General features: G+C 71.6%; 40 protein-coding genes, 1 tRNA gene, 1 pseudogene and 1 riboswitch. Of the genes and pseudogenes, 20 read left to right on the top strand and 22 right to left on the bottom strand.

Annotated features, from left to right (window positions below; genetic code table 11):
* From QL985_RS05285 to QL985_RS05270, 4 genes and pseudogenes are all read left to right on the top strand, one after another.
* Nucleotides 1-577, top strand: a pseudogene (locus tag QL985_RS05285) (multidrug transporter); the annotation flags it as partial.
* Nucleotides 578-769: 192 nt separating this feature from the next.
* Nucleotides 770-2,236: an alanine/glycine:cation symporter family protein gene (locus QL985_RS05280; RefSeq protein ID WP_059281721.1), complete on the top strand. Its 1,467-nt coding sequence runs from the start codon at nucleotides 770-772 to the stop codon at nucleotides 2,234-2,236.
* Nucleotides 2,237-2,454: 218 nt separating this feature from the next.
* A complete protein-coding gene (locus tag QL985_RS05275; RefSeq protein ID WP_059281722.1) occupies nucleotides 2,455-3,915 on the top strand; it encodes an amino acid permease in 1,461 nt (486 codons plus the stop codon).
* Between the two features lie 62 nt (nucleotides 3,916-3,977).
* Complete coding sequence (locus tag QL985_RS05270; RefSeq protein ID WP_059281723.1) at nucleotides 3,978-4,835, top strand: D-hexose-6-phosphate mutarotase; 858 nt, start codon at nucleotides 3,978-3,980, stop codon at nucleotides 4,833-4,835.
* A 13-nt stretch (nucleotides 4,836-4,848) separates the two neighbouring features.
* Here the strand turns inward: QL985_RS05270 and QL985_RS05265 are convergent, their stop codons facing one another.
* The gene (locus QL985_RS05265; RefSeq protein ID WP_059281724.1) at nucleotides 4,849-6,357 is read right to left on the bottom strand and encodes a sodium:alanine symporter family protein; all 1,509 of its coding nucleotides are present in this window, start codon (nucleotides 6,355-6,357) and stop codon (nucleotides 4,849-4,851) included.
* Nucleotides 6,358-6,524: 167 nt separating this feature from the next.
* On the bottom strand, nucleotides 6,525-6,923 hold the full coding sequence (locus QL985_RS05260) for a DoxX family membrane protein (RefSeq protein ID WP_019310009.1): 399 nt from the start codon (nucleotides 6,921-6,923) through the stop codon (nucleotides 6,525-6,527).
* Between the two features lie 205 nt (nucleotides 6,924-7,128).
* On the opposite strand from QL985_RS05260, the gene QL985_RS05255 reads away from it, so the two are divergent.
* From QL985_RS05255 to QL985_RS05245, 3 genes are all read left to right on the top strand, one after another.
* A complete protein-coding gene (locus QL985_RS05255; RefSeq protein ID WP_082698393.1) occupies nucleotides 7,129-7,902 on the top strand; it encodes a type 1 glutamine amidotransferase domain-containing protein in 774 nt (257 codons plus the stop codon).
* 148 nt (nucleotides 7,903-8,050) lie between these two features.
* Nucleotides 8,051-8,803 (top strand): SDR family oxidoreductase, encoded by a 753-nt coding sequence (locus QL985_RS05250; protein WP_059281725.1) that lies wholly within the window; start codon nucleotides 8,051-8,053, stop codon nucleotides 8,801-8,803.
* 186 nt (nucleotides 8,804-8,989) lie between these two features.
* Nucleotides 8,990-10,609, top strand: coding sequence for a DEAD/DEAH box helicase (locus tag QL985_RS05245; protein ID WP_059281726.1), 1,620 nt, complete (start codon nucleotides 8,990-8,992; stop codon nucleotides 10,607-10,609).
* Between the two features lie 208 nt (nucleotides 10,610-10,817).
* On the opposite strand, the gene QL985_RS05240 is transcribed toward QL985_RS05245, so the two are convergent.
* Complete coding sequence (locus QL985_RS05240) at nucleotides 10,818-11,468, bottom strand: HAD family phosphatase (RefSeq protein ID WP_059281727.1); 651 nt, start codon at nucleotides 11,466-11,468, stop codon at nucleotides 10,818-10,820.
* A gap of 226 nt (nucleotides 11,469-11,694) precedes the next feature.
* Nucleotides 11,695-12,369 (bottom strand): HAD family phosphatase, encoded by a 675-nt coding sequence (locus tag QL985_RS05235; RefSeq protein WP_135010753.1) that lies wholly within the window; start codon nucleotides 12,367-12,369, stop codon nucleotides 11,695-11,697.
* 53 nt (nucleotides 12,370-12,422) lie between these two features.
* On the opposite strand from QL985_RS05235, the gene QL985_RS05230 reads away from it, so the two are divergent.
* The 5 genes from QL985_RS05230 (at nucleotide 12,423) to QL985_RS05210 (ending at nucleotide 17,761) form a co-directional block, all read left to right on the top strand.
* Nucleotides 12,423-13,115 (top strand): hypothetical protein, encoded by a 693-nt coding sequence (locus QL985_RS05230; protein WP_039102005.1) that lies wholly within the window; start codon nucleotides 12,423-12,425, stop codon nucleotides 13,113-13,115.
* Nucleotides 13,112-13,822 carry a GNAT family N-acetyltransferase gene (locus tag QL985_RS05225; protein WP_052239357.1) on the top strand — a complete coding sequence of 237 codons (711 nt, stop codon included), beginning with the start codon at nucleotides 13,112-13,114 and terminating at the stop codon, nucleotides 13,820-13,822. Before QL985_RS05230 ends, QL985_RS05225 begins: the two co-directional genes overlap by 4 nt.
* Entirely contained in the window at nucleotides 13,819-14,421 is a 603-nt protein-coding gene (locus QL985_RS05220) for a DNA-3-methyladenine glycosylase I (protein ID WP_257744867.1), read from the top strand. The genes QL985_RS05225 and QL985_RS05220 overlap by 4 nt, the downstream gene beginning before the upstream one ends.
* 99 nt (nucleotides 14,422-14,520) lie before the next feature.
* Nucleotides 14,521-17,184, top strand: a complete 2,664-nt coding sequence (gene clpB / locus QL985_RS05215) for an ATP-dependent chaperone ClpB (RefSeq protein ID WP_257744868.1) — start codon at nucleotides 14,521-14,523, stop codon at nucleotides 17,182-17,184.
* Nucleotides 17,185-17,560: 376 nt separating this feature from the next.
* A complete protein-coding gene (locus QL985_RS05210; RefSeq protein WP_019310020.1) occupies nucleotides 17,561-17,761 on the top strand; it encodes a DUF3073 domain-containing protein in 201 nt (66 codons plus the stop codon).
* Between the two features lie 93 nt (nucleotides 17,762-17,854).
* Here QL985_RS05210 and purM read toward each other — a convergent pair whose 3' ends face one another.
* From purM to QL985_RS05185, 5 genes are all read right to left on the bottom strand, one after another.
* Nucleotides 17,855-19,012, bottom strand: coding sequence for a phosphoribosylformylglycinamidine cyclo-ligase (gene purM, locus QL985_RS05205; RefSeq protein ID WP_124109135.1), 1,158 nt, complete (start codon nucleotides 19,010-19,012; stop codon nucleotides 17,855-17,857).
* Nucleotides 19,009-20,556 carry an amidophosphoribosyltransferase gene (gene purF / locus QL985_RS05200; protein WP_135010756.1) on the bottom strand — a complete coding sequence of 516 codons (1,548 nt, stop codon included), beginning with the start codon at nucleotides 20,554-20,556 and terminating at the stop codon, nucleotides 19,009-19,011. The genes purM and purF overlap by 4 nt, the downstream gene beginning before the upstream one ends.
* A gap of 13 nt (nucleotides 20,557-20,569) precedes the next feature.
* Nucleotides 20,570-20,911, bottom strand: coding sequence for a DUF2273 domain-containing protein (locus QL985_RS05195; RefSeq protein ID WP_019310023.1), 342 nt, complete (start codon nucleotides 20,909-20,911; stop codon nucleotides 20,570-20,572).
* Nucleotides 20,912-20,991: 80 nt separating this feature from the next.
* Nucleotides 20,992-21,351, bottom strand: a complete 360-nt coding sequence (locus QL985_RS05190) for a sterol carrier family protein (RefSeq protein WP_039102010.1) — start codon at nucleotides 21,349-21,351, stop codon at nucleotides 20,992-20,994.
* Between the two features lie 13 nt (nucleotides 21,352-21,364).
* A complete protein-coding gene (locus tag QL985_RS05185) occupies nucleotides 21,365-22,366 on the bottom strand; it encodes an asparaginase (RefSeq protein WP_039102012.1) in 1,002 nt (333 codons plus the stop codon).
* Between the two features lie 70 nt (nucleotides 22,367-22,436).
* On the opposite strand from QL985_RS05185, the gene purD reads away from it, so the two are divergent.
* Both purD and QL985_RS05175 read left to right on the top strand, forming a co-directional pair.
* A complete protein-coding gene (purD, locus tag QL985_RS05180; protein WP_208546988.1) occupies nucleotides 22,437-23,798 on the top strand; it encodes a phosphoribosylamine--glycine ligase in 1,362 nt (453 codons plus the stop codon).
* Nucleotides 23,795-24,766: a phosphoribosylaminoimidazolesuccinocarboxamide synthase gene (locus tag QL985_RS05175; RefSeq protein ID WP_039102014.1), complete on the top strand. Its 972-nt coding sequence runs from the start codon at nucleotides 23,795-23,797 to the stop codon at nucleotides 24,764-24,766. The genes purD and QL985_RS05175 overlap by 4 nt, the downstream gene beginning before the upstream one ends.
* Nucleotides 24,767-24,815: 49 nt before the next feature.
* On the opposite strand, the gene QL985_RS05170 is transcribed toward QL985_RS05175, so the two are convergent.
* From QL985_RS05170 to QL985_RS05160, 3 genes are read right to left on the bottom strand one after another with little or no spacing between them, the layout of a single operon-like run.
* Nucleotides 24,816-25,154, bottom strand: a complete 339-nt coding sequence (locus tag QL985_RS05170) for an MGMT family protein (RefSeq protein WP_135010758.1) — start codon at nucleotides 25,152-25,154, stop codon at nucleotides 24,816-24,818.
* Nucleotides 25,151-26,350: a histidine kinase gene (locus QL985_RS05165; RefSeq protein WP_235005127.1), complete on the bottom strand. Its 1,200-nt coding sequence runs from the start codon at nucleotides 26,348-26,350 to the stop codon at nucleotides 25,151-25,153. Before QL985_RS05165 ends, QL985_RS05170 begins: the two co-directional genes overlap by 4 nt.
* Entirely contained in the window at nucleotides 26,347-26,553 is a 207-nt protein-coding gene (locus QL985_RS05160) for a hypothetical protein (RefSeq protein WP_039102017.1), read from the bottom strand. Before QL985_RS05160 ends, QL985_RS05165 begins: the two co-directional genes overlap by 4 nt.
* 23 nt (nucleotides 26,554-26,576) lie before the next feature.
* On the opposite strand from QL985_RS05160, the gene QL985_RS05155 reads away from it, so the two are divergent.
* A complete protein-coding gene (locus tag QL985_RS05155; protein WP_039102018.1) occupies nucleotides 26,577-27,323 on the top strand; it encodes a response regulator transcription factor in 747 nt (248 codons plus the stop codon).
* 348 nt (nucleotides 27,324-27,671) lie between these two features.
* Here QL985_RS05155 and QL985_RS05150 read toward each other — a convergent pair whose 3' ends face one another.
* Together QL985_RS05150 and QL985_RS05145 are read right to left on the bottom strand one after the other, a co-directional pair.
* A complete protein-coding gene (locus QL985_RS05150) occupies nucleotides 27,672-28,415 on the bottom strand; it encodes an FCD domain-containing protein (protein WP_039102019.1) in 744 nt (247 codons plus the stop codon).
* Between the two features lie 85 nt (nucleotides 28,416-28,500).
* Nucleotides 28,501-30,171: an L-lactate permease gene (locus QL985_RS05145; RefSeq protein WP_039102020.1), complete on the bottom strand. Its 1,671-nt coding sequence runs from the start codon at nucleotides 30,169-30,171 to the stop codon at nucleotides 28,501-28,503.
* Between the two features lie 326 nt (nucleotides 30,172-30,497).
* Here QL985_RS05145 and QL985_RS05140 point away from each other — a divergent pair, with 326 nt between their 5' ends.
* Genes QL985_RS05140 through QL985_RS05130 form a run of 3 tightly spaced genes read left to right on the top strand, consistent with a single transcriptional unit; the run spans nucleotide 30,498 to nucleotide 33,963 of the window.
* Nucleotides 30,498-31,340 carry a (Fe-S)-binding protein gene (locus tag QL985_RS05140; RefSeq protein WP_039102030.1) on the top strand — a complete coding sequence of 281 codons (843 nt, stop codon included), beginning with the start codon at nucleotides 30,498-30,500 and terminating at the stop codon, nucleotides 31,338-31,340.
* Complete coding sequence (locus QL985_RS05135) at nucleotides 31,337-33,322, top strand: LutB/LldF family L-lactate oxidation iron-sulfur protein (protein ID WP_039102021.1); 1,986 nt, start codon at nucleotides 31,337-31,339, stop codon at nucleotides 33,320-33,322. Before QL985_RS05140 ends, QL985_RS05135 begins: the two co-directional genes overlap by 4 nt.
* A complete protein-coding gene (locus QL985_RS05130) occupies nucleotides 33,319-33,963 on the top strand; it encodes an LUD domain-containing protein (protein ID WP_039102022.1) in 645 nt (214 codons plus the stop codon). The genes QL985_RS05135 and QL985_RS05130 overlap by 4 nt, the downstream gene beginning before the upstream one ends.
* A 245-nt stretch (nucleotides 33,964-34,208) precedes the next feature.
* Here the strand turns inward: QL985_RS05130 and moeB are convergent, their stop codons facing one another.
* The 4 genes from moeB to thiO all read right to left on the bottom strand — a co-directional run bounded on the left by moeB (nucleotide 34,209) and on the right by thiO (nucleotide 38,066).
* Nucleotides 34,209-35,468: a molybdopterin-synthase adenylyltransferase MoeB gene (gene moeB / locus QL985_RS05125; protein ID WP_039100570.1), complete on the bottom strand. Its 1,260-nt coding sequence runs from the start codon at nucleotides 35,466-35,468 to the stop codon at nucleotides 34,209-34,211.
* The gene (locus QL985_RS05120; RefSeq protein WP_039100571.1) at nucleotides 35,465-36,442 is read right to left on the bottom strand and encodes a thiazole synthase; all 978 of its coding nucleotides are present in this window, start codon (nucleotides 36,440-36,442) and stop codon (nucleotides 35,465-35,467) included. The genes moeB and QL985_RS05120 overlap by 4 nt, the downstream gene beginning before the upstream one ends.
* Nucleotides 36,443-36,444: 2 nt before the next feature.
* The gene (thiS, locus tag QL985_RS05115) at nucleotides 36,445-36,729 is read right to left on the bottom strand and encodes a sulfur carrier protein ThiS (RefSeq protein ID WP_259906002.1); all 285 of its coding nucleotides are present in this window, start codon (nucleotides 36,727-36,729) and stop codon (nucleotides 36,445-36,447) included.
* A 65-nt stretch (nucleotides 36,730-36,794) separates the two neighbouring features.
* Nucleotides 36,795-38,066, bottom strand: coding sequence for a glycine oxidase ThiO (gene thiO / locus QL985_RS05110; protein WP_121566343.1), 1,272 nt, complete (start codon nucleotides 38,064-38,066; stop codon nucleotides 36,795-36,797).
* Nucleotides 38,057-38,180: riboswitch (TPP riboswitch) on the bottom strand. It overlaps the preceding gene by 10 nt.
* A 131-nt stretch (nucleotides 38,181-38,311) precedes the next feature.
* Here thiO and thiE point away from each other — a divergent pair.
* On the top strand, nucleotides 38,312-38,974 hold the full coding sequence (gene thiE, locus QL985_RS05105; protein ID WP_121566344.1) for a thiamine phosphate synthase: 663 nt from the start codon (nucleotides 38,312-38,314) through the stop codon (nucleotides 38,972-38,974).
* A 15-nt stretch (nucleotides 38,975-38,989) separates the two neighbouring features.
* Here the strand turns inward: thiE and QL985_RS05100 are convergent, their stop codons facing one another.
* The 3 genes from QL985_RS05100 to QL985_RS05090 all read right to left on the bottom strand — a co-directional run bounded on the left by QL985_RS05100 (nucleotide 38,990) and on the right by QL985_RS05090 (nucleotide 40,425).
* Complete coding sequence (locus tag QL985_RS05100) at nucleotides 38,990-39,409, bottom strand: DUF393 domain-containing protein (protein ID WP_245190519.1); 420 nt, start codon at nucleotides 39,407-39,409, stop codon at nucleotides 38,990-38,992.
* Nucleotides 39,406-40,260 (bottom strand): PhzF family phenazine biosynthesis protein, encoded by an 855-nt coding sequence (locus QL985_RS05095; RefSeq protein ID WP_121566345.1) that lies wholly within the window; start codon nucleotides 40,258-40,260, stop codon nucleotides 39,406-39,408. The genes QL985_RS05100 and QL985_RS05095 overlap by 4 nt, the downstream gene beginning before the upstream one ends.
* A gap of 91 nt (nucleotides 40,261-40,351) precedes the next feature.
* Nucleotides 40,352-40,425, bottom strand: a tRNA-Pro gene (locus tag QL985_RS05090).
* A gap of 98 nt (nucleotides 40,426-40,523) precedes the next feature.
* On the opposite strand from QL985_RS05090, the gene QL985_RS05085 reads away from it, so the two are divergent.
* Nucleotides 40,524-41,771: an MFS transporter gene (locus QL985_RS05085; RefSeq protein ID WP_039100575.1), complete on the top strand. Its 1,248-nt coding sequence runs from the start codon at nucleotides 40,524-40,526 to the stop codon at nucleotides 41,769-41,771.
* A gap of 16 nt (nucleotides 41,772-41,787) precedes the next feature.
* On the opposite strand, the gene QL985_RS05080 is transcribed toward QL985_RS05085, so the two are convergent.
* Complete coding sequence (locus QL985_RS05080) at nucleotides 41,788-44,721, bottom strand: FAD-binding and (Fe-S)-binding domain-containing protein (RefSeq protein WP_249494075.1); 2,934 nt, start codon at nucleotides 44,719-44,721, stop codon at nucleotides 41,788-41,790.
* Between the last annotated feature and the right edge of the window lie 2 nt (nucleotides 44,722-44,723).

The raw sequence follows: 44,723 nt of genomic DNA, 5'->3' as shown, positions 1-44,723 counted from the left end.
GCGCAACGCCGTGCGGGTGGTGGGGGACCGGCGGTTCACCCTCCACGCCCTGGGGTTCGCCTTCGCGTTCGGAGCGCTGTTCTCCTACATTTCCGCGTCCTCGTTCGTGGTTCAGAACGTGCTGGGGTTCAGTGCGCTGGGCTACTCCGTGATCTTCGCGGTGAACGCGTGCGGGTCGATCGCCACGGGAATCCTCAACACACGGCTCGTGGGGTCCCGCGCGCCGCAGCCCCTGCTGCTCGCGGGAGTCTGCGGGCTCGCGGTGTTCTCCACGCTCAACCTCGTGCTCGCACTGCTGGGCGTGGTGGGCACTGCGACCCTCGTGCTGATCTTCCTCGCGCAGTCCTGCATGGGCTTTGTGCTGGGCAACTCCGTGGCCCTGGCGCAGCGCCGGGCGCAGTCCCGGGGGCTCTCCGGCACGGGTGCCGCCGTGGTGGGCACGGCACAGTTTGCGATGGCGGGAGCGGTCACGCCGCTCACGGGGCTCGGGGGAGAGTTCACCGCTGTCCCCATGCTCGTGTGCATGGCGGTGTGCGCCGTGGTCTCGTTGGGGCTGGTGCTCGCGGCCCGGCGGTAGCTGCTGCGTGGCCGGGGGCCGGCCGCGCGGCGTCTTCGTGCCCGTTCCGTGACACCCGTGGCCCAACACCGTCGCAACGAAGCCGAATGGGCGGTGGGACAGGCGTGCGATGTGGTTCACTGTGCCCAGCAGTGACCTGCTTCACAGTTGATCCGTGGCTCCGCGCCTCCCGCTCGAACGAGGGACACCTCCATGCTCGATTCGCTCCAGACCATCCTCGACACGATCGACGGCGTCGTGTGGGGGCCGTTCGTCCTGATGCCGCTGCTGCTCGGGACGGGCATCCTGCTGACCGCCCGGCTGGCGGGGCTGCAGGTCACCAAGCTGATTCCTGCCCTGCGGCTCGCCCTGTTCGAGCGCAAGGACAAGGACGCCCCCGGCGGTGACGTCTCCCAGTTCCAGGCCCTGACCACCGCGCTCGCGGCCACCGTGGGCACCGGCAACATCGTGGGTGTGGCCACGGCCATCTCGATCGGCGGCCCCGGCGCCCTGTTCTGGATGTGGGTCACCGGTGTGCTGGGCATGGCGTCCAAGTACTCGGAGGCGTTCCTGGGCGTGCGCTTCCGCGCCCGGGACGCCAAGGGGGAGATCTCCGGCGGCCCGCAGTACTACCTGTTCCGCGGCATTCCCAATGGCTTCGGGAAGTTCCTCTCCCTGTTCTTCGCGATCGCCGCGGTGCTCGCGTCCTTCGGGATCGGCAACATGACCCAGGGCAACTCGATCTCCGCGAACGTGGAGTCGTCCTTCGGCGTGCCCGTGTGGATCACGGGTCTCGTGCTCGCGGTCATGACCCTGCTGGTGCTCGTGGGCGGCATCAAGTCCATCGGCAAGGTGACCTCCGCGCTGGTGCCCGTGATGATCCTGTTCTACGTGCTGGGCGCCCTGTTCATCCTGGTGGTCAACATCGAGGCCGTGCCCGCCGCGTTCGCCACCATCTTCACCTCCGCCTTCACCGGCCACGCGGCCGTGGGCGGGTTCACCGGCTCGGCCATCATGGTGGTGGTGCAGATGGGCGTGGCACGCGGCATCTTCTCCAACGAGTCCGGCATGGGCTCCGCGGCCATTGCGGCCGCAGCGGCGCAGACCACCCACCCGGTGCGCCAGGGCCTGGTCTCCATGACCCAGACCTTCATCGACACCATCGTGGTGGTGACCTGCACGGGCCTCGTGATCGTGACCACCGGGGTGTGGGAGCAGGGCGAGGATTTCGCGGCCACCATGACCGGCGACGCCTTCAGCCACGGCCTCCCCGGGGCGTGGGGGCACCTGATCGTGACCCTCGGGCTCGTCCTGTTCGCGTACTCCACCATCCTGGGCTGGGCCTACTACGGCGAGCGGTGCATGGAGCGGCTCTTCGGGCGCGGCTCGGTAATGCCCTACCGCGTGTTCTTCTCGGCCGTGGTGTTCGTGGGCTGCAGCGTGCCCCTGGCGATCGTGTGGTCCTTCGCGGACCTGATGAACGGTCTCATGGCCATCCCCAACCTGATCGGTCTGGTGATCCTCTCCGGTCTGGTGGCCCGCGAGACCAAGCACTACCTGCGCAACGACCCGCAGCTGCGCGCCTCCAAGCTGCAGATCGACGGCTTCATGGACGGCCACCCGGGCGCGATCGACAGCTACGTGCTGCCGGGGACCGCGAGCTCGGCCCGCGTGCGCTGACGGCAGCACCTCGGCGTGGCGCCGCCGGAAGCCTCCCCGGAACGGGGTGCTCCGCACGGTGACCCCGCCCGGCACCAGGGCCCCGTGCCCCCGGAGTCTCCGGGTGGCACGGGGCCCTTGGCGTTCCCACGGCGCGCGTCCACACCCGGTGGCAGGCACCGCGGCGCGGTGTGCCCCAGGCCACGACGTCCAGGAATGCCCGTGTACCCTCGTGAGCCATGACCAACAGCTCCACCGCGGTGTCGCCGCCCCACTCCCACTCCGGACCCGCCCGAGGTCTGAGCAACCGCCACATCCAGCTGATCGCGATCGGCGGTGCCATCGGCACCGGGCTGTTCATGGGCTCGGGCCGCACGATCTCCCTGGCGGGCCCCGCCGTGGTGTTCGTCTACATGGCCATCGGCTTCTTCCTCTTCTTCGTGATGCGGGCCATGGGTGAGCTGCTGCTGTCCAACCTGCACTACAAGACGTTCGCGGACTTCGCGGCGGACCTGATCGGCCCCTGGGCAGGGTTCTTCGTGGGCTGGTCCTACTGGTTCTGCTGGATCGTCACCGCGATCGCGGAGCTCGTGGCCATCACCGGGTACGTGCAGTTCTGGTGGCCCACCGTGCCGCTGTGGCTGCCCACGGTGGCGGTGCTGGTCATCGTGTTCCTGCTCAACGCCATGAGCGTGAAGAGCTTCGGGGAGATGGAGTTCTGGTTCGCGCTCATCAAGATCGTGGCCATCCTCGCGCTGATCGTGGTGGGGGCCGTCATGGCCCTCACGCACTTCACGTCCCCGGACGGGCACGTGGCGCAGGTGTCCAACCTGTGGAACGACGGCGGCTGGTTCCCGAACGGGGCCATGGGCGTGGTCGCGGGCTTCCAGATCGCGGTGTTCGCCTTCGTGGGCGTGGAGCTCGTGGGCACCACCGCGGCCGAGGCGCGCGATCCCCGTACCACGCTGCCCCGGGCCATCAACTCCGTGCCCCTGCGCATCCTGATCTTCTACGTGGGCTCCCTGCTGGCCATCCTGGTGGTCACCCCGTGGCGTTCGATCGACCCGGAGCAGTCGCCCTTCGTGGCCATGTTCTCCCTGGCCGGGCTCGGAGCGGCGGCCTCCGTGGTGAACTTCGTGGTGCTGACCTCCGCGATGTCCTCCTCCAACTCGGGGGTGTTCTCCACGTCCCGCATGCTGTTCGGGCTCTCCGCCGAGGGCAGTGCGCCGCGGTTCTTCCGGGGGCTGAACAAGGTGGGTGTCCCCGTGCGCGCCCTGTTCCTCACGGCCCTGGTGCTGCTGCTGACCATCCCGGTGCTCTACGCCGGGGACTCGATCATCGAGGCGTTCACGCTGATCACGTCCGTGGCCTCCACCTTGTTCATTTTCGTGTGGACCATGATCCTGATCTCCTACATCAGCTTCCGCCGGAAGTTCCCGCAGCGCCACGCCGCCTCCGAGTACAAGATGCCGGGCGGTGTGCCCATGTGCTTCGTGGTGATGGCGTTCTTCGCCTTCGTGGTGTGGGCGCTGAGCACGGACAGCGAGACGGCCGCCGGTCTCGTCGCGGTGCCCGTGTGGCTCGCGGTGCTGGGGGTCTCCTGGTTCTTCGTGCGCCGCACGGAGTCCCACCAGCAGGCCTTCGAGTGGTTCAAGCAGGAGGTGTCGGAGCCGGAGACGGCGGCGCCCAGCGATTCGTAACCCGGCGGTAACCTGCCGTGGTGCTCCTCGGCAACGACCGGGGAGCGTGCTTAGGTGGAGGCATGACACGACTGCCCGAACCCCTGACCCTGTCCGGCCCCAACGGCCACGGAGCGGTGCTGAGCTACGGAGCCCACGCACTGTCCTGGGCCCCGGAGGGGCACGAGCCCGTGCTGTGGGTGTCCTCCCGCGCGTACAACGAGACGGGCCGCGCCATCCGGGGCGGCGTGCCCCTGTGCTTCCCGTGGTTCGGCCCCGGCCGCACCGGGGACATGGAGCCCGCCCACGGCTTCGCGCGCATCACGGAGTGGACGCTCGCCGAGCAGGGCGAGGACGAGCAGGGCGACCCGTTCGCCGAGTTCGCCCTCACCTCCGAGGACGTCGCACCGGAGCTGCGCGAGGTGTTCCCCCACGACTTCTCCGCGCGCTTCCGGATGACCGCCGGGCACACGCTCCGCCTGGAGCTCACCGTGACCAACACCGGCTCGGAGACCTTCGAGGTCGAGGAGGCCCTGCACACCTACCTGCACGTGGGGGACTCCGAGCGGGTCACGGTGTCCGGGCTGGAGGGCGCCTCCTACTACGACAAGGTGGCCAAGGAGCAGCGCGTCCAGCAGGGCGAGCTGCGTCTCACGGGGGAGACCGACGCCGTGTTCGCCCACCGCGGCGAGGTGCGCGTGGCGGATCCCGCGCTCGGCCGTGAGCTCGTGATCGGCAAGGAGGGCTCGGACAGCACCGTGGTGTGGAACCCGTGGGCGGACAAGGCCGTGGGCATGAGCGACTTCGCGGACGACGAGTGGAAGACCATGCTGTGTGTCGAGGCCGGCAACGTCATGGGTTCCCCGGTGCGCCTGGCGGCGGGGGAGACCCACACCATCGCCCAGGTGGTCGAGGTGCGGGAGCTCCCCGCCGAGCAGTAGGCGACGCCGCGGCTCAGCGGCCCGTGGTGGCCGCGGGGCCCGGCGCGGAACCGGTCTCGGACAGCGCCGGGTTCGGGGAGCTGAGGTCCACCGTGTGGTGCAGCTGCGCGTCCAGCGCCCCGGGGTGGGTGCCCATGAACTCGTTGATCTGCTCCGTGGTGGCGTTGAACGTCGGGTCGTGGTCCAGGTACAGCTTGGTCTCCCGCACCACCAGCCCGGACAGCAGCACCAGTCCGATCAGGTTGGGGATGGCCATGAGCCCGTTCATGATGTCCGAGAACGTCCACACGAGCGCCAGGGGTGCCAGGGCACCCAGGCCGGCCGCGACCGAGAAGATCACCCGGTACACGATGGCCGCGCGGGCGCCCGCGAGCCGCTCCACGTTGCGCTCTCCGTAGTAGGCCCAGCCGAGCACCGTGGAGTAGCCGAGCAGCACCAGGCAGATCGTCACGATCGTGCCGCCCCACTCGCCGGGCAGCCCGGTGGCGAACGCGCGGGAGGTCATGGTCGCGGGATCCCCCTCGGTCCACATCCCGGTGGTCAGGATCACGAAGCCCGTGATGGAGATGACCACCAGAGTGTCCACGAACGTCTGCGTCATGGACACCAGGCCCTGGCGCACGGGGTGGCTGGTCTGCGCGATGGACGCAGCGATCGAGGCCGTGCCCATCCCGGACTCGTTGGAGAACAGGGACCGGGCCGCACCCATCTGGATGGCCACGAGCACCGTGGACCCCACGAAGCCCCCGGCCGCCCCCATGGGGGTGAACGCACCGGAGAGGATCAGCCCCACGGCCTCGGGGATGCCCTGGTAGTTCACGCCGATGATGTAGAGCCCGAAGCCGATGTACAGCACGATCATGAGCGGCACCATGAACGTGGTGACCTTGGCGATCGACTTGATGCCGCCCACCAGTGCCAGGCCGGTGCCCACGCCCAGGACGACCGCGGTGGCCACGGGCGGGACGCTGAACGAGTGCTCCAGGTTGGAGGCGATCGCGTTGCCCTGGGTCATGTTGCCGATCCCGAACGTGGCCACCACGCAGCACACCGCGAACATCACGGACAGGAACCGGCCGAACTTGTTGGGGATGCCGCGCGCCAGGTAGACCTGCGGGCCGCCCGTGAGCTGGCCCGCGGTGTCACGGGTGCGGAAGCGCACGCCCAGGAAGCACTCCGCGTACTTGGAGGCCATGCCGAACAGCGCGGTGATCCACATCCAGAAGAGCGCGCCGGGCCCGCCGATCGAGATGGCGGCGGCCACACCCACGATGTTGCCGGTGCCCACGGTCGCGGCCAGCGCGGTGGACATGGCCGCGAACGAGGAGATGTCCCCCTTCTCGCCGCTCGCGCGGGAGCGGCGCCCGAACCCCAGGCTCATGGCCTTGGTGAACAGGCGGAGCTGGATGCCGCGCAGGCGGATGGTCATGAAGACGCCCGTGCCGAAGAGCAGGGGCAGGAGCAGCCACGGCCCCCAGATCAGGTCGCGAACGGTGTCCAAGCTGCTTTGCAGGGATTCCATGGGGGTACGGAACTTTCCGTGAGAGGCACGTCGAATTGGTGACCAACCTAGCAGTCGCCTTCCGTTCCGCGGCGTACAGGCCGCGTGGCCCACGGGAAACGACGACGCCGCCCGGTGACCTTCTGTGCGAAGGCCCTCGGGCGGCGTCGTGGTGGAACGGGGTGGGACTACTTCTTCTGCATCATCAGCGCGGCGCCGATGGCGGAGAGGAAGACGTCCTTGGAGAGGGAGATGCCGGCCTCGGAGGGGCGGATGCCGTCCTCCTGGGTCATCTGCGGGTTGCGGAAGTACATGGACAGCAGCCCGGCGCTGAACGCGAGCAGCCCCGCGCCGGCCAGGCGCTTGGACACGAACGGGGTGAGCAGCGCACCGCCGATGGCGAGCTCCGAGCCCGCGACGAACGTGGCGAAGGTCTTGGGGTCCCACTCCGCGAACTGCGGCACGCCCGTGGCGGCGAACTGCTGGAGGCCCTCGGCGGACTGGGCGTCCATGCTGAGCTTGCCGTAGCCGGACTGGAGCAGGTAGGCGCCGGGGACACCGCGCAGGATGGCGTTGGAGATGCGCATGATCGAGCCTTTCGTCGTGGAGCGGCGGGGGTCTCGCGGGGGCGTGAGCACCTCCACCGGGGATCGCTGAACATGCTAACAGCGGGGACTTTCCGGGGGTCGGGGCAGGCGCCATGCCCACAGCGAACGACCGGCGCGGGTCCGCGCGGCGCTGTCTAGGGTGGTGCCACGCTGCGCGCACCGCGCGCTCACGAAAGGAGAACCCGTGGACATCACCACCATGAAGAAGATCCTCCTGGTCCTGACCAGCCAGGACACCCTGGGCGAGACGGGCGAGGCCACCGGCTACAACGTGGCGGAGGCGGCCCACCCGTGGAAGGTGTTCCGGGACGCCGGCTATTTCGTGGACTTCGCCTCCATCGCGGGCGGTCAGCCACCGCGGGACGCCGTGCAGGAGGACGATCCCGTCCAGGTGGAGTTCACGCAGGACGAGACCGCCAAGGCCTCCCTCTACAACACCCCCAAGGTCTCCGTGGTGGATCCCTCCCAGTACGACGCCGTGTACCTGGTGGGCGGGCACGGCACCATGTGGGACTTCACCGGCCACGAGGGGCTGCAGAAGCTCGTGGCCGCCGTCTACGACTCCGGCGGAGTGGTGGGCGCCGTGTGCCACGGCCCGTCCGGGCTGGTGGACGTGGAGCTCTCCAACGGCGTGAACCTGCTCTCCGGGCGGAAGGTGGCCGCGTTCACCACCGCCGAGGAGGAGGAAGTGGGCAAGAAGGACACGGTGCCCTACCTGCTGCAGGACAAGCTCGAGGAGCAGGGCGCCACGGTCAAGGTGGCGGATAACTGGGAGGAGAACGTCCAGGTGGACGAGCGCCTCGTCACCGGGCAGAACCCGCAGTCCGCGGCCGGTGTGGCCAAGGAGATGACCAAGCTGCTCACCGAGGTGGTGCGCGAGCAGAAGGCCGAGGAGGAGCAGGCCGCACAGGACCTGCGCGCCGAGCACGACGCCGAGAAGGCCGACGACGAGGACTGAGCGTCCCGGGCACGGTCCGCAGCGGGGCCGGGGGCGACGCCGCGGCGTCGCCCCCGGCCCTGACTCATTCGTGAACCCCCTGGCCGGGGGTGCCCGCCCCGGGTGAGACTGGGGGCGTCCGCACGGAGATCGACGCCCAGGAGTCCCCATGTCAGAGTTCACCTCACGAACAGCGCTGGTCACCGGAGCGGCCTCCGGGATCGGGGCGGCAATCGCCATGCACCTTGCCCGGCAGGGCGCCAAGGTGGTGGTCACGGACGTGGACTCCACGGGGATCGACGACGTGGTGCAGGCCATCATGGCTGCGGGCGGGGACGCCGCCGGGATCCGGCAGGACGTCTCCAGCAGGGACGACGCCGCCGCGGCCGTGGACTTCGCGGTGCAGACCTACGGCGGGCTGCACTACGCCGTGAACAACGCCGGTGTGGGCGGGCAGACCGAGGCGCTCGGGGAGACCGACCTCGAGGCGTGGGAGCGCACGGTGGCGATCGACCTGCACGGTGTGGCCTACGGGATGCACGCCCAGCTGCCGGTGATCGAGCAGCACGGGGGCGGGGCGATCGTGAACGTGGGCTCCATCCACTCCACGGTGGCCACCTCCGTGGGCAACAGCGCCTACACCACCGCCAAGCACGGGTTGGTGGGGCTCACCAGGCAGACCGGTGTGGACTACGCGGAGCGGGGGATCCGCGTGAACGCGGTGGGGCCGGCGTACATCGACACCCCGCTGCTGAAGAACCTCCCGCCGCAGGTGCTCGCGGAGCTGATCGCCAAGCACCCCATGGGCCGGCTGGGCACGCCCGAGGAGGTGGCGCAGCTGACGGTGTTCCTGCTCTCGGACGCGGCCTCCTTCATCACCGGCTCCTACTACCTGGTGGACGGCGGGTACACCGCGGTGTGAGCCGTGCTGTCGTGGCGGGTGTGAGGCGGCTCGCACGTGCGGGCACTGCGTGGGGTGTAGACTCGAGCAGTTCCCCCGTGCACAGCGCGGGGTAGAAGGCGCGCCGGTCCTAGGCGCGCAGACCGCGCCCCGTGTGGCGCGTGCGCGTGAAATCGTTTTGCGCGGACCAACCCTGAAAGACGTTCCTTGTCTCATTCTTTCGAAGACCTCGGTGTGCCCGAGGCGCTTTCCTCTGATCTCGCCCGCGTGGGCATCACGGAAGCTTTCCCCATCCAAGAGAAGACCCTCCCCGATTCCCTGGCCGGGCGGGACGTGCTCGGCCGCGGCCGCACGGGCTCCGGCAAGACGGTGGCGTTCGCGCTGCCGCTGGTCTCCCGCCTCGCGGGTCTCGCCCCCGGCTCCAGCCGGGTGTCCCGCCGTGCGAACCGCCCCACCGGTCTGGTGCTGGCCCCCACGCGGGAGCTCGCCACCCAGATCGACCGCACCGTGGCTCCGCTGGCCAAGGCCGCGGGCCTGAACACCACCGTGATCTTCGGCGGCGTCTCCCAGAAGCACCAGGAGAAGGCGCTCGCCAACGGTGTGGACATCGTGGTGGCCTGCCCCGGGCGTCTCGAGGACCTCATCAAGCAGGGCCTGCTCACGCTCGACGACGTCCGCGTCACCGTGCTGGACGAGGCCGACCACATGGCCGACATGGGCTTCCTGCCCGTGGTCACCCGCATTCTCTCCAAGACCCCGCAGGGCTCGCAGCGGCTGCTGTTCTCCGCCACGCTGGACAACGGCGTGGACGTGCTGGTCAAGAAGTTCCTCAAGGACCCGGTGCTGCACTCGGCGGACAATGCCCAGGCCGCGGTGACCACCATGGACCACCAGGTGCTGGTGACCCATGCGGACGACAAGCAGGCCCTCATCGAGGCGCTCGCCTCCGGCACGGGCCGGCGCATGATGTTCACGCGCACCAAGTACCGCGCCAAGAAGATGGCCAAGAAGCTCAGCCAGGCCGGCATCCCCGCCGTGGACCTGCAGGGCAACCTGTCCCAGGGTGCCCGCGACCGCAACCTCGGGGCGTTCTCCGACGGTGACGTGCGCGTGCTCGTGGCCACGGACGTCGCCGCCCGCGGCGTGCACGTGGACGACGTCGAGCTCGTGGTCCACATCGACCCGCCCGCCGAGCACAAGTCCTACCTCCACCGCTCCGGGCGCACCGCGCGCGCAGGTGCCTCCGGTGCCGTGATCACGATCGCCACCACCGAGGAGCGCTCGGACGTCAACAAGCTCATGAAGAAGGCCGGCGTCACGCCTCGCGTGGACGAGGTGGCACCGGACTCCGAGATCGTCAGGGAGCTCGTGGGCGAGCGGGCCGAGCTCGTGGCCTACGCACCGGCTCCCACCCAGCAGAACGGTGGCGGCAACCGCTCGGGCGGCCGCTCCGGCGGGTCCCGTCAGGGCGGTGGCCGCTCCGGTGGTGGACGCGGCAGTGCCCAGCGTTCCGGCCAGGGCTCCGCCCAGCGCTCCGAGCAGGGCGCGGGTCAGGGTTCCGGCCGCAGCGGTGGCCGCTCGGGCGGCGGTCGCACCGACTCCGCCCGCGGCGGGGCTCCCGCGCGCAACGGCGGCGGCCGGACCTCGTCCCCGCGTCGCGGTTCCGGCGACGCCGCCGGGTCCGGTTCCGGGCGCACGGCATCCTCCCGTTCCTCCCGCGGTGGCTCCGCCCAGCGTGGCCAGTCGGCGGGTCAGGTGCCGGACCGTGCGATGGCCGCGGCGCAGCGGCGTCGTGCGAACAACCGTTCGGGGCAGTCGGCGCGCTGACACCCCGGTGCACCACAGCAGAACCCCCGGCTCGACGTCATCGAGCCGGGGGTTCTCTGCTGCCGGGGTCCGTGCTTCCGGGGCGGAACGCACGGTTGTCTCCCTGACGTGACGGGGGGCGTGCGTGGCGTCCCGCGCCGTCGTCGCCCTGGCGGCGCATGGCGCGCGTGCGCCCGGTGAGCTCTGGCGCCGGTCGGGCGCGTGCGGGTCAGGCCGGCGGCGTGAGCGAGCGAAGGAACTCGAGCGTGACGTCCTCGTGGGAGTCCACGAACACGCGGTGCGGGCCGTCCGGGACGGGCTTGTCGCCCGGGACCACCACCACGGTCATGCCCGCGGCCACCGCGGCGCGGACGCCCGGTTCCGAGTCCTCCACGGCCACGCAGTTGCGCGGCTCCACCCCGAGCAGCTCCGCGCCGCGCAGGTACGGCTCGGGGTCCGGCTTCGCGTGGGTGACGTCGTCGTGGGAGACGATCCGCGTGAGCACCTCCGGGGCACCCTCGGCGGTGTGACGGGCGATCACGGTGAGCGCATTGGTGACGATCGCGGCGGGGATCCCCGCGTCCCGCAGCTCGACCAGCAGGGCGCGGACGCCGGGCAGGAAGGGGATCTCGTCGCCCATGCTCTCGAGCACGTGCTGGGCGAGCCGCTCGGTGATCTCCTCCACGGAGTCGGGGGCGCCCCGGTCCACGAACGTGCGCGCGGCGTCCTGCACGGTGCCGCCGAGTGTGGCGTGGTCGTCCGTCACGCTCCAGCTCTGGCCGTAGTGCTCGGCCACGGCCCGCTTGGCCTGGGCCCACTGGGGCTCGGTGTCCACCAGGGTGCCGTCGTGGTCGAAGAGAACGGCCTGGGGGTACGTCATGGCTGCCTTTCGGTGCGGTGCTGCGGGAATGGCGTTCTGCGGCGGAGCAGCGGGTGCGGCTCGCGGGTCGTGCGGTGCCCGCGGGGGCTCAGCTCGGCCGGGCGGAGCCGCACTGTGCCGGTGCGGTCCGGCGTGCTGGAACGCGGCCAGTCTAGTGGCGGCGGGGCGCGGGTACCCAGGCCACCAGAGGCGGGGCCCCGGGCCATGGTGCGCGGGGCCCGGGGCGTCAGGGGCGAGGGCGCAGAGAGCGCAGGAACTCAAAGGTCACGTCTGCGTGCTCGCGGACGTGCACCACGCCCGGCCCCTCCGGAACCTGCTGCACACCGGGCACCACCACCGTGGTGATGCCGGCGGCCACTCCCGCGGCGGCTCCCGAGGGGGAGTCCTCGAGCACCACGCAGTCCTCGGGGTTCACGCCGAGACGCCGGGCGGCCTCGAGATAGGCATCCGGATCCGGCTTGGCCTTCACGCCCTGCGCCACCTCCTCGTCCCCGATGATCACCCGGAACAGGTTGTCCGGCGCGAGTCCCGCGGTGTAGCGCGCTACCTCGGACGTGGCGTTGGTGACGATCGCGGCGGGGATGCCCGCGCAGTCCAGCTCGTCCAGCAGCGGCCGGATGCCGGGGATGAACGTGGGCGGGTTCTGCTCCAAGACCTCCGCCAGGACACCGAAGAGATCCCGGAAGACCTGCTCCGGGGTGCCGGGCACCCCGAGCTCGGCGAGGCGCTGCACCGTGGCGGCCAGCGGTCGGCCCAGGGTGTCCTGCGTGTCCTGCTCCGTCCACTGCCCGCCGTGGGCGGCCACCAGGCGCTGCTTGCCCAGCTCCCACAGGGGCTCGGTGTCCACCAGGGTTCCGTCGTGGTCGAAGAGCACTGCGCGGGGGAAGTCTGTGGTGGTCATGCTCTCCACGCTACGCGCCGGTGCCGACATCCCCACCGTCCTACGATGGGTCCATGAGCTCCCCGGATCGCCCGTCCGCCGTCCCGTCCAGGCCGGGGTCCGCGTTCTCGCGCGGCTTCCCCGTGGTCATGGTGGTCATGGCCGTGCTGCTGGCACTCTGGGTGGGCTTCGGCCGGGGGATCGTGGGGCTGCTGGGCGCCCTCACCCCCGTGTACGCGGTCGCGCTCGCCCTTCCCATCCTGGTGCTGCACGTGGTTGCGGCCGCCCTGTTCCGCCGGGACAGCCTGAACTACCCCTCGCACGCGGTCACCGGGCGGACGATCGCCACGGCCGTGGCCTCCTGGGTCATCACGTGGGGCCTCGGCTTCTTCCTCCCGGACTCCACGCCGGAGGGCATGCGCTCCGTGTTCACCCACGTGACGGGGGACGAGTACCTCGAACTGGGATACGGGTTCGTGAACATCCTCGGGGTGCTCTCGGTGGCCACGGCGGTGGCCCTGGTGCTGCTGGCGGTCACGGAGCTGCGGGTCACGGCGCGCAGACTGCGGGGCGAGCCGCTCACGGAGGACGAGCGCCTGGACCGGCTCGAGCGCGACCAGGAGCAGGACGCCCCAGGCCCTGCCACGACACATGATTCCGGGGCCGTTGCCGCTTCCCGTGCGTGCACCACGCCGCGGGGCCCCGCGAGCGGGACCGGGGACGAGGCGCGGGCGGACCGGGCGGCGTCGTCGGGGGAGCAGCGGTGACCGTCGCCCTGCGCACCGAGCGGCTGACCCTGCGGGGCTACGACGCCGCGGACGCCCCCTTCGTCCTGGACCTCTACTCCCGGGCGGAGGTGCAGCGGTGGCTCGGAGACGGCACCCAGCGGGTGCGGACCCTGGCCGCGGCGGGGGAGAAGATCGAGCGCTGGAACGAGCTGCACGGCAGCCACCCCGTGCACGGCGTGTGGCTCGTGAGCACCCACGAGGGTGGGCCCCTGGGGACCCTGCTGCTCAAGCCCATTCCGGATTCGGGCGCGGACACCGCCCACGACATCGAGATCGGGTGGCACCTCCACCCCCGGGCGTGGGGCCACGGCTACGCCACCGAGGCCGCCCGGGGCGTGCTGGAGCACGCCTTCTCCGCGGGAGTCACACGCGTGGTCGCCGTGACCTACCCCGGCAACCAGGCTTCACAGGCGGTCTGTCGGCGGCTGGGCATGCGGTCGCTCGGACTCAGCCGCGCCTACTACGACGCCGAGTGCGCGCTCTTCGAGATCACTGCCCCGGCCGACGCCAGCGCCCCTGCAACGGGCCGCACGTCGTCGGGCCCCGGGGCTCCCGGAGACCACGGGCCCGCGGAGCGCACGGCTGCAGACGCAGAACCCCCGGGCCGGGACGTGGGACGTCGGTGCGGGAGCGACGGGCCGGGCGGCGTCGTCGACGGGTCGCGGGACAACCGGGGCAGGTCGTGACCGGGAACCCGGACCTGGTGACCGGCGAGGACGGCCTCGCCCGGCCGGTGTGGGCCGCGACCGACCCGCTGCTGCGCGAGTACTACGACACCGAGTGGGGCATGCCGGTGCGGGACGAGGCCGGGCTGTACGAGCGGATCGTGCTGGAGGGGTTCCAGGCCGGGCTCTCGTGGCGCACGGTGCTCGCCAAGCGGCCCGCGTTCCGCGAGGTGTTCCACGGCTTCGACCCGGATGCCGTGGCCGCGATGACCGAGGCGGACGTGGCACGGCTCATGGGGGACGCCCGGATCATCCGCAACGAGCGCAAGATCCGCGCGGCCGTGACCAACGCCCGGGCGACCGTGGCGCTGCGGGAGCACGAGGGCCTCGTGGCACTGGTGTGGTCGTACCAGCCAGGGCGCACGCCCGAACCGGCGCGCTTCGCGGAGGTGCCCACCACCTCGGAGGAGAGCACCGCGCTGTCCAAGGAGCTGAAGCGGCGGGGGTTCGCGTTCGTGGGGCCCACCACCGTGTGCGCACTCATGGAGGCGATCGGCATGGTGGACACGCACCTGCTGGGCAGCCACCGCAGGGGGTCGTCCGGGGTCTGGGCGGGATAGCCGACCGCGGAACAACCTGTGGAAAACTCTTCCCTTCTGAGGTTGAGCGGGGTAGACTCAAGGCAAGTGACAAACCTTTAGTCAAGCAAAGGAGATGCCGTGGACACCAAGTTCACCACCAAGTCTCAAGAGGCCCTGAACGCCGCGGCCACGAACGCCGCCACGGCGGGCAACCCCACCATCGAACCCGCCCACCTGCTCAAGGCCCTGATGGACCAGCGTGACGGTGTGGCCGTCGCCGTCCTGCAGGCCACGGGAGCGAACGCCGACTCCGTGTCCCTCAAGGCCAGCTCGCTCATCAAGGCGTTGCCGAGTGCCTCCGGGGCTTCCACCGCCCAGCCGCAGCTGGGCCGCGGTGCCCTGCAGGCGCTGCAGGCCGCGGAGAACTACGCGCGCGAGCTGCAGGACGAGTACGTCTCCACGGAGCACATCCTCTACGGACTCGCGGCCGGCCACGACAAGACCGCGGAGGCCCTCTCGAGCGCCGGGGTCACGGCCGAGGCGCTCGCGGAGGCCATTCCTCAGGTGCGCGGAGACCGCCGGGTCACCAGCCCGGATCCCGAGGGCACCTTCCAGTCGCTCGAGAAGTACGGCACGGACCTCACCGCGATCGCCCGGGACGGCAAGCTGGACCCCGTGATTGGCCGTGACTCGGAGATCCGCCGCGTGGTGCAGGTGCTCTCACGCCGCACCAAGAACAACCCCGTGCTGATCGGTGAGCCCGGCGTGGGCAAGACCGCCGTGGTCGAGGGTCTCGCGCAGCGCATGGTGGCCGGGGACGTCCCCGAGTCCCTGCGCGGAAAGACCCTGATCTCTCTGGACCTCGGGTCCATGGTGGCGGGTGCCAAGTACCGCGGTGAGTTCGAGGAGCGGCTCAAGGCCGTCCTGGACGAGATCAAGAAGTCCGAGGGCCAGATCGTCACGTTCATCGACGAGATCCACACAGTGGTCGGTGCGGGCGCGTCCGAGGGCTCCATGGACGCCGGCAACATGCTCAAGCCCATGCTGGCCCGCGGTGAGCTGCGCCTGATCGGTGCCACCACGCTGGACGAGTACCGCGAGAACATCGAGAAGGACGCCGCCCTGGAACGCCGCTTCCAGCAGGTCTACGTGGGGGAGCCCTCGGTGGAGGACACCGTGGCCATCCTGCGCGGGCTCAAGGAGCGTTACGAGGCGCACCACAAGGTGCAGATCGCGGACTCCGCGCTGGTCGCCGCCGCGCAGCTGTCCACCCGGTACATCCCCAGCCGCCAGCTGCCGGACAAGGCCATCGACCTGATCGACGAGGCCGCGTCCCGGCTGCGCATGGAGATCGACTCCGCCCCGGAGGAGATCGACGAGCTGCGCCGCGCCGTGGACCGCCTCACCATGGAGGAGCTCGCGCTGGACGGCGAGAGCGACCCCGCCTCCGTGGAGCGCCTGGCCGCCCTGCGCCAGGACAAGGCGGACAAGCAGGCCGAGCTGGACGCGCTGAACGCCCGGTGGGAGTCGGAGAAGGCCGGTCTGAACCAGGTGGGCGAACTCAAGGCCCGGATCGACGACCTGCGCTCGCAGGCCGAGCGCGCCCAGCGCAACGGCGACCTCGGCGAGGCCTCCCGCCTGCTCTACGGCGAGATCCCCGCCGCTCAGAAGGAGCTCGACGCCGCCCAGGCCCAGGAGGACGCGAGCGGACTGAGCGAGGACACCATGGTGTCCGAGGAGGTCACCGCGGACGACATCGCCGAGGTCATCTCGGCGTGGACGGGCATCCCTGCAGGCAAGATGCTGCAGGGCGAGTCCGAGAAGCTGCTGCACATGGAGGACGTCCTGGGCAAGCGGCTGATCGGGCAGCGCAAGGCCGTGACCGCCGTCGCGGACGCGGTGCGCCGCTCCCGGGCAGGCATTTCCGACCCGGACCGGCCCATCGGCTCGTTCATGTTCCTGGGTCCCACGGGCGTGGGCAAGACCGAGCTGGCCAAGTCCCTGGCGGAGTTCCAGTTCGACGACGAGCGTGCGCTGATCCGCATCGACATGTCCGAGTACTCGGAGAAGCATTCCGTCTCCCGGCTGGTCGGTGCTCCTCCCGGGTACGTGGGCTACGACGAGGGTGGTCAGCTCACCGAGGCCGTGCGGCGCCGCCCGTACTCCGTGGTGCTGCTGGACGAGGTGGAGAAGGCCCACCCCGAGGTCTTCGACATCCTGCTGCAGGTGCTGGACGACGGCCGCCTGACCGACGGCCAGGGCCGCACCGTGGACTTCCGCAACGTGATCCTGATCCTCACCTCCAACATGGGCAGCCAGTTCCTGGTGGACCCCACCCTGGAGGACAAGGCCAAGAACGACGCCGTGATGGGCGTGGTGAACGCGTCCTTCAAGCCGGAATTCCTCAACCGGCTGGACGACATCATCATGTTCGAGCCGCTGAGCACCGAGGACCTCGCGAAGATCGTGGATATCCAGGTGGCCCAGCTGGCCACGCGTCTCGCGCAGCGCCGCCTGGCACTGGTGGTCACGCCCGCGGCGAGCGAGTGGCTGGGCATGACCGGCTACGACCCCGCCTACGGCGCCCGCCCGCTGCGCCGGCTCGTGCAGCGCGAGATCGGCGACCGCCTGGCCAAGGGCCTGCTGTCCGGGGCCATCCTGGACGGGGACACCGTGGTGGTGGACGTGGACCCGGACGTCGCCGAGGACGGCCTCACGGTCACAACCGAACGGGGCGGCTCCGCAGCATCCCGGGCCATGGGCGACGACGACATCGTGCACGCGGAGATCGTGGACGAGTGACCGTTGCGCCCACCCGGTGACCGGTTGCCGGGCACGGGGCGCCGGTGAGGAATCCCTCCGCGCCGGCGCCCTCGTCCCGGCCCACCCAGGGCCGCCGTGCGACGCAGCGGGGAACCGCCCGGCGCCCGTTCTCCGGCCCCCTGTGGCAGCCCGGGGACGGGCCGAAGCGGGGTCGAATCCGGGCCCGTCCACGGCGGCGGCACGCCCCTGCGCCGCCCCGGATCGGCCGGGGGTGAACGCACAGGTGGCCGGTACGCGAGAAGCGTTCAAAACATGTACCCTGGACTCACGAAAAACTGACAAGACACTCCGGGGCCGTTCTGTGTGCTCAACACGGCACCGCCCACCGGACACGAGACGCAGAGGGGGTCACGCCATGGGGCGCGGCCGTCAAAAGGCGAAGGCGACACGACAGGCGCGGGAGATCAAGTACTTCAGCCCGCAGACCGACTACTCGGCCCTGCAGCGCGAGCTGCGAGGCACGACACCGTCCTCCCGAGCCGTGGACCACGAGGAACGACCCGAGGACGAGGACGACTACTCGACCTACGTGGAGAAGTACTCCGACTACGACTGACCCGGCGTCCGGCGCGGTGAGCGCGCCGCTCGACTTCAGCACAGCAACGAACCGCCCACACCGCCGTGTGGGCGGTTCGTTGCGTACCGTCGGTCAGTCGGCGTAGTCGCCGGTCATCAGCACGCCGCCACCGGCCACGCCCTTGGCGCCCTGCACCCAGTCGGTGCCGTGCCGGGCGGCGTCCGGGTCCACGGGGCCCACGCGGCCCATGACCCACGAGGGGAGACCGCGCTCGTTGAGGTGGGCCACGGCGGCGTCGGCCACTGCCGGGTCCACGATCGCGACCATGCCCACCCCGAGGTTCAGTGTGCGCTCCAGGTCCGGCTGTGGCACGTTGCCCAGCTCCGCCACCAGGCGGAAGACCGGCGGCAGGGACCATGTGGAACGGTCCACGGTGGCCTGCAGGTCCGCGGGGAGCACGCGGGCGAGGTTGGCCGCCAGGCCTCCGCCGGTCACGTGGGAGAAGCCGCGCACGCCGTGGCCCGTGGCGCCGTCCTCCCCGTTGACGGGGAAGGTTCGGGCGAGGTCCAGGACGTCGGCGGCGTAGACGCGGGTGGGCTCCAGCAGCTCCTCGCCCAGGGTGCGGCCCAGCTCGCTGACCTGCCGGTCCAGCTGCCAGCCGGCCACGTTGATGACCCGGCGCACCAGGGAGTAGCCGTTGGAGTGCAGGCCGGAGGAGGCCATGCCGATGATGACGTCCCCGTCCTGCACGCGCTGCGGGCCGAGCAGCTCGTCGGCCTCGACCACGCCGGTGGCGGCGCCGGCGACGTCGTACTCGTCCACTCCGAGAAGGCCGGGGTGCTCCGCGGTCTCCCCGCCCACCAGTGCGGTGCCGGCGGCCTCGCAGGCGGCGGCGATGCCCCGCACGATGCCGGCGATGCGCTCGGGGACCACCTTGCCGGTGGCGATGTAGTCGGTCATGAACAGGGGCTTGGCGCCCACCACCACGATGTCGTCCACGACCATGCCCACGAGGTCCCACCCGATGGTGTCGTGGATGTCCAGGGACTGGGCGATGGCCACCTTGGTGCCCACTCCGTCCGTGGACGTGGCCAGGTACGGCTTGCGGTAGGCGGTGAGCTCCGAGACGTCGAAGAGACCTGCGAACCCGCCCACGCCGCCCACCACGCCGGGCGTGTGGGTGGCCTTCACGGCGGCCTTCATGAGCTCGACGGCGCGGTCCCCGGCGTCCACGTCCACGCCGGCACTCGCGTACGTGACGGACTGGGGCTCGTGGGGCTGCTGGCTCATGCGCGGGTCTCCTGGGTGGCGGCGTCGTCGGATCGGTCGGTGAGGGGCTCCACGAGGTCCGCGGAGGTCTCCGCGTGGGCACCGGGAGCCTCGAGGACGGCCTTGCCCAGGCGGTCCGCCTTGGGCAGCGCCGTGGGGTACTCGCCGGAGAAGCACGCCGTGCACAGGTTGCCGCGGGACTGCGCGGTGGCCTCGATCATGGCGTCCTCGGAGATGTAGCCCAGGGAGTCCGCTCCCAGGGAGGCGCGGACGTCCTCCACGGTGAGGCCGTTGGCGATCAGCTCGGCCGGGGAGGCGAAGTCGATGCCGTAGAAGCACGGCCACTTGATGGGCGGAGAGGAGATCCGCACGTGGATCTCCGCGGCTCCGGCCTCCCGCAGCATCCGCACCAGGGCGCGCTGGGTGTTGCCGCGCACGATCGAGTCGTCCACGACCACCAGGCGCTTGCCCGCCACGATCGAGCGCAGGGGGTTGAGCTTGAGCCGGATGCCGAGCTGGCGGATGGTGTCCGAGGGCTCGATGAACGTGCGCCCCACGTAGGAGTTTTTCACTAGGCCGTGGCCGAAGGGGATCCCGGCGGCCTCCGCGTAGCCGATCGCGGCCGGGGTGCCGGACTCCGGGGTGGGCATCACGAGGTCAGCGTCCACCGCGTGCTCCTGCGCGAGCCGGCGCCCCATCTCCACGCGGGACTCGTACACCGAGCGGCCGTTGATGGTGGTGTCCGGGCGCGCGAGGTACACGTACTCGAAGACGCACCCGGCGGGCGTGGGCTCCGCGAAACGGCTCGAGCGCAGCCCGTTCTCGTCGATCGCGATGAACTCGCCGGGCTCGACCTCGCGCACCAGGGAGGCGCCCACGATGTCCAGCGCGGCGGTCTCGGAGGCCACCACCCAGCCGCGTTCGAGGCGGCCCAGCACGAGCGGACGCACGCCCAGCGGATCGCGGGCGGCGTAGAGGGTGGTCTCGTCCATGAACGTGAGGCAGAACGAGCCCACGAGCTGGGGGAGCAGCTTCATGGCTGCTTCCTCGAGCGAGTTGAGGGGGTGCTCGGCCAGCAGGGCTGTGATCAGGGCGGTGTCCGTGGTGTTGCCGCGCGCCATCTCACCCCGGGAGGGGAACCCGGACTTGTCCAGCAGCAGGTCGTAGAGCTCCGCGGAGTTCGTCAGGTTGCCGTTGTGCGCGAGCGCCAGGGTGCCGTGCGGCGTGGCCCCCAGGGTGGGCTGCGCATTGGCCCAGTGGGAGGCGCCCGTGGTGGAGTACCGGGCGTGGCCCACGGCCAGGTGCCCCTTGAGGGTGTTGAGGGTGGTCTCGTCGAAGACCTGGGACACGAGCCCCATGTCCTTGTAGACCGAGATCCGCTCGCCGTCCGAGGTGGCGATGCCCGCGGACTCCTGCCCGCGGTGCTGCAGGGCGTAGAGACCGTAGTAGGTCAGCTTGGCGACGTCCTCGCCGGGAGCCCACACGCCGAACACGCCGCACGCGTCCTGGGGGCCTTTCTCACCGGGAAGAAGGTCATGGGAGAGTTTTCCGTCAGCTCGAACCACGAGAGACAGTGTCTCACGAGTGCGTGCGGTGCCCGCCTTCGTGAACGTCCTCGACCTCGGCGGACGCGTTCCGTGAGCGCTTCAACGAGACCCGGTCCAGCAGCAGGCCCACCACGGCACCCAGGGTGGCACCCAGGATCAGGAACATCATGAGGAAAAAGCCGATGATTGCCGCGCGGGTATAGGCGATCGAGCCGGGGCCGAGCGCCCCCACGAGGAGCCCCACGAGGGCGCCGACCGCGGCGCCGGTGGCCACGAACGCCAGGAGGTTGGGGGCGCGGCGCACCGTCACTTCCTGCGTCCGGGACACGGACTGCGGCTGTCGGTCGGGGGTTTCGGGGCTCGCGGAACTCATGGTCTCCAGGCTATCGCGCGTTCCGGGGACCGCGCGCCGAGCCCGCTGAGGGCGGGCTGGCGATCCGCTGGGAGTTGGTGTCACCCGAACAGCGGCAGCCACGCACTGAGGTCCGTGCGGGTTCCCGACGCCGCCACGGTCCCCTCCGCGACCGCGTGCGCCCAGGTCTCGGCGCCCGTGGCGAGGGCCAGCCAGGTGGCCGCGTCCGTCTCCACCACGTTGGGAGGGGTGCCGCGGGTGTGCCGTGGCCCGGGGACGCACTGGGTCACGCCGAAGGGCGGCACACGCACCTCCACGGAGTTGCCCTCGGCCCGGGAGCCGAGCTCCTCGAGGCAGTAGCGCACCGCGGTGGCGGTGGTGCGCCGGTTCGCGTTCTCGGGGTCCCGGCGCCAGCGCGCGAGCGCGAGGGAGCCGTCCGCGGGGTCGATCCTGCGTCGCATGCCAGGGCTGTCCTCAGGCCATGAGGTCGAGCAGCGGCTGGGCGAGCTCGATGGCGCCCACCGGCTGCCCGGCCGCGGTGACGGGGTGCGTGACGCGCGCGAGGACGCGGTCGGCGTCGGCCCGGGAGATGGCGCCCGCGTGGACGAGCAGGTTGAGGCCCACCAGGGAGTTGGCGCGGGAGGAGCCGTCGAGCATCTTGATGGCCACGGACCACCCGGAGCGGGTGCCGAGGCCCAGCACGCCCTCGGCGCCCAGCTTGGTGATCACGTCCAGCTCCTCCATGACCACGGTGTTGGAGCGGCCCGGGCCCTGGACGTACTCGGGGTAGTCGAGCATGGAGGTGGCCACGGTGGCGGCGCGGGCGTCCGCCTGGATGTTGCGCGCGGCGCGGCCCAGCGTGGAGTACATGCGCGCCAGACCGGTCAGGGAGATGGCCGTGAGCGGCGCTCCGCAGCCGTCCGCCCCCAGGTGCGCCACCGTCTCGCCGGAGAACTCCTCGATGGTCTCCACCACGAGCTGCTGCAGCGGGTGGGCCGGGTCCAGGTAGGAGTCCGTGGGCCAGCCGTTGGTCACGCACGCGAGCAGGAAGGCCGCGTGCTTTCCGGAGCAGTTCATGCACATCCGGTTCTTGCCGCGCTCGGTGCGGATCAGCCACGCGCGGGTGTCCTCGTCCTCGGGCCAGTCCGGCGGGCACTGCAGGGCCTCGGGGCCCAGGTCCGCGGCCTTCAGGATCGAGCTCACGGCATCCAGGTGGTCGAACGTGCCGGTGTGCGACGCCGCCGCGATCGCCACCTGCTCGCCCCGCAGCGCCGCCCCGGCCTTCATGGAGGCGATGGCCTGGAACGGCTTGAGCGTGGAGCGGGGGAAGATCGTCTCCTCCGGGGCGCCCACGGAGAACGCCACGGACCCGTCCGGGGCGAGCACCACGGCGGAACCGCTGTGGCGGGACTCCACGTATCCGCTGCGCTGCACCACCGCGAGTTCGACGGCCTGGTCCGAGCTGAAAGTCTGCATGGCCCCAGTATGACAGCGGGGCGCGCACCCCCGTTGCCCTCGTCAGGGCCCCTGCCGATACGCTGAGCGCGTGAAGGTTTTGGTGGTGGGCCCAGGCGGCCGCGAGCACGCGATGATCATGTCCCTGCTGCGGGACCCGCACGTCAGCGAGGTCCACGCTGCCCCCGGCAACGCCGGGATCGCCCAGGACGTCCCCGTGCACCCCCTCAACGCCCAGGACCCTGAGGCCGTGGTGGCGCTCGCGCGGGACCTGGCCGCGGACCTCGTGGTGGTCGGTCCGGAAGCGCCGCTCGTGGCCGGTGCCGCGGACGCCCTCACCGAGGCGGGGATCCCGGTCTTCGGCCCGTCCCGCGAGGCCGCCCGCATCGAGGGCTCCAAGGCGTTCGCCAAGGAGGTCATGGCCGCCGCCGGTGTCCCGACCGCGCGCGCCGTCGCCACCTCGGACCTCGCCCGGGTGCGCGAGGCGTTCGAGGAGTTCGGCGCGCCCTACGTGGTCAAGGACGACGGGCTGGCCGCGGGCAAGGGCGTGGTGGTCACGGAGGACCGGGACCGCGCCGAGGCGCACGCCCGGGAGTGCCTGGACGCCGGCGGATCGGTGCTCGTGGAGGAGTTCCTGGACGGCCCCGAGGTCTCGCTCTTCGTGCTCAGCGACGGCACCCACGTGGTGCCCCTGCAGCCCGCGCAGGACTTCAAGCGCGTGCGGGACGGGGACCAGGGCCCCAACACCGGCGGCATGGGCGCCTACACGCCGCTGGACTGGCTGCCCGAGGGGTTCACCCAGGAGGTCGTGGACCGCGTGGCCCGCCCCGTGGTGGACGAGCTGCGACGCCGCGGCACCCCGTTCACGGGCGTGCTCTACTGCGGTCTGGCCGTGACCTCCCGGGGCACACGGGTCATCGAGTTCAACGCGCGCTTCGGGGACCCCGAGACCCAGTCCGTCCTGGCCGTGCTGCAGACGCCGCTGGGTCAGCTGCTGCTCGACGCCGCCCGGGGACGCCTCGACGAGGACCGGGCCCTCGAGTGGGCGCCCGGGGCGTCCGTGACGATCGTGCTCGCCGCGCACAACTACCCCGGTGCCCCGCGCAAGGGGGACGTGATCACCGGACTGGAGGACGCCGCCCATGAAGCGGACACCTGGGTGGTCCACGCCGGCACGGATCGCAACGAGGCCGGTGAGCTGGTCTCCGCCGGTGGCCGGGTGCTCGCCGTGGTGTCCCGCGGTGCGGACCTGCGGCAGGCGCGGGAGCGCGGTTATCGTGGGATGGAGCACATCACCCTGGACGGATCGCACTACCGCACGGACATCGCGCTCGCGGCGTCCGAGGGGCGGATCGAGACCCCGGTGACCCCGGCGGCGTCGTCCCCCGGGGCGGAGCACGCACCAGCGGTGGACGGACGGCCCGCGGCGGACGCGGCAGAGGAGCAGGCATGAGCGAGCACGGCACACCCCGCGAGATCCCCGGCTGGAAGCACGTCTACTCGGGCAAGGTCCGGGAGCTGTACGTCCCGGACGAGTCCCGCCTGGCGGCCACGGGGGCAGCCATCCACGACGACGCCGAGTACCGCGCGGGCGCCGTGCTGGTGGTCGCGAGCGACCGGATCTCCGCGTTCGACCAGGTGTTGCCCACCGAGATCCCCGACAAGGGCACGATCCTCACGCAGCTGTCCCTGTGGTGGTTCCAGCAGCTGGACGGGATCCCCAACCACATCCTCTCCACGGACGTCCACGAGTCCGTGCGCGGGCGCGCCGTGGTGTGCAAGAACCTCTCGATGTTCCCCGTGGAGAACATCGTGCGCGGCTACCTCACCGGCTCCGGGCTCAAGGACTACCGGGCCACGGGCGCGGTGTGCGGGATCGAGCTGCCGGAGGGGCTGCAGGACGGCGACCGCCTGGAGCAGCCCATTTTCACGCCCACGGGCAAGGCCGAGCTGGGTGAGCACGACGAGCCCATCACCTACCGGGAGATGGCCAACGTGGTGGGCAACTCCGTGGCGGACCGGCTGAGGGAGCTCTCCCTGAAGATCTACACGCGTGCCGAGCGGATCGCCCGTGAACGGGGAATCATCGTGGCGGACACCAAGGTGGAGTTCGGCCTGGACTCCTACCGCGGGGCCATCACCCTGGGGGACGAGGTGCTGACCCCGGACTCCTCGCGGTTCTGGGACATGGAGACCTACAAGCCGGGCCGCTCCCAGCCGTCCTTCGACAAGCAGTACATGCGTGACTGGCTGCGTTCGGACGCCTCCGGCTGGGACGGCCACGGGCCGGTCCCCGCGCTGCCCGAGGACGTGGTGGCCAAGACGCGCGAACGCTACGTGGAGGCCTACGAACGGCTCACGGGTCGGGCGTTCGACCCCCGCGGCGGCTTCTTCGAGGTGACGGGCCCCGCCGACGCCTGAGCCCCGCGCGCAGGCAGGGAGAGCGGCGTCGGTCTCTCGGGCCTCGGCGTCAGCCGTTCCAGCGGCCGCGGGCCATGTCCACCTGCACCCAGTGCGCGCAGGTGGTTCTGAGGGCCGTTCCCTCGCTCTCGTAGTGCTCCCGCGCGGCGATCTGCAGCCGGTCCGGCAGAGTGCCGTCGGCCCGCACCACGCGCCACCACGGCACGTCCTCGCCGGCCTGGCCCAGGCTCATGATGCGCGCCGCCAGCCGGGGGCTTCCGAGCTGCGCCAGCTCGGCCACGTCCCCGTAGCTGAGCACGGTCCCGGACGGGATGCCCAGCACGACGCTGCGCACCGCCTCGACCGCAGCCTCACCGCGGCGGGTCTGCTCCGCGCCTGGTCCGCTCACGCGGCGGGGATCCGCACGTCCAGGTGCCACACGTGGTTCTGCGGGCCGTAGTCCACCTGGCCGTTCAGCAGGGCCACGCGTTCCCGGATGCCCCGCAGACCGAAGCCGGAGGCCAGTTCGTGGCGCTGCGGGTCCACGGCACCCTGGGACACCCGGTTCTCGGTGTGGATGCACACGGCAGAGTCCTGCACGCCCAGCCGCACCAGGCAGGGTGACCCCGCGGGCGCGTACTTGATCATGTTGGTGGATGCCTCCTGCAGCACCCGGGCCGCGGTGCCGCGGATGGATGTGGGGATATCGTCCACGCCCTCTCCCACCTCGAACTCCGGCACCAGTCCCGCCTGGTTCAGGCTCGACTCGAGGGTCCGGACCACGCCGTGCAGGGAACCGGTGGTCAGGCCCGAGGCGCTGCCCCGCTCCTCGGTGGCCTCCCCGGCGTCATCCGCGCCGGGGGAGTCCCGCAGGATGTGCAGCAGCGTCCGCAGCTCGGTCAGCCCGGAGCGGGCCGCGGCGTCCATGGTGTCGATGGTGCGGTGCAGCTCGGCGGGGTCCGTCTGCCGCTGGGAGCCTGCCGCCTGCATGGTCACCAGGGTGAGCTCGTGGGCCACCACGTCGTGCAGGTCGCGCGCCAGGGCCAGCCGCTCCTGCTCGCGCAGGCGCTGGTGCGTGGCCTCCATGACGGCGAGCCGGCGGGCGTTGAGCCGGTACTGCCCCAGGAAGAAGCGCACGGCCACGCCGATCAGCGCGGCGATGCCCAGGGGGATGCCCAGCGCCCAGAAGAAGTCCGTGCTCTCCAGCACCCAGGCCGTGACCGCCACCCAGGCAGCGTTCACGACAAGGTGGGCGACCAGCGCTGCGCGGCCGAGCATGGCCACGGCGCCGACCATCACCACGCAGCCGCACAGCAGGGCCACGGAGTACTCGTCCAGCACCAGGCACAGGGCGTAGGAGGGGACGATGGCCAGGGCGCTCGCCGCGGCGGACCACGCGAGCAGCGCAACCGCGCCGTAGCTCAGGACGATCCACGCCGAGATCAGGGCGGCCGTCGTGGGAGGCAACGCCGACCACTCCAGGAGGTGGAGGTCGTCGAAGGCCGCCACGGCGGCGAACAGCACCAGGGCGATGCGCAGCCAGCTGGGCAGCCCCCCGGTCCGTACGGTGTGAACCCCGTCCGTCACGGCGGGGGCGGAACTCACCGGGGGTTGCAGTAAATGGGGAAGAAGCGGCAGAGCGCGTGGCCCGGTCCGCGCACCGAGTCACCGGAGGAGACCGCCAGGGCGGGGCCGGCGGAGGCGAAGAGCATGGAGAACACGAGGGCGGCGGCAGCGGCCGCGCGGAGAGGAGAGGTGCGGCGGGCAGGTGAGGCCGCGGCGTCGAGATCCTGCGAATGCTGAGTCATGTGCGCAAGTTTATGATCGTTTCATGGATTTGTGCAGGCTTCTTCTGGTGGACGACCATCCGCTCATGCGGGACGCCCTCGCGAACCTCTTCCGCGCCGAGCCGGGGTTCGAGGTCGTGGGGGAAGCCTCCGAGGGCGCCGAGGCGGTCGCGGAGAGTCTGCGGCTGTCCCCCGACGTGGTGCTCATGGACATCCGCATGCCCGGGATGGACGGGATCGAGGCCACACGCCAGATCGTGGCGCAGTGCCCGGACACCCGGGTGCTGGCACTGACCACGTTCTCCACCCTCGAGTACGTGGTTCCGGCGCTGCGCGCGGGCGCTTCCGGCTACCTGGTCAAGGACGCCCGGCACGACGACATCGTCTCGGCCGTGACCCTCATCCGCGACGACGAGCTGGCCCTGTCCCCGTCCGTGGCGAACTCCCTGGCCAACAACGTGCTGGGCGACGTCCCCGTGCCCTCCGTGCGGCGGGGACGCGGCCGTGGGGCCCTGACCCAGGCGGCCATGTCCCCGCCGCCGGGCCCGCACCCCGGGGCGCCCAAGCTCACCCCGCGCGAGCAGGAGACGCTGGAGTGGATCGCCAAGGGTCTCAACAACGCGGAGATCGCGGAGCGGATGACCGTGTCCCACGGCAGCGTGAAGTCCTACGTGTCCCACCTGTGCGAGAAGCTCGCCGTGCGGGACCGGGTGCAGGTGCTGATCTCCGGCATCCAGTGGGGTCTCGTGCACCCCGAGCTGGACGCGGACTCCACCCCGGGGCCGCGCTGACTCACAGTCCCTGCCCAGTTTCGGTTCACAAGTCTGGCCGAATGGCCATGGTGGTTCGGGGTCCTCGTACGGCAGAGTGGTTCGTGGACATCGGATGAGATGTCCACGCGCTCCGGAGGGGCGGACGGTTGTACGGCGTTCGCATCCCCGACGGAGCGGGCCGCTGGGTTCGCAGCGGGGGTCCCCGTGTCCCCTGTGTGACCGAACGAGTTCCGTGAGGCCTGGATCACCTCACGTGCAGCTCCGAGGATCCCCGCTGCGTCAGCGGTCCAGGGCAGACACGAGCCTGGCCCCGGCGTCCTCCGACCAGGGGGCGTCGGGGTTCTTCTGTGCCCTGCTCCCTCCGGTTCAGCGACCGTGGCCCGCTGGCTGCTCCGTGGCTCGGCCCGCATCCGGCGCGTGGCCGTAGAACCACATGATGTGCTCGCGCAGCAGCCGTGCAGCACGCTCCCCGTCCCGGGCTCGCGTGGCCCGGTGGATCTCCCGGTGCTGCTCCTGCAAACGCGCTCGAATGCTCGGCCAGTCGGAGGTGGCCGCCACGGTCTCCTGGACGTAGCCGATCGTGGCCTCCCGCAGTGACGCCATGATCGTCTCGAGCACCACGTTGCCGCCCAGCGAGGCGAGTTGCAGGTGGAACTGGGCGTCCAGGGCATGGAACTCCTCGTCCCCCACCTCCGGGTCCTCCATGCGGTCCAGCATCTGCTCGGCCTCCGCAAGCACGCGGTCCCGTTCCCCGGTCTCCGACGACGCCGCGTCCAGGCTCGACTGCGTCTCCAGCAGGATGCGGGTGCTCACCACGTCTGCCACCGGCAGGGAGCGGGTGGCGATGTGCATCCGCAGCGCCCAGCCCAGGGCCGCCGAGGGATCCGAGATGACAGTGGCGCCGGACTGCGGACCCGATCCGGTGGCGGTGCGCACCAGCCCCATGGCCGCGAGGATTCGCACGGCCTCCCGCACCGACGCCCGCGAGATGCCGAAGTCCTCGGCCAGGGCGCGCTCGGCGGGCAGCTTGTCGCCCACGCGCAGACCTCCCGAGCGCAGCTGCTGCTCGAGCCAGTCCAGCACCACCGTGTAGGCGGGTGCAGTGCTCATGGTTCCTCCCCGGATCCTGACGTGCGATGGCCCGCCACCGCGAGCTGCGGTGGCGGGCCGAGGCTGTTCACTGTACCCGGCCGTCTCAGGCCGCCGGCAGCATCCACGCGAGCACGTTGGACTGCAGGAACACCAGGCAGCACAGCGCCAGCAGCATGCCCAGGGACCACGGGAGCACGGAGCGGAAGATCTGCGACTCCTTGCCCTGCATCCCCACGGCCGAGGACGCGATGGCCAGGGACTGGGGGGAGATCATCTTGCCCACCACACCGCCGGACGTGTTCGCCGCGGTCATCAGGTACGGGTCCAGCCCGGAGCCCAGGGCCGCGGTCTTCTGCAGGTTGGCGAACAGGGCGTTGGCGGAGGTGTCCGATCCGGTCACGGCCGTGCCCACCCAGCCGAGCACGGGGGAGAAGAAGGCGAACGCCCCGCCGAGTCCCGCGACGAACGTGCCGATCGCCAGGGTCTGGCCGGAGAAGTTCATGACGTAGGCCAGGGCCAGGACCGACATGATGGTCAGGGCGGAGAAGCGCATCTTCCAGAAGCAGCGGCCAATCTCCGCCAGGGCGTCGCCGATGTTCAGGCGGAACGTGCCGTGGTGGTTGAACACGGCGTAGACCACAGCCACCACCAGGCCGGTGAACAGCAGCAGCGTTCCGGGGCTCGAGAGCCACTGGAACGTGTAGACGGTGCCGGAGATGGGGTCCCCCTGGGCGTTGACCAGGTGGCCGTGCAGGCCGGGCCAGGGGATCTTCACGTCAGTGGAGGCCAGGGCCTTGGGGATGCTGACCCCCGCGGTCCACAGCTTGGCGATCCCGAAGACCACCACCACGAGCACGTAGGGCAGCACGGCCATCCACACGCGTGCCGGCGTGAGCACCGCCGCGTTCTCGGGGCGGGTGACGCCCAGGTCCGCGCGCACCTCCTCCGCGCCCTTGGGCCGCCAGAAGCGCATGAGGACCACGATGGCCGCGAGGCCCACCAGCGAGGCCACCACGTCCGTGAGCTCGTAGGAGAAGTGGGTGGCGCACCACCACTGGGCCACGGCGAAGCTGCCGCCCACCACCAGCGCGGCGGGCCAGGCCTGCTTGAGGCCCCGGGCGCCGTCGACGATCATCAGCAGGAAGAACGGAACCACGAACGCGAAGAACGGGGCCTGGTGTCCCACGACCGCGCCGATGTGCGCGGGGTCCAGGTCCGTCAGGGTGCCGGCCGTGGTGATGGGGATGGCGATGGCGCCGAAGGCCACGGGGGCGGTGTTGGCGATCAGGACCAGGGTGGCCGTCTTGAGGGGCTTGAGACCCAGGGCCAGGATCATGGTGGCGGTGATGGCCACGGGGGCACCGAATCCGGCGAGGGCCTCCAGCAGCCCGCCGAAGCAGAAGGCGATCAGCATGGCCTGGATGCGCAGGTCGCCGCCGCCGATGGTGTCGAAGATGGTGCGCAGGTCCTCGAAGCGTCCGGACAGCACGGTCACCTGGTAGAACCACAGGGCCATGACCACGATCCACACGATGGGGAACAGGCCGTAGACGGCGCCCTGGGTGGCCGTCAGCGCGGCGAGGTGGGCCGGCATGCCGAAGCCGAAGACCGCCACGAGCAGGGCCACGGCGAGCGAGGTCAGACCCGCCACGTAGGCGCTCGCCTTGAAGGCGAGCAGCATCACGAAGAAGGTCAGCAGGGGCAGGCAGCCGACCAGGGCTGACCAGCCCACGCTGCCCGCCACGGCATCGGTGGCGGCGGTGAATGTGTTCACGGGTTCTCCAAGGGGTGGGGCCGGATCGGAACCGTGGTTCCCGGATCGAGGGGGCGGTCCCGGCGGGGCGGTGTGCGCCGTGTCCGGGACGGGTCGTACGATAAGTGGTCAGACCATAGTGGTCCGACCACACAGCGTACATGATCCATGTCACACGGTGAAGGAGTCGCGCACCCGCGGGCGTGGGCCCCATGCGCCCCTCCGGCGAAGTGTCCCGGGGTGGGTTGCGCGTTGTTGTGACCGGACTCACGGGCGTAGCCTGGTCTGGCCACAGAGATGGACCGGGGCACAGCATGACCGGCGCAGACGGTTGGGAGACCACACACATGAGAATCGCGCTCTTCGCCACGTGCATCGTGGACGCCATGTACCCCAAGGTGGCGCTGGCCACCGTGCGGATCCTGGAGCGGCTGGGGCACGAGGTCGTGTTCCCCCAGGGGCAGGGCTGCTGCTCGCAGATGCACGTCAACAGCGGGTACTTCCAGGACGCCGTGCCGGTCATCCGCAACCACGTGCGCGCCTTCACCAGCGTGGACTACGACGTCGCCGTGGCACCGTCCGGATCGTGCGTGGCCTCCCTGGGCCACCAGCAGCCCATGGTCGCCCGCGAGTGCGGTGAGGACGCCCTGGCGGAGGACGCCGAGATGGTCGCCGGGAACACGTACGAGCTCTCCGAGCTGCTCGTGGACGTGCTGGGTGTGACCGACGCCGCCGAGCAGCTGGGCTCCTACTTCCCGCACCCCGTGACGTACCACCCCTCGTGCCACGGCATGCGGCTGCTGGGTCTCGGGGACCGCCAGAAGGATCTCGTGCGCTCCGTGGCGGACATCGAGTTCCACGAGCTGCCGGACGCCGAGGAGTGCTGCGGCTTCGGCGGCACCTTCTCCTTCAAAAACCCGGACGTCTCCGGTGCCATGGCGGACGCCAAGCTCCACAACATCCGCGGCTCCGGCGCCTCCCTGTGCACCGGCGGGGACGCCTCCTGCCTGATGCACCTGGGCGGAGCCGCCTCCAAGCGCAAGGTGGACATCCAGACCGTCCACTTCGCGGAGATCCTCGCGTCCACCCGGTCCAACCCGCTGCACGTGGAGGGCCCCGTGGAGCTGTCCATCCCCCAGCCCGGCCGTCGTTCGACGAGCGCGGCCACCACCGCAGGAGCAACTCGATGAGCGTCACGTCCCTCGGCATGCCGTCCGTGCGCCCCGTGCACGGGCAGGGCAACCTGCACGCGCAGGTGGCGTTCCCCAAGGCCGCCAAGAAGGAGCTGCAGAACGAGCAGATGCGGGCCAACATCCGGCACGCCACCCACACCATCCGCGCCAAGCGCGCCGGCGTGGTGGGGGAGGTTCCGGACTGGAGCGAGCTGCGCGACGCCGGCTCCGCCATCAAGGAGACCGTGATGGCGCGGCTGCCGGAGCTGCTCGAGCAGTTCGAGGCGAACGTGACGGCACGCGGCGGCGTCGTCCACTGGGCCCGGGACGCGGACGAGGCGAACGCCATCGTGACCCGCCTGGTCCAGGAGCAGGACACCACCGACGTCATCAAGGTGAAGTCCATGGCCACCCAGGAGATCGGGCTGGACGAGCACCTCTCCGAGCACGGGATCACCGCCACGGAGACGGACCTGGCCGAGCTCATCGTGCAGCTGGGGCGGGACAAGCCCTCGCACATCCTGGTGCCCGCGATCCACAAGAACCGCGAGGAGATTCGCGAGATCTTCAGCCGCGAGATGCCCGGTGTCACGGACGAGCTCACGAGCGAGCCCCGAGTCCTCGCGGAGGCGGCGCGGCAGCACCTGCGGGAGAAGTTCCTGACCACCAAGGTGGCCATCAGCGGTGCGAACTTCGGCATCGCGGACACCGGCACCCTGTCCGTGGTGGAGTCCGAGGGCAACGGCCGCATGTGCCTCACCCTCCCCGAGACGCTCATCACCGTGATGGGCATCGAGAAGCTGCTGCCCACCTACCAGGACCTCGAGGTGTTCTTCCAGCTCCTCCCGCGCTCCTCCACGGGTGAGCGCATGAACCCGTACACCTCCCTGTGGACGGGCGTGACCCCGGGGGACGGCCCCAAGAACTTCCACGTGGTGCTGCTGGACAACGGCCGCTCCGCCGTGCTCTCGGACCCCAAGGGGCGCTCCGCGCTGCACTGCATCCGCTGCTCCGCGTGCCTGAACGTGTGCCCGGTGTACGAGCACGCGGGTGGCCACTCCTACGGCTCCACCTACCCCGGTCCCATCGGGGCGATCCTCTCGCCGCAGCTCACGGGCATCACGTCCGAGAAGAACGCCTCCCTGCCCTACGCGTCCTCGCTGTGCGGTGCGTGCTACCAGGTGTGTCCCGTGAAGATCAACATCCCGGACATCCTGGTGCACCTGCGGGACGAGGACATCCGCACCCAGCACGGTCAGCGCGTGGACCGGGCCGAACCGGCTCCCGCCACCGAGGACCCGGCCGTGGGTGGCGCCGATGACTGGCGCGAGGAGAAGTCCCTCACCGCGGACGAGGGTCAGGGCGGTCAGGACTCTGCGCCCTCCGAGGGATCCCTGTCCCAGCTGGGCTCGCGGGCGCGCCGCGCCGGGCGCCGGATGCGCCGGGCCCTCCTCTCCCGAGGACTGCCCACGCAGATGGACGCCATGATGAAGGGCGCGTCCTTCGTGATGTCCTCCGGTCAGCGGATGTCCCTCGCCGAGCGCGGGCTGCCCATGGGCCGACTGGTGGCGGGCCGCGACCACGCCATCGGCTGGCTGCCCGGCATGGTGGGCGGCTGGACCGACGAGCGGGACATCCCCGAACCGCCCAAGGAGTCCTTCCGCAACTGGTGGAAGAAGCACGAGGGGGAGACCGACGAGCGCCTCGCACGCGACGGTGTCCCGGCGGGGTCCGGCCTGCAGCGCAGCGGTGACGAACGCGCGGAGGACAGCGCGGCGGCGTCGGCCATCCCGGGCGCTCCCGCGGCCGAGGACGCGGCCAAGGCCTCGCGCGTGGCGGAGACCGCCGCCGGCACGGGCGACGACGCCGCCACCCCGGGTGCCGGTCCCGATGCCGCAGCCGGGGGCCAGCGGGAGGCCACGGGCGATCCGCACGAGGACAACATCGACGCCCCCAACGGCCACGCCGAGCGCGGGGACCAGAACGGAGAGCAGGCATGAGCGCGGACGCCAAGACCGAGATCCTGGAGCGGCTGCACGGTGCGCTCTCCGACCACCCGCAGGCGCCCGAGGTCCCCCGGGACTACCGGCACACCTCGGAGCTCTCGCGGGACGAGATCGTGGACATGCTCGAGGACCGGCTGCTGGACTACAAGGCCAATGTGTACCGGGAGACGGCTCAGACGGTGGCGCAGCGGATTGCCACGCAGCTGGGGGCGTCCGCGCGCTACGTGATCCCCGAGGGGCTGGACACCGCGCTGCTGCCGGAGGAGACCGCGGCGCGCCGGGCCATCGTGGATCCCAACGACGGCCGCAAGGCCTCCGCACTGACCGTGCGGGACCTCAACCGGGTGGATGCCGTGGTGACCTCCTCCACGGTGTCCTGCGCGCAGACGGGCACCATCTTCCTGTCCGGGCGCCCGGACGAGGGGCGCCGCGCCATCACGCTGGTGCCGGACCACCACATCTGCATCGTGCCGCTGGACTCCGTGGTGGAGCTGATCCCCGAGGCCATGGCCCGGGTGGAACCCACCGCGCCCACCACCATGATCTCGGGACCGTCCGCCACGTCGGACATCGAGCTCGAGCGCGTGGAGGGTGTCCACGGGCCGCGCACGCTGGACGTGATCCTGCTGGGCTGAGGGTCTGACCGCTCGACGGGCCCGCGCAGCGGCGCCCCGGGGACCCGCCTCGGAGACCACCCACCCACGGGCTGATGCCCAGGTTCACCCCTGAGGGATTAAGTGCAGATATTGCCATCTACCAACCGGTAGATGGCAATATCTGCACTTTTTTCTGCGTGGAGGAGGGCGGTGCTGACGGTGCGCCAGGCGGGTGAGGTGCGGGAGGGGCTCGAGGCGCTCGCGGCGCGTGGCTCTTGCACTGCTCAGTAGCGCGGCTGCGAGGGGTCCACGTCCTCGATCCACGCGAGGATGCCACCGTCCAGGTGCTTGAGGTTGTCCTCCCGCAGGGCGTAGTCGGCGCGCAGGGCCGCGAGGGCCTGCGCGGAGCGCACCCCGGCCTTGCAGTGCAGGACCACGTCCCCCTCGGTGCCCGCGGGCAGCGCCCGCACGCCGTCGGTGAGCAGCCGGTCCAGGGGCACCGGCACGGATCCGGGGATGGACACGAGCTGCCGCTCCCAGTCCTCGCGCACGTCCACGAGCGTGAAGGCGGTCTCGCCGCGCTCGCGGGCCTCCAGCAGCCGGGCGAGTTCGGTGGCGTCCACGGTCTCGACGGCGCTCGGTCCGGCCGGCGGGGTGCCCACCCCGGCCTCGGGGGCAGCGGGCGAGACGTCCCCGCGGTCCGCCGCGCCGTCGCCGGGGGAGGGAAGGCCGCACGCCACGAAGACTTGCGAGAGGTCGGTGACGGGCTTGCGCTCCGGGTCCGGCAGGACGGTGAGGGTGCGCCACGTCTGGGCGAGCGCGTTGTGGACGAGGACCCGGCCCACGAGGGGCGTGCCCAGGCCGGTGAGGAGTTTCAGGGCCTCGGTGGCCATCACGGAGCCGATGGTCGCGGGCAGCACGCCCAGCACCCCGCCCTCCGCGCACGAGGGCACGGAGCCCGCCGGGGGAGCCTCGGGGTAGAGGTCCCGGTACACCGGTCCGTGGCCCGCCCAGAACACCGAGACCTGGCCGTCGAAGCGCAGGATGGAGCCCCACACCACGGGGATGCCGGTGAGCTCGGCGGCGTCCGCCACGAGGTAGCGCGTGGCGAAGTTGTCCGCGCCGTCCAGCACCAGGTCGTACTGCCCGAGGATCTCCAGGGCGTTCTCGGTGCTGAGCCGGGTGTCGTGGGTCCGCACGGTGACCAGCGGGTTGAGACGGGCTACGGCGTCCGCGGCGGAGTCCACCTTGGGCCGTCCCACGTCCCCCACAGTGTGGATCACCTGGCGCTGCAGGTTGGAGACGGACACGACGTCGTCGTCCACGACGCCCAGGGTTCCCACACCGGCGGCCGCAAGGTACTGCAGTGCGGGTGCGCCCAGGCCGCCGGCGCCGACCACGAGCACGCGCGCGTTCTTGAGCCGACGCTGTCCCTCCGGGCCGAACTGCGTGAGCGTGAGGTGGCGCGAGTACCGTTCGAGCTCCTCGCGGGTGAGATCTGCGGCCGGTTCCACCAGGGGGTCGAACGGGGAGGGAGCACTCATCGGGTGACGTCCCCCGCGGCCTCGGCCACGGACCGGGCGGGCCAGTCCCCGCGGGGAGCGTCCTCGCCCGCGCCGATCCGCCCGGCCATGGGCGAGGACGCCAGAGCGTGGGTGCGACGTGCGATCCGTCCCGCGCCGCGCGCGAGCAGACCAGCCTGCACGGCGTGCTTCATGGCGTGGGCCATGGCCACCGGGTCCTGGGCGCGGGTCACCGCAGAGGCGAGCAGCACGGCGTCGCACCCGAGCTCCATGGCCAGCGCCGCCTCGGACGCCGTGCCGATGCCGGCGTCCAGCACCACGGGCACGCCGGCACGCGAGGCGATCAGCTCGATGTTGTGGGGGTTCAGGACGCCTAGTCCCGTGCCGATCGGCGCACCCAGGGGCATCACGGCGCTGGCCCCGGCGTCCTCGAGGCGCAGCGCGAGCACGGGGTCGTCGGACGTGTACGCGAAAACCTTGAAGCCGCGCCGCACGAGCTTCTCGGTGGCGTCCAGCAGCTCCACGCCGTCCGGCAGCAGGGTGTCCTCGTCGGAGATGATCTCCAGCTTGACCCAGTCCGTCTCCAGCGCTTCGCGTCCGAGCTCTGCGGTCAGCAGCGCGTCCCGGGCCGTGTAGCACCCGGCGGTGTTCGGCAGCACCCGGATGCCGTGGCGGCGCAGGATTCCGTACAGGCTGTCCTGCGGGGCCCCCGACGACGACGCCGCCGCACCCGTCCCACCGGTGGCTCCCGTTCCGCGCGGGCCGCCTCCGTCCACCCCCGCTCCGGAGCCACCGGGAACGGAGGCGGCACCCGGCCGCGACGGGCCGGGGGAGAAGCGACGCAGGGCCACCGTGGTCAGCTCGGTGCCGGAGGCCAGCAGGGCGCGCTCGAGCATGGCGAGGTCCGTGAGACCGCCGGTGCCCATGATGAGCCGTGAGGTCAGCTCCACCCCGGCCACCGTCAGCGGCGCTGTGCCCAGATCCTTGTCCGTCATGCTCAGCCTCCCTGCACCGCGGTGACGACCTCCACGGACTGCCCCGGTGCCACGGAGGTGGTGGCCCACAGGGAGCGGGGGACCACGGTGTCGTCCACGGCCACGGCGATCCCCAGGGGGTGCCCGTCCGCGGCGGTGCCCTGCGGCGTGATCTCCCGGCCTGTCAGCTGTGCCACCGCATCGGTGAGGGTGAACCCCTCGTGGACCTCCACCGGGGAGCCGTTGATGCTCGCGGTGCCCGGACCGACGTCCTGCCGCGGCGCGTGGGGCTCGCCAGTGGCGGGCACCGGTCGCCCGGGGTCCGGAGAACCGGGCTCGGCGCCGGCCTCTGGTGTGTGCGGTGCAGGGGCGCTCATGCGAGTCCTCCCGAGAAGTCGGTGGTGTCGTGCAGGTCGTCGTTCGGGCGGGAGTGGCGCCCCGGATCCGTGGCGGCGAGGAACTCCACGTCCCGCTGGTGGTCCACCTCGGGATCCAGAACCCCGGTCACGAGTTCCGCCGCGAGACGGGAGGCCACGGGGGTCAGCAGGATGCCGTGGCGGAAGTGCCCGGTGCTGATCACCAGCCCGGCCACGGAGGTGGTTCCGAGGTAGGGGAGGTCGTCCGGGGTGCCCGGGCGGGCCCGGGCCATCATCTCCAGGACGTCGCAGTCGTCGATCGCGGGAACCACCGCGCGGGCGTCCCGCAGGAGCTGGTGGACGCCTCCGGCCAGCACCGACTCCCGGCCGTCCTCGCGGTTGGTGGCACCGACCACCAGTGTGCGGTCCACGCGCGGGACCATGTAGACCGGGCGGCCCATGACCTGGGCGCGCACCGTGCGGGTCAGCAGGTGCTCCTCACCGGGTCCCAGCACGGAGTCGGGGACGCGCAGCCGCAGGATGTCACCGAACACGGGTCGCAGCCGCAGCTCCAGGTCCTCGGGCAGCCCGCCCATGGTGTTGGCCGTGAGCCCCGAGGCCACCACCACCGCGTCCGCGGGGATCCGTTCGCCGTTGTCCAGGAGCACACCCTCCACCCTGCGGGGGCCCTTGCGGGGCACCTGCACCGACTCCACCCGGTGGGTCAGCCAGGTGACCGGGCCGGCATCCGCGGCGCCCGCGAGCGTCTCGGCGTGCGGTGCGTTGAGGGCCTCGACCATGGCGGCGGCCAGCATCCGCGGGTCCACCTGACGGTCGGAGACGATGCGCACGGCACCCCCGAGCCTGGGGGCGAGCGCGGGTTCCATGGAGCGGGCCTCGCGCGTGGAGATCTCCTCCACGTCCATGCCCGAGGCGATCTGGTGGGAGGCGAGGTCGGAGAGGGACCGGGCGTCCGCGGCGTCGGCGGCGACCACCAGCGTCTCCTCCGTGCGGTATCCCGTGGCGAGTCCCGTGGCCGCGGCCACCCGCTCCACGAAGCCGGGGTACTCCTCGGCGGACGCGCGCATCAGGGGGTAGAGCCGCTCCTGGCCGTACTGGGTCTCCGCGACGGGTGCCAGCATCCCCGCCGCGGCACGTGTGGCGCCCCACGCGGGCTGGGGGTCGGCCACGGTGACGGCAACCCCGCGGCGTCGCAGTTCGAGCGCTGTGGCCAGGCCGATCAGACCGGCCCCGGCCACCACCACGTGGGCGGGCGTGTTCTCGGGCATCTCTTCCTCCCTCCGGCGGCATGATCCGCGTCAGGTGACCGGTCGGCGGCTCACGCCCTCTCAGCCCGCTGCGGTGGTCCGTGCGGACGGGTGCGGGCTCCCGTGGAACTCGTCGGGCGGCACGATGCAGGGCGGCCGGACGACGCCGCCAGTCTAGTCCTCCCCGTGGCCCCCGTCCCCGGGGAATTCGCGGGGAGCAGATCGCTCGCCGCGCGCCCTGTGCCGGTTCGTGCCACGATGGCGGCATGGCACAGATCGAGGACCAGGGACGACGACGCCGCGAGAAGCTGCGGGACACGCGGCTCTACGTGTGCGTGACCGCACGACGGGAACGCGGTGACCTGCGGGAGTTCCTGCACGCCGCATACGCGGGCGGGACGGACATCATCCAGCTGCGGGACAAGACGCTCGAGGCGGCCGCGGAGATCGAGGCCATCGGGGTGCTCGCTGAGGTTGCCCGTGAGCACGGCAAGCTCTTTGCGGTGAACGACCGCGCGGACGTGGCCCTGCTGACCGGCGCGGACGTGTTCCACGTGGGCCAGGGGGATCTCACCACGCAGCAGGCCCGCACGGTGCTGGGTCCTGACGTGGTGCTCGGCCGCTCGTGCCACTCGCCCGCCCAGGTGGATGCCGCGCTCGCGGATCCCGGGCTCGACTACTTCTGCACCGGACCGGTCTGGGAGACCCCCACCAAACCGGGACGGGCCGCGGTGGGCCTGGAGCTGCCCCGCTACGCCGCGGAGCACGCCGGGGACACGCCGTTCTTCGCGATCGGGGGTGTCGACGCCGCCCGGCTCCCCGCCGTGCTCGGCACCGGGGCCTCGCGCATCGTGGTGGTGCGGGCGGTCACCGAGGCCACCGATGTCACCGCCGCCGCGCGCGAACTCCGGGACGCGCTGCCCGCCTGACGGGGGAGGCGCCGGTCAGCGAACGGCACCGCACTGCCCGGGATGCTGCTCGCACCACGGGGTGACGCCCGGAAAGCGTCCTCGGTGAGCGGCCACCCAGCGGTAGACGGCCTCCTGGGTGCGGGCCACCAGCGGCAGCCCGTAGAGCGCGCCGAAGAAGCGTGTGCCCAGGGCTGTGTCAAGGATGCTCGCAACTGCTCGGGCACCGCTCACCGCGAGCCCGCCGTCGCCCTGCGGGTCCCCGGGCCCGGCGGGGACCGCCCAGACCGAGGCGTCGCACTGCTGCGGGGTCAGGCCGAAGCGCTCCGGCACGCCCGGGTGCTGCCACGCGTGCAGCTCGATCCGTCCGTGGCGGTCCAGGTGTTCCACCCAGCCCACCGCGCGGGTGCAGAAACCGCACCGGCCGTCGAAGACCACGTGCAGCCGGGTGCTCACAGGACCACGCTCCCCGAGACGCACACCGTGCAGTGCCCACCCACGCGCACGGCACCCGTCGCATCCGCGCTCACGCGGACCAGCCCTCGACGACCCATCCGGGTGCCCTGACGTGCGGTGTAGTCCTGCGGGGCGCGGCCGGTCCGCACGAGCCACTGCGCGAGACCCGCGTTGAGGCTGCCGGTCACGGGGTCCTCGTACCCGGTGGCCCCGGGCACGAACGCGCGCACCTCGAAGCGGTGCTCCGCGCTGTCGGGGGCGGGGCCGAGCACTCCCACCTTGTGCGCACCGAGTGCGGCGAAGGTGGGTTCCAGTGCGAGCACCTCGTCCGCGGAGCTGAGCAGCAGCGCGGCCCACCCCGGTCCGTTGTCCACCCACTGGTGCGCCACCACCTGGTCCGGGTGCAGGCCCAGCCCGGTGGTGATCGGCTCCAGCACGTTCGGTGCGAGGTCCCCCGAGCGGAGGGTGGGCGGGGCCTCGAAGGCGAGGGCGGCGTCGTCGTTGGACGTGTGGACGCGGACCAGGCCCGTGGCGCACTCCTGGACGATGACGTCACCGCGCGGCGTGTTTCCCGCCGCGAGCCACGCGCGGGCCGAGCCCAGGGTGGGGTGGCCCGCGAACGGCAGCTCGCGGTCGGGCGTGAAGATGCGCAGCCGGTAGTCCGCGTCGGGGGAGGTGGGCGGCAGCACGAACGTGGTCTCGGAGAGGTTGGTCCAGTTCGCGAACCGTGCCATCTGCTCGTCCGTGAGGTCCGCGCCGTCCAGGACGACGGCCACGGGATTGCCCCGGAAGGGCTCGGCGGAGAACACGTCCACCTGGGCGAACGGGCGGGAACGGGGTGCGGAGGTCATGCCCCGATTCCACCACGGAGCCCCGACGCGCGGGGGGCGGGCATGAAAAAAATCCCCTTGCTCCGGTTGCGGAGGAGCAAGGGGATTTCGGTCGGGATGACAGGATTTGAACCTGCGACCTCGTCGTCCCGAACGACGCGCGCTACCAAGCTGCGCCACATCCCGGAAGTTGCACGGGCGAACCCGCGAACAACTGCTTCAGCATAGCGTCAGGGTCCGGAGAATGTGAAATTTCCCCGCGCCGCCCCGGTAGCCTCGCTGGTATGGAGAACCCCGCCGTGACGGCCGTCACCCCTCGCACGTGGTGGCGCGTGGGCACGGCCATGTTCACCGTGGGGTTCGGTGCCAACCTTTTCGCCCCGATGCTCGAGGTCTACCGCTCGCAGGACGGGCTCAGCGAGTCCTTCGTGACCGGGATGCTCGGGATCTACGCGGCGGGCCTCGTGCCTGCGCTGCTCGTGCTCGGCCCGGTCTCCGACCACCGGGGCCGGCGCGCCGTGATGCGCCCCGCGCTCGCGGTGGTCCTCGTGGCGTCCCTGGTGCTCGCGGCGGCGTCCCACACCACGGACTGGCTGCTGTACCCGGGCCGCTGGATCATGGGCTTCGGCGTGGGGATGGCCATGGCGTCCGGGTCCGCGTGGGTCAAGCAGCTGAGCACCGACCGCCCGGGTGCCGGACCCCGGCGGGCCACCGTGGTGCTCTCCGCGGGCTTCGGTGCCGGGCCGCTCGCGGCCGGGCTGCTCGCGCAGTTCCTGCCCGCGCCGCAGGTCACCCCGTTCGTGGTGCACGTGGTCCTCACCGTGGTGGCCGCGGTGCTCGTGTGGAACGTCCCCGAGACGCAGCCACCCGCGAGCGGCCCGCGCCCGTCACGGCCCCTGGTTCCTGCCGTGGCGCGCACGTCCCGGTTCTTCTGGGTGGTCGCGGCATGGGCGCCGTGGGTGTTCGGCACGGCGACGATTGCCTTTGCGAGCATCCCGTCCTTCCTGCTCAGCACCGTGCGCTGGCCCGTGGCCTACCTGGGCGTCGTGGCCGCTGCCGTGATGTTCACGGGCGTGCTGGTGCAGCCGCTCGCGGCGCGGCTCGCGCGCCACGGGTGGCTCCCGCTGTCCGTCACCGGGCTCGGCGCGGCGAGCGTGGGCCTGGTCCTCGGCGCGCTGACGGTGACCTGGCACTCGAGCTGGCTCGCGGTTCCCACGGCCGTGGTGCTGGGCGTGAGCTACGGGTTCATGATGGTGGCCGGGCTGCGCGAGGTGGAGCTCATGGCCCGCCCGCACGAGCTTGGGGCGCTCATCGGCGTGTTCTACACCCTCACCTACACGGGTTTCGCGGTGCCGTTCGTGCTGTCGCTCGTGGCGCCGGCCGTGGCCCGCTGGGCCGGGGTGGAGCCCACCACGGGCTTCGTGTGGTGCCTGCTCTTCGGCGTGCTGGTGTGCGCGGCCTCCGCGGTCCCGGTGGCGCGCGCCGCGGCACGGGGTGTCCCGGATCCGGGCACGACGCCGCCGCGGGGCTGAGCCGCGTCCGTCCGGCTCAGCGGGTGACTCGCTCCAGGACCTGCAGCACGTGCTCGTAGGGCCGGCCCGTGGCCTCCGTGAGGGCCTGCTCGCACGTCCGGTTCAACGATGCATATGCATCGAAATCACCGGCCCGCACCTCCGCGGCCTCGCGCCGCGTGGCGGACGCCGTGAGCTCCGGGTGCAGCATCCCGCGGTCCCCGGCGTAGCCGCAGCAGCCCCAGTCCACGGGCACGGTGACCTCCCGGGCGCACGCCCGGGCCACCCGCATGAGGTCTTCGGTGGCGCCCAGGTGCACGGACGAGCACGTGGGGTGCACGGCCAGGGTCTCCAGGCGTGCTTTTCGGTCCAGGCCGGGCAGCACGTGCTCGGCGGTGAAGGTCACGGCGTCCACGAAGCGGAGCTCGCGGTACACGGGATGGTCCGTGGCCAGCTCCCGCATGGTCTCGAGCCCCTCGGTGCAGGACGCCGCATCGCACACCACCGGCAGCCGCCCCTGCTCGGAGGCTTCCCACAGCATCCCGAGGGTCCGCTCGGTCATCGTGGCGTAGCCGGTGGGCAGGCCCTTGGACTTCCACGGGGTGCCGCAGCAGGCCGAGTCGATGCCCTCCGGGATCCGCACGGCCACACCGGCGCGCTCGCACAGCCGCAGGAACGCCTCGGAGGCCGAGGGGCCCTCCCCGGTCACCGTGCCGAACATCGCCCCGATGCACGCGGGGAAGAACACGGCTCGGACGGGATGGTGCTGCGCGGAGGCCGACGCCGCGGTGTCACCGCGGGCAGCCGTCGCCCCCGGTTCCGCCGCACCCGTTCCCACGGCACTCGTGCCCGGGGTGCCCGCAGCCCCTCGGGACGGTCGCTCGGCAGGGGAGGGCGCGGGCGGCGTCGTCAACCGGGAGCGGTTGCCGCCACCCGCCGGGAGCGTGGCGTTGTAGCGGGGGACCGTGTCCGCGCCGAGCACGGCGCGGGCCGCGCGGGTCGCAGAGGCGGGCAGCGCGGCGGGCATGCGCGAGGCCAGCGTGAGGGCGAAGGACGCCCCCGCAGAGGTCGCGGCCCACGAGCGCGCGGCGGCCCCCCACGCGAGGTCCGCGACCGTGGAGTGGTTCTCCGCGCGCAGCCGGCGCACCAGGTCACCCGTGTTGATGTGCACGGGGCACGCCGTGACGCACATGCCGTCCACCGCGCACGTCTGCAGCCCGGCGTAGTCGTACTCGCGGCGCAGCCGTGCGGCCAGGGCGGTGTCCCCGCGCTCCTCGGCCCGGGCGATCTCCCTGCGGCCCACGATGCGCTGGCGCGGCGTGAGCGTGAGGTCCTGGGACGGGCACACCGGCTCGCAGTAGCCGCACTCCACGCAGCGGTCCACCTCGGACTCCACGGGCGGGGCGGTCTTGAGGTCCCGCAGGTACGCACGCGGGTCCTCGGTGAGGATCACGCCGGGGTTGAAGCGGTTCCCGGGGTCGATCAGGGCCTTGAGCTCCACCATCACGGAGTGCAGCTCGTCCCCGTACTGCCGCCGCACGAACGGCGCCATGATGCGCCCGGTGCCGTGCTCCGCCTTCAGCGAGCCCCCGCGGCCGAGCACCAGGTCCACCATCTCCTCGGTGAAGCGCTCGTAGCGCTCCAGCTGGGCGGGGTCGTCGAACTGCTCGTTGAGCATGAAGTGGACGTTGCCGTCCTTGGCATGGCCGAAGATCACGGAGTCCCGGTAGCCGTGGGCGTCGAAGAGCCCGGTGAGCTGCTCGCACGTGCCGCCCAGCTGGTCCACGGGCACCACCACGTCCTCGAGCAGCGCGTTGGTGCCCTGCGGCCGGTTGCCCGCCACGGTGGTGTAGAGCCCCTTGCGCACGGTCCACAGGCTCGCGCGCTCGCGGGGGTCCGTGGTCAGGGACACGGGCCCGGTCAGCTCCAGCGCATCGAAGGTGGACGACGCCGCCTGCGCCAGCTCCCGCACACCGTCCGGGGTGTCGTGCTGGTACTCCACGAGCAGCGCGGCCTGCTGGTCCACGGGGATGTCCATGATCGCGGGCGGGGCGAGCCCCGTGCGCTGCGAGACCGCCAGGGACGTGGCGTCCAGCAGCTCCAGGGTGGCGCAGTGCGAGCCCACCAGCTCCGGCACCGCGCTCGTGGCGGCCACCACGGTGGGGAACACCAGCAGGCCGGTGGCCACGTGCGGGTGCACGGGCACGGTGCGCAGGGTCGCGCTCGCCACGAACCCCAGCGTGCCCTCGGAGCCGATCATGAGGTGCTCCAGGATCGCCACGGGGTCCTCGTGGTCCAGGAAAGAGTTCAGCCCGTAGCCCATGGTGTTCTTCATGGCGAACAGCCGCTCCACGGTCCGCACGGACTCCGGGTTGCCCCGCACGCGGTCCCGCAGCCGGAGCAGGCCCTCGAACAGCTCGGGCTCGCGCGCCCGCAACGTCTCGGCGGCGTCCGGGGCGGCGGTGTCCAGGACCGTGCCGGAGGGCAGCACGAGCACCATGGACTCCAGGGTGCGGTACGTGTTGAACTCCGTGCCGCACGCCATCCCGGAGGAGTTGTTGGCCACCACTCCGCCCAGCGTGCACGCCGACTCGCTCGCCGGATCCGGGCCCAGCGACCGCCCGTGCGGGGCCAGCCGGGCATTGACCTGGCGCACGGTGACGCCCGGCTGGACGCGCACGCGGGCGCCCTGGTCCAGGACCTCCACGGCCTTGAAGTGCCGGCGCACGTCCACGAGCAGCTGGTCCGTGACGGCCTGCCCGGACAGGGACGTGCCGCCCGAGCGCAGCGTCAGCCCCGCGCCCGCCTCCGCGGCGGCCGCGAAGATGCGCCCCACCTCGGACTCGTCCCGCGGACGCAGCACCGCGCGGGGCTGCAGCAGGTAGTGAGAGGCGTCGTGGGCCACGGCCCGCCGCTCCAGCTCCCCGCTGACGACGACGCCGCTGCCGCACTCCCGCTCGATCCTGGCCACCG

The organism is Kocuria sp. APC 4018 (assembly GCF_030407675.1).
Classification (GTDB): Bacteria; Actinomycetota; Actinomycetes; order Actinomycetales; family Micrococcaceae; genus Kocuria; species Kocuria rhizophila.
Note: the sequence above shows the minus strand (reverse complement) of the source record. Positions and strands in the feature narration are given on the sequence as shown.

Coding starts and splice junctions, on each gene's coding strand:
- QL985_RS05280 (WP_059281721.1), top strand. CDS start 770: ATGCTCGATTCGCTCCAGACCATCCTCGACACGATCGACGGCGTCGTG.
- QL985_RS05275 (WP_059281722.1), top strand. CDS start 2,455: ATGACCAACAGCTCCACCGCGGTGTCGCCGCCCCACTCCCACTCCGGA.
- QL985_RS05270 (WP_059281723.1), top strand. CDS start 3,978: ATGACACGACTGCCCGAACCCCTGACCCTGTCCGGCCCCAACGGCCAC.
- QL985_RS05265 (WP_059281724.1), bottom strand. CDS start 6,357: ATGGAATCCCTGCAAAGCAGCTTGGACACCGTTCGCGACCTGATCTGG.
- QL985_RS05260 (WP_019310009.1), bottom strand. CDS start 6,923: ATGCGCATCTCCAACGCCATCCTGCGCGGTGTCCCCGGCGCCTACCTG.
- QL985_RS05250 (WP_059281725.1), top strand. CDS start 8,051: ATGTCAGAGTTCACCTCACGAACAGCGCTGGTCACCGGAGCGGCCTCC.
- QL985_RS05240 (WP_059281727.1), bottom strand. CDS start 11,468: ATGACGTACCCCCAGGCCGTTCTCTTCGACCACGACGGCACCCTGGTG.
- QL985_RS05235 (WP_135010753.1), bottom strand. CDS start 12,369: ATGACCACCACAGACTTCCCCCGCGCAGTGCTCTTCGACCACGACGGA.
- QL985_RS05230 (WP_039102005.1), top strand. CDS start 12,423: ATGAGCTCCCCGGATCGCCCGTCCGCCGTCCCGTCCAGGCCGGGGTCC.
- QL985_RS05210 (WP_019310020.1), top strand. CDS start 17,561: ATGGGGCGCGGCCGTCAAAAGGCGAAGGCGACACGACAGGCGCGGGAG.
- purM (WP_124109135.1), bottom strand. CDS start 19,012: ATGAGCCAGCAGCCCCACGAGCCCCAGTCCGTCACGTACGCGAGTGCC.
- QL985_RS05195 (WP_019310023.1), bottom strand. CDS start 20,911: ATGAGTTCCGCGAGCCCCGAAACCCCCGACCGACAGCCGCAGTCCGTG.
- QL985_RS05190 (WP_039102010.1), bottom strand. CDS start 21,351: ATGCGACGCAGGATCGACCCCGCGGACGGCTCCCTCGCGCTCGCGCGC.
- QL985_RS05185 (WP_039102012.1), bottom strand. CDS start 22,366: ATGCAGACTTTCAGCTCGGACCAGGCCGTCGAACTCGCGGTGGTGCAG.
- QL985_RS05175 (WP_039102014.1), top strand. CDS start 23,795: ATGAGCGAGCACGGCACACCCCGCGAGATCCCCGGCTGGAAGCACGTC.
- QL985_RS05160 (WP_039102017.1), bottom strand. CDS start 26,553: ATGACTCAGCATTCGCAGGATCTCGACGCCGCGGCCTCACCTGCCCGC.
- QL985_RS05155 (WP_039102018.1), top strand. CDS start 26,577: ATGGATTTGTGCAGGCTTCTTCTGGTGGACGACCATCCGCTCATGCGG.
- QL985_RS05150 (WP_039102019.1), bottom strand. CDS start 28,415: ATGAGCACTGCACCCGCCTACACGGTGGTGCTGGACTGGCTCGAGCAG.
- QL985_RS05140 (WP_039102030.1), top strand. CDS start 30,498: ATGAGAATCGCGCTCTTCGCCACGTGCATCGTGGACGCCATGTACCCC.
- QL985_RS05135 (WP_039102021.1), top strand. CDS start 31,337: ATGAGCGTCACGTCCCTCGGCATGCCGTCCGTGCGCCCCGTGCACGGG.
- QL985_RS05130 (WP_039102022.1), top strand. CDS start 33,319: ATGAGCGCGGACGCCAAGACCGAGATCCTGGAGCGGCTGCACGGTGCG.
- moeB (WP_039100570.1), bottom strand. CDS start 35,468: ATGAGTGCTCCCTCCCCGTTCGACCCCCTGGTGGAACCGGCCGCAGAT.
- QL985_RS05120 (WP_039100571.1), bottom strand. CDS start 36,442: ATGACGGACAAGGATCTGGGCACAGCGCCGCTGACGGTGGCCGGGGTG.
- thiO (WP_121566343.1), bottom strand. CDS start 38,066: ATGCCCGAGAACACGCCCGCCCACGTGGTGGTGGCCGGGGCCGGTCTG.
- thiE (WP_121566344.1), top strand. CDS start 38,312: ATGGCACAGATCGAGGACCAGGGACGACGACGCCGCGAGAAGCTGCGG.
- QL985_RS05095 (WP_121566345.1), bottom strand. CDS start 40,260: ATGACCTCCGCACCCCGTTCCCGCCCGTTCGCCCAGGTGGACGTGTTC.
- QL985_RS05085 (WP_039100575.1), top strand. CDS start 40,524: ATGGAGAACCCCGCCGTGACGGCCGTCACCCCTCGCACGTGGTGGCGC.